At 71.9% G+C, this 55,420-nt stretch carries 51 protein-coding genes, 1 tRNA gene and 2 pseudogenes (1 of these 54 cut by a window edge); 29 read left to right on the forward strand and 25 right to left on the reverse strand.

Annotated features, from left to right (window positions below; translation table 11 throughout):
* A partial coding sequence (gene dnaK, locus AB0O36_RS27580; RefSeq protein WP_365114909.1) for a molecular chaperone DnaK occupies nt 1-1,133 on the reverse strand: 1,133 nt, incomplete at its 3' end.
* 230 nt (nt 1,134-1,363) lie between these two features.
* On the opposite strand from dnaK, the gene AB0O36_RS27585 reads away from it, so the two are divergent.
* The 3 genes from AB0O36_RS27585 to AB0O36_RS27595 all read left to right on the forward strand — a co-directional run bounded on the left by AB0O36_RS27585 (nt 1,364) and on the right by AB0O36_RS27595 (nt 5,491).
* Nucleotides 1,364-1,951 (forward strand): sugar transferase, encoded by a 588-nt coding sequence (locus tag AB0O36_RS27585; protein ID WP_365114910.1) that lies wholly within the window; start codon nt 1,364-1,366, stop codon nt 1,949-1,951.
* A gap of 65 nt (nt 1,952-2,016) precedes the next feature.
* A complete protein-coding gene (locus tag AB0O36_RS27590; RefSeq protein ID WP_365114911.1) occupies nt 2,017-4,278 on the forward strand; it encodes a (Fe-S)-binding protein in 2,262 nt (753 codons plus the stop codon).
* A 310-nt stretch (nt 4,279-4,588) separates the two neighbouring features.
* A complete protein-coding gene (locus tag AB0O36_RS27595) occupies nt 4,589-5,491 on the forward strand; it encodes a Yip1 family protein (protein WP_365114912.1) in 903 nt (300 codons plus the stop codon).
* A gap of 71 nt (nt 5,492-5,562) precedes the next feature.
* Here AB0O36_RS27595 and AB0O36_RS27600 read toward each other — a convergent pair whose 3' ends face one another.
* Nucleotides 5,563-6,063, reverse strand: a complete 501-nt coding sequence (locus tag AB0O36_RS27600; RefSeq protein WP_365114913.1) for a phosphoribosyltransferase — start codon at nt 6,061-6,063, stop codon at nt 5,563-5,565.
* Entirely contained in the window at nt 6,056-6,646 is a 591-nt protein-coding gene (gene dcd / locus AB0O36_RS27605; protein ID WP_365114914.1) for a dCTP deaminase, read from the reverse strand. The genes AB0O36_RS27600 and dcd overlap by 8 nt, the downstream gene beginning before the upstream one ends.
* Nucleotides 6,647-7,105: 459 nt before the next feature.
* Between dcd and AB0O36_RS27610 the strand changes: the two genes are divergently transcribed.
* Nucleotides 7,106-7,176 (forward strand) — tRNA-Gly (locus AB0O36_RS27610).
* Nucleotides 7,177-7,446: 270 nt separating this feature from the next.
* Here AB0O36_RS27610 and AB0O36_RS27615 read toward each other — a convergent pair.
* Nucleotides 7,447-8,166, reverse strand: coding sequence for a DUF4232 domain-containing protein (locus AB0O36_RS27615; RefSeq protein WP_365114915.1), 720 nt, complete (start codon nt 8,164-8,166; stop codon nt 7,447-7,449).
* Nucleotides 8,167-8,495: 329 nt separating this feature from the next.
* On the opposite strand from AB0O36_RS27615, the gene AB0O36_RS27620 reads away from it, so the two are divergent.
* Entirely contained in the window at nt 8,496-9,986 is a 1,491-nt protein-coding gene (locus AB0O36_RS27620; protein WP_365114916.1) for a helix-turn-helix transcriptional regulator, read from the forward strand.
* Between the two features lie 83 nt (nt 9,987-10,069).
* Here the strand turns inward: AB0O36_RS27620 and AB0O36_RS27625 are convergent.
* From AB0O36_RS27625 to AB0O36_RS27645, 5 genes and pseudogenes are all read right to left on the reverse strand, one after another.
* A pseudogene (locus AB0O36_RS27625) lies at nt 10,070-10,681 on the reverse strand (histidine phosphatase family protein); the annotation flags it as partial.
* Between the two features lie 11 nt (nt 10,682-10,692).
* The gene (locus AB0O36_RS27630; RefSeq protein ID WP_365114917.1) at nt 10,693-11,175 is read right to left on the reverse strand and encodes an SRPBCC family protein; all 483 of its coding nucleotides are present in this window, start codon (nt 11,173-11,175) and stop codon (nt 10,693-10,695) included.
* Nucleotides 11,176-11,220: 45 nt separating this feature from the next.
* Nucleotides 11,221-12,981: a carbamoyltransferase C-terminal domain-containing protein gene (locus AB0O36_RS27635; RefSeq protein WP_365114918.1), complete on the reverse strand. Its 1,761-nt coding sequence runs from the start codon at nt 12,979-12,981 to the stop codon at nt 11,221-11,223.
* A gap of 56 nt (nt 12,982-13,037) precedes the next feature.
* On the reverse strand, nt 13,038-14,084 hold the full coding sequence (locus AB0O36_RS27640) for an FAD-dependent oxidoreductase (RefSeq protein WP_365114919.1): 1,047 nt from the start codon (nt 14,082-14,084) through the stop codon (nt 13,038-13,040).
* A 92-nt stretch (nt 14,085-14,176) separates the two neighbouring features.
* Nucleotides 14,177-15,127: a hypothetical protein gene (locus AB0O36_RS27645; RefSeq protein ID WP_365114920.1), complete on the reverse strand. Its 951-nt coding sequence runs from the start codon at nt 15,125-15,127 to the stop codon at nt 14,177-14,179.
* 428 nt (nt 15,128-15,555) lie between these two features.
* Between AB0O36_RS27645 and AB0O36_RS27650 the strand changes: the two genes are divergently transcribed.
* On the forward strand, nt 15,556-16,584 hold the full coding sequence (locus tag AB0O36_RS27650) for a GNAT family N-acetyltransferase (RefSeq protein WP_365114921.1): 1,029 nt from the start codon (nt 15,556-15,558) through the stop codon (nt 16,582-16,584).
* A 77-nt stretch (nt 16,585-16,661) separates the two neighbouring features.
* Here the strand turns inward: AB0O36_RS27650 and AB0O36_RS27655 are convergent, their stop codons facing one another.
* Both AB0O36_RS27655 and AB0O36_RS27660 read right to left on the reverse strand, forming a co-directional pair.
* A complete protein-coding gene (locus AB0O36_RS27655) occupies nt 16,662-16,883 on the reverse strand; it encodes a DUF4287 domain-containing protein (protein ID WP_365114922.1) in 222 nt (73 codons plus the stop codon).
* A gap of 152 nt (nt 16,884-17,035) precedes the next feature.
* On the reverse strand, nt 17,036-17,926 hold the full coding sequence (locus tag AB0O36_RS27660) for a LysR family transcriptional regulator (protein WP_365114923.1): 891 nt from the start codon (nt 17,924-17,926) through the stop codon (nt 17,036-17,038).
* A 98-nt stretch (nt 17,927-18,024) separates the two neighbouring features.
* On the opposite strand from AB0O36_RS27660, the gene AB0O36_RS27665 reads away from it, so the two are divergent.
* From AB0O36_RS27665 to AB0O36_RS27680, 4 genes are all read left to right on the forward strand, one after another.
* Entirely contained in the window at nt 18,025-18,513 is a 489-nt protein-coding gene (locus AB0O36_RS27665; RefSeq protein WP_365114924.1) for a VOC family protein, read from the forward strand.
* Nucleotides 18,513-20,072 carry an MFS transporter gene (locus AB0O36_RS27670; RefSeq protein ID WP_365114925.1) on the forward strand — a complete coding sequence of 520 codons (1,560 nt, stop codon included), beginning with the start codon at nt 18,513-18,515 and terminating at the stop codon, nt 20,070-20,072. The genes AB0O36_RS27665 and AB0O36_RS27670 overlap by 1 nt, the downstream gene beginning before the upstream one ends.
* A 61-nt stretch (nt 20,073-20,133) precedes the next feature.
* Nucleotides 20,134-20,646, forward strand: coding sequence for a hypothetical protein (locus tag AB0O36_RS27675; protein WP_365114926.1), 513 nt, complete (start codon nt 20,134-20,136; stop codon nt 20,644-20,646).
* A 103-nt stretch (nt 20,647-20,749) separates the two neighbouring features.
* Complete coding sequence (locus AB0O36_RS27680; RefSeq protein ID WP_365114927.1) at nt 20,750-21,517, forward strand: hypothetical protein; 768 nt, start codon at nt 20,750-20,752, stop codon at nt 21,515-21,517.
* A 72-nt stretch (nt 21,518-21,589) separates the two neighbouring features.
* Here AB0O36_RS27680 and AB0O36_RS27685 read toward each other — a convergent pair whose 3' ends face one another.
* On the reverse strand, nt 21,590-21,889 hold the full coding sequence (locus AB0O36_RS27685; RefSeq protein ID WP_365114928.1) for a hypothetical protein: 300 nt from the start codon (nt 21,887-21,889) through the stop codon (nt 21,590-21,592).
* A 328-nt stretch (nt 21,890-22,217) separates the two neighbouring features.
* On the opposite strand from AB0O36_RS27685, the pseudogene AB0O36_RS27690 reads away from it, so the two are divergent.
* Nucleotides 22,218-23,018: pseudogene (locus AB0O36_RS27690) on the forward strand (SigB/SigF/SigG family RNA polymerase sigma factor); the annotation flags it as partial.
* Here AB0O36_RS27690 and AB0O36_RS27695 read toward each other — a convergent pair.
* Both AB0O36_RS27695 and AB0O36_RS27700 read right to left on the reverse strand, forming a co-directional pair.
* A complete protein-coding gene (locus tag AB0O36_RS27695; protein ID WP_365115003.1) occupies nt 22,987-23,304 on the reverse strand; it encodes an ATP-binding protein in 318 nt (105 codons plus the stop codon). The pseudogene AB0O36_RS27690 and the gene AB0O36_RS27695 overlap by 32 nt on opposite strands.
* A gap of 335 nt (nt 23,305-23,639) precedes the next feature.
* A complete protein-coding gene (locus AB0O36_RS27700) occupies nt 23,640-24,062 on the reverse strand; it encodes a PRC-barrel domain containing protein (RefSeq protein WP_365114929.1) in 423 nt (140 codons plus the stop codon).
* Nucleotides 24,063-24,176: 114 nt separating this feature from the next.
* On the opposite strand from AB0O36_RS27700, the gene AB0O36_RS27705 reads away from it, so the two are divergent.
* Both AB0O36_RS27705 and pucL read left to right on the forward strand, forming a co-directional pair.
* Nucleotides 24,177-25,517 carry an aspartate aminotransferase family protein gene (locus AB0O36_RS27705; protein ID WP_365114930.1) on the forward strand — a complete coding sequence of 447 codons (1,341 nt, stop codon included), beginning with the start codon at nt 24,177-24,179 and terminating at the stop codon, nt 25,515-25,517.
* A 262-nt stretch (nt 25,518-25,779) separates the two neighbouring features.
* Nucleotides 25,780-26,697, forward strand: a complete 918-nt coding sequence (gene pucL, locus AB0O36_RS27710) for a factor-independent urate hydroxylase (protein WP_365114931.1) — start codon at nt 25,780-25,782, stop codon at nt 26,695-26,697.
* Here pucL and AB0O36_RS27715 read toward each other — a convergent pair.
* Nucleotides 26,694-27,146 (reverse strand): histidine phosphatase family protein, encoded by a 453-nt coding sequence (locus tag AB0O36_RS27715; protein ID WP_365114932.1) that lies wholly within the window; start codon nt 27,144-27,146, stop codon nt 26,694-26,696. The genes pucL and AB0O36_RS27715 overlap by 4 nt on opposite strands.
* A 171-nt stretch (nt 27,147-27,317) precedes the next feature.
* Here AB0O36_RS27715 and AB0O36_RS27720 point away from each other — a divergent pair, with 171 nt between their 5' ends.
* From AB0O36_RS27720 to AB0O36_RS27740, 5 genes are all read left to right on the forward strand, one after another.
* Nucleotides 27,318-27,539, forward strand: coding sequence for a CbtB-domain containing protein (locus tag AB0O36_RS27720; protein WP_365114933.1), 222 nt, complete (start codon nt 27,318-27,320; stop codon nt 27,537-27,539).
* A gap of 32 nt (nt 27,540-27,571) precedes the next feature.
* Entirely contained in the window at nt 27,572-28,336 is a 765-nt protein-coding gene (locus tag AB0O36_RS27725; protein WP_365114934.1) for a CbtA family protein, read from the forward strand.
* Nucleotides 28,337-28,369: 33 nt separating this feature from the next.
* Complete coding sequence (locus AB0O36_RS27730; protein WP_365114935.1) at nt 28,370-28,618, forward strand: hypothetical protein; 249 nt, start codon at nt 28,370-28,372, stop codon at nt 28,616-28,618.
* Nucleotides 28,619-28,842: 224 nt separating this feature from the next.
* Nucleotides 28,843-29,190, forward strand: a complete 348-nt coding sequence (locus AB0O36_RS27735) for a hypothetical protein (RefSeq protein WP_365114936.1) — start codon at nt 28,843-28,845, stop codon at nt 29,188-29,190.
* A gap of 57 nt (nt 29,191-29,247) precedes the next feature.
* Nucleotides 29,248-29,457, forward strand: coding sequence for a hypothetical protein (locus tag AB0O36_RS27740; RefSeq protein WP_365114937.1), 210 nt, complete (start codon nt 29,248-29,250; stop codon nt 29,455-29,457).
* Nucleotides 29,458-29,524: 67 nt separating this feature from the next.
* On the opposite strand, the gene AB0O36_RS27745 is transcribed toward AB0O36_RS27740, so the two are convergent.
* From AB0O36_RS27745 to AB0O36_RS27755, 3 genes are all read right to left on the reverse strand, one after another.
* The gene (locus tag AB0O36_RS27745) at nt 29,525-29,923 is read right to left on the reverse strand and encodes a hypothetical protein (RefSeq protein WP_365114938.1); all 399 of its coding nucleotides are present in this window, start codon (nt 29,921-29,923) and stop codon (nt 29,525-29,527) included.
* Nucleotides 29,924-30,024: 101 nt separating this feature from the next.
* Nucleotides 30,025-30,420, reverse strand: coding sequence for a RidA family protein (locus tag AB0O36_RS27750; RefSeq protein WP_365114939.1), 396 nt, complete (start codon nt 30,418-30,420; stop codon nt 30,025-30,027).
* An 86-nt stretch (nt 30,421-30,506) separates the two neighbouring features.
* Nucleotides 30,507-30,980 carry an Rrf2 family transcriptional regulator gene (locus AB0O36_RS27755; protein WP_365115004.1) on the reverse strand — a complete coding sequence of 158 codons (474 nt, stop codon included), beginning with the start codon at nt 30,978-30,980 and terminating at the stop codon, nt 30,507-30,509.
* A gap of 110 nt (nt 30,981-31,090) precedes the next feature.
* Between AB0O36_RS27755 and AB0O36_RS27760 the strand changes: the two genes are divergently transcribed.
* Together AB0O36_RS27760 and AB0O36_RS27765 are read left to right on the forward strand one after the other, a co-directional pair.
* A complete protein-coding gene (locus tag AB0O36_RS27760) occupies nt 31,091-31,936 on the forward strand; it encodes a hypothetical protein (RefSeq protein ID WP_365114940.1) in 846 nt (281 codons plus the stop codon).
* A 105-nt stretch (nt 31,937-32,041) separates the two neighbouring features.
* On the forward strand, nt 32,042-34,096 hold the full coding sequence (locus tag AB0O36_RS27765; RefSeq protein WP_365114941.1) for an FUSC family protein: 2,055 nt from the start codon (nt 32,042-32,044) through the stop codon (nt 34,094-34,096).
* 110 nt (nt 34,097-34,206) lie between these two features.
* On the opposite strand, the gene AB0O36_RS27770 is transcribed toward AB0O36_RS27765, so the two are convergent.
* Nucleotides 34,207-36,291: a PhoX family phosphatase gene (locus tag AB0O36_RS27770; protein ID WP_365114942.1), complete on the reverse strand. Its 2,085-nt coding sequence runs from the start codon at nt 36,289-36,291 to the stop codon at nt 34,207-34,209.
* Nucleotides 36,292-36,600: 309 nt separating this feature from the next.
* Here AB0O36_RS27770 and AB0O36_RS27775 point away from each other — a divergent pair, with 309 nt between their 5' ends.
* Nucleotides 36,601-38,367, forward strand: a complete 1,767-nt coding sequence (locus AB0O36_RS27775) for a VWA domain-containing protein (RefSeq protein WP_365114943.1) — start codon at nt 36,601-36,603, stop codon at nt 38,365-38,367.
* 79 nt (nt 38,368-38,446) lie between these two features.
* Here the strand turns inward: AB0O36_RS27775 and AB0O36_RS27780 are convergent, their stop codons facing one another.
* Nucleotides 38,447-39,034 (reverse strand): Uma2 family endonuclease, encoded by a 588-nt coding sequence (locus AB0O36_RS27780; RefSeq protein WP_365115006.1) that lies wholly within the window; start codon nt 39,032-39,034, stop codon nt 38,447-38,449.
* A gap of 185 nt (nt 39,035-39,219) precedes the next feature.
* Nucleotides 39,220-41,052, reverse strand: a complete 1,833-nt coding sequence (gene aspS, locus AB0O36_RS27785) for an aspartate--tRNA ligase (protein WP_365115007.1) — start codon at nt 41,050-41,052, stop codon at nt 39,220-39,222.
* Nucleotides 41,053-41,242: 190 nt separating this feature from the next.
* On the opposite strand from aspS, the gene AB0O36_RS27790 reads away from it, so the two are divergent.
* Nucleotides 41,243-43,450 (forward strand): SpoIIE family protein phosphatase, encoded by a 2,208-nt coding sequence (locus AB0O36_RS27790; protein WP_365114944.1) that lies wholly within the window; start codon nt 41,243-41,245, stop codon nt 43,448-43,450.
* A gap of 43 nt (nt 43,451-43,493) precedes the next feature.
* On the forward strand, nt 43,494-44,591 hold the full coding sequence (locus tag AB0O36_RS27795) for an AI-2E family transporter (RefSeq protein WP_365115009.1): 1,098 nt from the start codon (nt 43,494-43,496) through the stop codon (nt 44,589-44,591).
* 77 nt (nt 44,592-44,668) lie between these two features.
* On the opposite strand, the gene AB0O36_RS27800 is transcribed toward AB0O36_RS27795, so the two are convergent.
* Entirely contained in the window at nt 44,669-45,670 is a 1,002-nt protein-coding gene (locus tag AB0O36_RS27800) for a pirin family protein (protein WP_365114945.1), read from the reverse strand.
* A 128-nt stretch (nt 45,671-45,798) separates the two neighbouring features.
* On the opposite strand from AB0O36_RS27800, the gene AB0O36_RS27805 reads away from it, so the two are divergent.
* Nucleotides 45,799-46,251, forward strand: coding sequence for a hypothetical protein (locus AB0O36_RS27805; protein ID WP_365114946.1), 453 nt, complete (start codon nt 45,799-45,801; stop codon nt 46,249-46,251).
* A gap of 165 nt (nt 46,252-46,416) precedes the next feature.
* Here the strand turns inward: AB0O36_RS27805 and AB0O36_RS27810 are convergent, their stop codons facing one another.
* Both AB0O36_RS27810 and AB0O36_RS27815 read right to left on the reverse strand, forming a co-directional pair.
* Nucleotides 46,417-47,376, reverse strand: coding sequence for a helix-turn-helix domain-containing protein (locus tag AB0O36_RS27810; protein ID WP_365115010.1), 960 nt, complete (start codon nt 47,374-47,376; stop codon nt 46,417-46,419).
* Between the two features lie 62 nt (nt 47,377-47,438).
* Entirely contained in the window at nt 47,439-47,888 is a 450-nt protein-coding gene (locus AB0O36_RS27815) for an SseB family protein (RefSeq protein WP_365114947.1), read from the reverse strand.
* Nucleotides 47,889-48,034: 146 nt separating this feature from the next.
* Between AB0O36_RS27815 and AB0O36_RS27820 the strand changes: the two genes are divergently transcribed.
* The 4 genes from AB0O36_RS27820 to AB0O36_RS27835 all read left to right on the forward strand — a co-directional run bounded on the left by AB0O36_RS27820 (nt 48,035) and on the right by AB0O36_RS27835 (nt 52,769).
* Nucleotides 48,035-49,864, forward strand: coding sequence for an acyl-CoA dehydrogenase (locus tag AB0O36_RS27820; protein ID WP_365114948.1), 1,830 nt, complete (start codon nt 48,035-48,037; stop codon nt 49,862-49,864).
* A 188-nt stretch (nt 49,865-50,052) separates the two neighbouring features.
* On the forward strand, nt 50,053-50,781 hold the full coding sequence (locus AB0O36_RS27825) for a hypothetical protein (RefSeq protein ID WP_365114949.1): 729 nt from the start codon (nt 50,053-50,055) through the stop codon (nt 50,779-50,781).
* A gap of 99 nt (nt 50,782-50,880) precedes the next feature.
* Nucleotides 50,881-52,185 carry a M18 family aminopeptidase gene (locus AB0O36_RS27830; RefSeq protein WP_365114950.1) on the forward strand — a complete coding sequence of 435 codons (1,305 nt, stop codon included), beginning with the start codon at nt 50,881-50,883 and terminating at the stop codon, nt 52,183-52,185.
* Nucleotides 52,186-52,187: 2 nt separating this feature from the next.
* Nucleotides 52,188-52,769, forward strand: coding sequence for a DUF6434 domain-containing protein (locus AB0O36_RS27835; protein WP_365114951.1), 582 nt, complete (start codon nt 52,188-52,190; stop codon nt 52,767-52,769).
* A gap of 86 nt (nt 52,770-52,855) precedes the next feature.
* Here AB0O36_RS27835 and AB0O36_RS27840 read toward each other — a convergent pair whose 3' ends face one another.
* A complete protein-coding gene (locus AB0O36_RS27840) occupies nt 52,856-54,697 on the reverse strand; it encodes an NHL domain-containing thioredoxin family protein (RefSeq protein ID WP_365114952.1) in 1,842 nt (613 codons plus the stop codon).
* A 145-nt stretch (nt 54,698-54,842) separates the two neighbouring features.
* Between AB0O36_RS27840 and AB0O36_RS27845 the strand changes: the two genes are divergently transcribed.
* Nucleotides 54,843-55,420, forward strand: partial view of a Uma2 family endonuclease gene (locus tag AB0O36_RS27845; protein ID WP_365114953.1) — the 5' portion only. Its footprint extends 25 nt past the window's final position; the window shows 578 of its 603 coding nt (coding positions 1-578); its start codon is at nt 54,843-54,845; its stop codon lies off the right edge, out of view.

Below are 55,420 nucleotides of genomic sequence, written 5' to 3' on the forward strand. Positions count from 1 at the left end.
ATGCCGCCCTTGGTCTCGATACCGAGGGACAGCGGGGTGACGTCCAGCAGCAGGACGTCCTTGACCTCACCCTTGAGGACACCGGCCTGCAGGGTGGCGCCGATGGCCACGACCTCGTCCGGGTTCACGCCCTTGTTGGCGTCCTGACCGCCGGTGAGCTCCTTGACGAGCTCGGCGACGGCCGGCATGCGGGTGGAGCCGCCGACCAGGACCACGTGGTCGATCTCGGACAGCGCGATGCCGGCGTCCTTGATGACGTTGTGGAACGGGGTCTTGCAGCGCTCCAGCAGGTCGGACGTCAGCTGCTGGAACTGAGCGCGGGTGAGCTTCTCGTCCAGGTGCAGCGGGCCCTCGGCGGAGGCCGTGATGTAGGGCAGGTTGATCGTGGTCTCCGTGGAGGAGGACAGCTCGATCTTCGCCTTCTCGGCGGCCTCGCGCAGACGCTGGAGCGCCATCTTGTCCTTGGACAGGTCGACGCCGTGGCCGTTGGCGAACTGCTTCACCAGGTAGTCGACGACGCGCTGGTCCCAGTCGTCACCACCGAGGTGGTTGTCACCGTTGGTGGCCTTCACCTCGACGACGCCGTCGCCGATCTCCAGGAGGGACACGTCGAAGGTGCCGCCACCGAGGTCGAAGACGAGGATGGTCTGGTCGTCCTTGTCGAGGCCGTAGGCCAGGGCGGCGGCGGTCGGCTCGTTGACGATGCGCAGGACGTTGAGACCGGCGATCTCGCCGGCTTCCTTCGTCGCCTGCCGCTCGGAGTCGTTGAAGTACGCCGGGACGGTGATGACCGCGTCGGTGACCTTCTCGCCCAGGTAGGCCTCGGCGTCGCGCTTCAGCTTCTGCAGGATGAAGGCGCTCATCTGCTGCGGGTTGAAGTCCTTGCCGTCCAGGTTGATCTTCCAGTCAGTGCCCATGTGGCGCTTGACCGAGCGGATCGTCCGGTCGACGTTGGTGACGGCCTGCCGCTTGGCGACCTCACCGACGAGGACCTCGCCGTTCTTGGCGAAGGCGACGACGGACGGCGTGGTCCTGGCGCCCTCGGCGTTGGTGATGACGGTGGGCTCGCCGCCTTCGAGAACGCTGACGACGGAGTTGGTGGTGCCCAGGTCGATGCCGACCGCACGAGCCATTTTGATTCCTCCAGTGGACTTGAGTGGAACAGACTCAACCATGCCATTCGTCCGCACGCACGTCAACAGACCTGAGTCGAGCCGACTCAACTCTTACGCGGCCCTTACGCGCAACCCGGCTTCCGCGAGGCGCGGGCAGGCGTTCCGCAGGGCGATGGGGGCGCGGCCACCCGGGGGACACCGCCGCGCGGCATCCCGTGGCGCAGGCCCCGCGAGGGCAATGTGGCGCCATGCGTCTGCCGCCGATCGGCCCGCCGCCGGCCAAGCGGGTCTTCGACCTGCTCGCCGCCACGGCCCTGCTGGCCGTGCTCGCGCCCCCGCTGCTCGCGATCGCCGCGGTCCTGCACATGACCCGCCTCGACGGCGCCCTCCTGCGCGAGCCCGCCGCCGGCCTCGGCGGGCGGCCGTACCGGACCTGGAGGTTCCGTGGCACCCCGGACGGATTCCTGGCGCGTCGGCGCCTGGACCGGCTGCCCCAGCTGATCAACGTCCTGCGCGGCGAGATGTCCCTGGTCGGCCCGCGCCCCGAGGACCGCCGGGACCACCCCGAGCGGCTCCTCGTACGCCCCGGGATGACCGGACTCTGGCAGGTCAGCGCGCGCTCGGGGCTCCCCTGGGACGACATGGACCTGCTCGACCGGCATTATGTCGAGCAGCACTGGCTGGGCCTGGACCTGGCCGTGCTGGCCCGCACCCCGCGGGCCGCCTTCCGGCCCCGCACACCGGCCCGCACGGCGCCCGGAGAAGGCGAAGGCGGAGGTGAGGGGGGCCTGAGCGACACAGATCACCGCGTACGCGGCTACAGTGCGGCCGTATAAGTGGGTAACCTCAGGCTTGACTGAATAAGTTACCGCTTAGTAACGGCCCGCCCGAGGAGCCTCCCATGCAACTCGCCGCGATCATCGTGTCGCTGGTCCTGACCGTGGTCGGCGTAGCGCTGATCTCCCGAGCCGTGGCGCAGATCTACCGCTTCGTGAAGCTCGGACAGCCCGTACCTGCGGGCAGCCGGACGAACGACCCGACCGCCCGGAGCATCACCCTGGGCAAGGAGTTCGTCGGCCACACGCGCATGAACCGCTGGGGCGTCGTCGGCGTCGCGCACTGGTTCGTCGCGGTCGGCTTCCTGACCCTCGGCCTGACGATCGTCACCGCCTACGGCCAGCTGTTCCAGGCCGACTGGGTGCTGCCGGTCGTCGGCGGCTGGCTGCCGTACGAGGTGTACACCGAGTTCATCTCGCTGGCGACGACGGTGGGCATCCTCGTCCTGATCGCGATCCGGCTGATGAGCCTGCCCTCGAAGGCGGGCCGCAAGTCGCGCTTCGCCGGCTCCAAGGCGTGGCAGGCGTACTTCGTCGAGTACGTCATCCTCACCATCGGCGTCTGCATCATGGCGCTGCGCGGCCTTGAGGGCGCGATCCACCACGTGGAGGGCTACGAGGCCGCGTACTGGGCCTCGTACCCGCTGGTGCTGGCGTTCAAGGGCCTGAGCATGGCCACGCTCCAGAACCTCGTGTACTTCTTCGCGATGGTCAAGCTCGGCGTGACCATGACGTGGGCGATCACCATCGGCCTCAACACGAACATGGGCGTGGCCTGGCACCGCTTCCTGGCGTTCCCGAACATCTGGTTCAAGCGGAACGCCGACGGCGCGACCGCGCTGGGCGCGCTGCAGCCGATGACCTCGGGCGGCAAGGAGATCGACTTCGAGGACCCGGGCGAGGACGACGTCTTCGGCGTCTCCCAGGTCGAGCAGTTCTCCTGGAAGGGCATCCTCGACTTCTCCACCTGCACCGAGTGCGGCCGCTGCCAGTCGCAGTGCCCCGCCTGGAACACCGGCAAGCCGCTCTCCCCGAAGCTCCTGATCATGTCGCTGCGCGACCACGCGCACGCCAAGGCCCCGTACCTGCTGGCCGGCGGCGGCAAGACCATGGAGGGCGAGGAGAAGGCGACCGAGGAGCAGCTCAAGGACGTCCCGGCGGAGGCGCTGGCCGAGGCCGAGCGCCCGCTGATCGGCACCGCCGAGGAGAACGGCGTCATCGACCCGGACGTGCTGTGGTCCTGCACCACCTGCGGTGCGTGCGTGGAGCAGTGCCCGGTCGACATCGAGCACATCGACCACATCGTCGACATGCGCCGCTACCAGGTGATGATCGAGTCCGCGTTCCCGTCCGAGGCGGGCACGATGCTCAAGAACCTGGAGAAGAAGGGCAACCCCTGGGGTCTGGCCAAGAAGCAGCGCGTCGAGTGGACCAAGGAGGTCGACTTCGAGGTCCCGATCGTCGGCAAGGACATCGAGGACCTGACCGAGGTCGACTACCTCTACTGGGTCGGCTGCGCCGGCGCCCTGGAGGACCGCGCCAAGAAGACCACCAAGGCCTTCGCGGAGCTGCTGCACATGGCGGGCGTCAAGTTCGCGATCATGGGCGGCGAGGAGAAGTGCACGGGTGACTCCCCGCGCCGCCTCGGCAACGAGCCGCTGTTCCAGCAGCTGGGCCAGGAGAACGTCGCGATGCTGAACATGGCGTTCGGCGAGGACGACGAGGACGAGTCGACGAAGAAGCCGAAGTCGGCCAAGAAGATCGTCTCGACCTGCCCGCACTGCTTCAACACCATCGCCAACGAGTACCCGCAGCTCGGCGGCGAGTACGAGGTCATCCACCACACCCAGCTGCTCCAGCACCTCATCGACGAGGGCAAGCTGGTCCCGGTGACCCCGGTGGACGGCCTGATCACCTACCACGACCCCTGCTACCTGGGCCGGCACAACAAGGTCTACACGCCGCCGCGCGAGATCATGGACGCCGTCCCCGGCCTGCGCCAGCAGGAGATGCACCGCCACAAGGAGCGCGGCTTCTGCTGCGGCGCCGGCGGCGCGCGGATGTGGATGGAGGAGCGCATCGGCAAGCGCATCAACAACGAGCGCGTCGACGAGGCCCTCTCCCTGAACCCGGACATCGTCTCCACCGCCTGCCCGTTCTGCCTCGTCATGCTGACCGACTCGGTCAACGGCAAGAAGAACGACGGCCAGGCGAAGGAGTCCGTGCAGGTCGTGGACGTCGCCCAGCTGCTGCTGGAGTCGGTGCGGACACCGGTGACGGAGGCGGCGGAGCCCGCCGCGGAGCCGGTGAAGGAGTCCGCGGAGTAGTCGCGGACCGAACGCGCACCGCCCGGCGATCGCCGGGCGCGTACGGCCGGAGGCCGGCCCTCTCACGAAGAGGGCCGGCCTCCGGTCTTTTCCGCTCTTTTCCGCCCGGACCGACAGGTGGTTCCGCCCGGACCGACAGGTGGTTCCGCCCGGACCTGACGGGTGGGCGAGAACCGGCCAGGGCGGCCCGATTCCGCCCTGAGGACAACCCCACCGGGTACCCCTAGGGGATGTCACAGCTCAGCCGCAAAGGGGGTCACTTCGGGCCGGGTGTCCCCGGCCCCCCACGGGACCAGGTACGTTCGATCACGTGGCTGGATTCAGGAACGGACGCCGGGACAACAACCGCGGCCCCCAACACCCCCCGCGGCAACAGCCGTACGGTCAGCAGCAACCGCAGGCACCGTACGGCGGTCAGCCCTACCCGCACGCGGCCCCGCCGCCGCACCAGCAGGCGTGGCCGCAGCAGGCCGGCGGACAGGGCGAGCCGGAGTACTTTGACCCGTACGGCTACCCGCACCAGCAGCAGGGCCAGGCCCCGGGGGCGTCCTCGTACGCCAACGACCCGGGCCACACGCAGGCGTTCGCCATCGGGGAGCAGCCGTACGCCCACGACCCGTACGGCCACGGCACGGCCTACCAGGCCGGCGGCCAGGCCCCGGTGCCCGTGGGCCCGCGGCTGCCCTGGAAGGCGCTGCTGAAGGGCATCGTGACCCAGCCCGGCCAGACCTTCCTGCAGATGCGGGACCACCCGGTCTGGGTCCCGGCGCTGATCGTCACCTTCCTCTACGGCCTGCTGGCCGTGTTCGGGCTGGACGAGGCGCGCGAGGACGCGCTCAGCGCGACGCTGACCAACGCCATCCCGATCGTGCTGTCGGCCGGCGTGGCCTTCGTCATCTGCGGTCTGATCCTGGGCGCCGTCACCCACACGCTGGCCCGCCAGCTGGGCGGCGACGGCGCCTGGCAGCCCACCGTGGGCCTGTCCATGCTGGTCATGTCCCTCACGGACGCGCCGCGCCTGCTCTTCGCCGTGTTCCTCGGCGGCGACAACACCATGGTGCAGGTCCTGGGCTGGGCGACCTGGATCGCCGCCGGCTTCCTCTTCACCAGCCTGATCAGCAAGTCGCACGACCTGCCGTGGCAGAAGGCGTTGGGCGCCTCCGCGATCCAGCTGATCGCCCTGCTGTCGATCATCAAGCTGGGCACGATCTGACGGCGGCCCCGAGAAGACCGGGACGAACGAAGAAGAGGGCCCGCGCGGTGCGCGGGCCCTCTTCTCGTTCGTCAGGCGTCGAGCACCTGTCCTTCGCGCCGGATCACGGGCGGCTCCACCGACCAGGGGAACTCGATCCAGTCGTCGGTCTTCTTCCACACGTACTCGCACTTCACGAGCGAGTGGGACTTCTCGTAGATCACCGCGGAGCGGACCTCGGCCACCGTGCCGAGGCAGAAGTCGTGGACCAGCTTCAGCGTCTTGCCGGTGTCGGCGACGTCGTCGACGATCAGCACCCTCTTGTCGGAGAAGTCGATCGCGTCCGGCACCGGCGCCAGCATGACCGGCATCTCCAGGGTGGTGCCCACGCCCGTGTAGAACTCCACGTTCACCAGGTGGATGTTCTTGCAGTCGAGCGCGTAGGCGAGCCCGCCGGCGACGAAGACGCCGCCCCGCGCGATGCTCAGGATGATGTCGGGCTCGTACCCGTCGGCGGCGATCGTGTGCGCCAGCTCGCGGATGGCGCGCCCGAAGCCCTCGTAGTCGAGGCTCTCGCGTACCACGTCACTCATTACGGTCGCCTACCTGCGTGCGGTGGAAGTTCTGGAAGGACCGCGAGGCGGTGGGACCGCGCTGGCCCTGGTACCGGGATCCGTAGCGCTCACTGCCGTACGGGAACTCGGCGGGCGAGCTCAGCCGGAACATGCACAGCTGGCCGATCTTCATCCCGGGCCACAGCTTGATCGGCAGCGTGGCGAGGTTCGACAGCTCCAGGGTCACGTGCCCGGAGAACCCCGGGTCGATGAAGCCCGCGGTCGAGTGGGTGACGAGCCCCAGGCGCCCAAGACTGGACTTCCCCTCCAGTCTGGAGGCAATGTCCTCGGGCAGCGAGATGACCTCGTAGGTCGAGGCGAGGACGAACTCACCGGGGTGCAGGATGAACGCCTCGTCCCCTTCCGGCTCGACCATCCTGGTCAGATCGGGCTGCTCGATGGCGGGGTCGATATGGGCATAGCGGTGATTCTCGAACACCCGGAAGAACCGGTCGAGCCGCACGTCGATGCTGGAGGGCTGCACCATCGACTCGTCGAACGGGTCGATGCGCACCCGTCCGCTGTCGATCTCGGCCCGGATGTCCTTGTCTGAGAGAAGCACGTCCCGAGGATACGCAGACCGCGCGGGCCACCCCCAATCGAGCGCCCGCGCGTCCGGCCGTACTCCCGCCGCTACCGCTTCACCGCGGTCACGGGCACGGCGTGCCGCAGCCGCGCGCACCGCGGACACCGGAGGAGCCGCCCGGGACCGATCCGGCCGGCACCGAGCTGCCGCATCGGAAACGAAGCGGTGCTGAATACGTGCCCTTCGGCACAGCGGACGACGGTGTGCTCCATCGAGTCCCTTTCCCCAACGAGCCATATGGCGACGAATCGCCACATTAGGGGATGACCGGAACCCGCCCAAGCCGCCGCTCCGCCCACACCGTACGCCCCAACTCCCGCCCGCACACACGCTCCTGCGCCGGAAACACGACAATGGCCCCACGGCTCGTTCGCCGGGGGCCGATCATGGGGTACAGTGTGCAACGATGCGGATTCCAGACAACTGGACCCCCGCGCGGATGTAGTTTAATGGTAGAACATGAGCTTCCCAAGCTTATAGCGCGGGTTCGATTCCCGTCATCCGCTCTTGAACGAAGGCCCAGGTCAGCGACCTGGGCCTTCGGCGTTGTCTGGACCGATTCAGGCCTGGTGAGGCAATCGCCGCACCCGCTCCTCACCGCCGCTTCGGCGTTCGGGGCGGCCCCTGGCGCCACGGTTCTCGTGGGCGAGGGGACGGAGCAGGCATCGCTGAGGGGCACCGGCGCGTGCTGTCCAGCGTTTCCCCGCCCAGGACAGGTGACCCGCCCGGCGACACACCCCGTGGGACGGCCGTGGCCACGGCCCCCGGAACTCCGTTCAGACGGCGCTCAGCGCGTCGCGGGTGTTGGCACGGTACAGGCCGACCTTCGGGCTGGAGACCTTGCCCGGCTTGGCCAGCCGGAGGCTGACGCCGTCCGCGTTCGGCATGTGCTCCTTGTCGGCGAGGACGTTGACCTCGTCCGCCACGGGGCCGTTGGCACCCGACGGGTTGAGGTCCACGGCCGCGTATGCCGTGGCGCCGGGGTGCACCGGGTACGCCGGGGCGCCGCCCAGTCCCCCGGGGGCAGTGGCCTGGAGACCGAGCGCGCCGCCCTTGGCGCTGAAGCCGACGGTGGGGAAGTAGTCCAGACCGCACGAGGTGGAACCGTTGTTGGTCACGGTGATGACGCGGACGGTGGCCGGAGCGCCCGTCGGGGAAGTGACCTTGACGGTCAGATTGCGGGCCGAGCAGGGGTGGGTGTAGGCGTAGGAGTCACCTGCGGTGCCCCCCGTGCCCTTACCGCCCGAACCGACCTTCGCCGCGGCAGCGGTGGCCGTGCCGGTTCCGGTGACCTTGCCGGCGGACGGGGCGACGGAAGCGCCCTCCCCGGACGGCGTCACGGTCCCGGTCGAGACCTGCTTGTCCTCGCTCTTGGTCGCGGCGGGGTTCGCCGTCGGCCCGCCGGCGCTGTCCGAGCCGCCGCAGGCGGTCAGGGCCAGAGCGAGGCCGGCGGTGGCGGTGGCCAGGGCGGTGGTGCGGAGTCGGTGGGTGCGCATGGGGAACTCTCCGTGTCGGTGCGGTCGTCGGACGGAGGCTTCTGCCTCCCGCCTGACAAGACGTTGGGTGGGGCTGCTGTTCCGGTCGGCTGCTGCCGCAGGCGGCCGAGGGCGGTCGGTGGGGCGGGTGGGGGCCTTCCCGTTGCGACCGCCGATCCGCCCGCTGATCCGATCGGCGGACCGACGGGCTGATGACGCAACTGTGGGGCCGGTTTTGTTCCAGTGGCGTCCGGGCCGGGATAGTAGGAACCCTGGAACGCTCCCGACCCTTCTCACCTGGGCGATCGGGCGAGCCTGGAACGTGCTTCCGGGATGAGGGGGAGGGTGGAATGGCCACGGAGACGGAGCGGTTCGCGGAGTTGATGCGCGGGTTCAAAGAGCGCTCGGGGCGCAGCTACGGCATGCTCGCGAAGCGTCTGCACTCCAGCAACTCGACGCTGCACCGCTATTGCAGCGGCGCGGCGGTGCCCACGGAGTACGCCCCGGTGGAGCGGTTCGCCCGAGTCTGCGGTGCCTCGGCCGACGAACTGGTCGCGCTACACCGGCAGTGGTTGCTGGCGCTGGTGGAGCGGCGGCGGGGGGTGACGGAGGGGCAGGTCGCGGGGTCGGGGGCGGCGAACTCCGTGGCGCCGCGGGGCGGTGACGCCGCGCCGGAGGTGCCACCTGCATCGACGGTGGACACCGGGGAGGCCGCGGAGGTCCGGCCGCAGGCGGAGACCGACCCGGCACCGGCCCCGGCGTCCGCGGCCGGGTCCGCCCCGGCGCCTGTCCCCGCTCCCGCTCCCGCGCCGGCGGAGGCCCCCGCACCGGCACCGGAGGCACCCGCACCCGCCCCCACCGCCCTCATCCGGCCGGGCTCCGCCCGGGCCTCCGTATGGGGGGCCCGGCGTCCTCGGCTGCTGCTCGCCGTTGCGGCCGCCGTGGCCACCGCCGCGGTGGCGGGGACCGCCGCCGCCGTCTCCGCGATGGGAGATACCGGTCACGGGGACACGCGACGCGGCGCTGCCCAGCCGTCCTCGCACGAGCGGGCGGCGGCGGGCCCTGCCCTGCCGTCCGGCGGGTCGTCGTCACCCACGCCCACAGTCGAATCCACACTCCCGTCCAGCCCCGGACCGTCGTCCCCCCCGGCAACGTCCGCGTCCGCCTCGGCAACGTCCGCGTCCCCCTCGCGGGCCACGGCCAAGGAGAGGGCCTCCTCCAGCGCCCCGTTCACGGTCAACGTCCTGCCCGACAACTGGGATAGCCCCTGCGACCAGTGGTTCGCCCTGGACAAGGCACCCGGCACGGTCCCCCCGCCCCCGGCCGGGCAGGCGACCGAAGGGTGGGCCCGGGCCCTGGACGCCGTCCCGGCGGGGCACCTGCGCATGCAGCTGACCGTCCAGGGCACCGAGGGCAAGGCCGCGGTCCTGCACGCGCTGTACGTCCATGTCGTGAGCAGCCGCAAGGCTCCCGGCTGGAACGCGTACACCATGGGTGCCGGTTGCGGCGGCGCGCTGGTGCCGGCGTCCTTCGCCGTGAACTTGGACGACGCCTCCCCGAGGGCCAGGCCCGTACCCGGCAAGGAGGGCGAGCGGCCGACGGCCTCGACCGGCTTCCCGTACAAGGTCTCCGCCACCGACCCCCAGGTGCTGAACATCGACGCCGCCACACTCGGTCAGGACGTCAGCTGGTACCTGGAGCTGGCCTGGAGCAGTGGCGACCGCAAGGGCACCACCCGCATCGACGACCGCGGTCGCCCGTTCCGCACGGTCGCCCTGAACGCCGGCCACGGCTACTGGTACAACGAGAACAACAACGCCTGGCTGCCGTACACGGATTGAAAGACCCAGACGGCTGCTTTGCGTTCCTGAACCGGCCCGCACGTGGCCTGCCAGTGGGCGGGCCGGGCCCCGGCTGGTGCGGGTCAGCGCAGGTGGTGGGTGTCGTTGAGGGTGTGCACCGTGGCGGTGCCGTGGGGGTCGTACGTCAGGGTCGACAGGGAGGCCGGTGCGACCTCCATGCGGAACAGGGTGTGCGGTGGGGCCTGGAGGGCCAGGCGGATCAGGGACCTGACCGGTACGACGTGGCTGACGACCAGGACCGTGCCGCCGGCGTGGCGGGCCAGGAGGCCGTCGCGTACGGCGGTGACCCGGCGGACGACCTGGTGCATGGTCTCGCCCGCGCCCGAGGGGGCGCGCTCGGGCGAGGCGAACCAGGCGTCCAGGTCGTCCGGGTGGCGTTCGCGGACTTCGGCGAAGGTCAGGCCCTCCCAGACGCCGAAGTCCGCTTCCCGCAGGTCTTCCTCGACCCGGAGGTTCAGGCCGAGGCGGGCTGCCACGGGACCGGCGGTCTCCTGGCAGCGCCGCATCGGTGACGTGACGACCGCCTCGATGTCGCCGCGGCCGGCGAGGACCTCCGCCACCGCCCGGGCCTGGCGGCGTCCGGCCGGCGAGAGTCCCGGATTGGAACCGCCGCTGCCGGAGATCCGCCCGTGCGGGGTCAGCAGGGTCTCGCCGTGCCGCAGCAGTACGAGCGTCGTCACGTCGCTCACTTCGAGGTCTGCGCGAAGTGGTCGCGTACGCAGTCGGTCTGCTTCTCCATGATGTCGATGATGCCCTCGACGATGTTCAGGTCGGCGTCCTCGGCGATTTCCAGGATCCGCGACCAGTCGAAGAAGCTGCGGGCGGGATCGTTGGTGATGGGGAAGACGCGGATGGTGGCCTCGTAGCTGGCGACTCCGCTGGTGGGCGCGACGGCCCGGTAGGACTGCGTCCTGTTGATCTCGTCGCGAGCGGCGATCTCCTGCTGGACGACCTTGCCGCTGAGCGTGAGCTTGAAGTCGTAGCGGCCCGGGACCGTCTCGACCGAGCCTCCCTCCACCCAGCTGACGTCCCGGTGGACGTCCAGGTCGCCGGGGGACACCATCTCCAGGATCTGCATGGCGTCGCGGATGGTCGCCCACACGGTGTCCGGGTCGGCGTCGAGGACGGTGGAGTGGTACATGGTGTGCTTGCGCTGGATCTTCGGCACTGAGTGCTCCCTACTGATGGTGGTTGACGGTCGTCGCCCGGCGGGTCATCGCTTGGCTATGACGTGGTTGCCGAGGATCAGGTAGTCGATCTCGGTGCCCATGAAGCAGTTCAGGGCGTCGGTCGGCGTGCAGACGATGGGTTCGCCGGCGACGTTGAACGAGGTGTTGATCAGGCACGGCGTGTCGGTGAGTTCGATGAACTTCCGCAGCAATGCCGTGAGCCGCGGGGTCCCCTCGTCCGTCAGGGTCTGGATGCGGGAGGTGCCGTCCACGTGTACGGCGCCGGGGATGCGGTCCTTGTACTCCTCGCGGACCGGGAAGACGAAGGTCATGTACGGGGAACTGGTCTTGCGCCCCATCTCGAAGATCTTCGGCGCCTGCTCCTCCAGGACCAGGGGAGCGAACGGGCGGAACGGCTCGCGGTGCTTGACCCGGGTGTTGATGATGTCCTTGATGTCGTCGAAGCCGGGGTTCGCGAGGATGCTGCGGTGGCCCAGCGCCCGCGGCCCGTGCTCGACGCGGCCGTCGAACCAGCCGATGACGACCTTCTGCGTCAGCAGCTGCGCCACGTGGTCGACGACCTCGTCGTCCTCCAGGCGCGTGACGGTGACGCGGTCGGCGAAGCCCTCGACGGCCTCCGCGATCGCGGCCTCGTCGTACGCCGGGCCCAGGTACGGGGTGACGGGTGCCGAGGCGGCGGCGATGGCCTCGGGACCGGTGCCGGCGTCGTTCAGCCAGGCGTGGGCCGCGGCGCCGATGGTGATGCCGGTGTCGGAGGCGCCGAAGCTGACCTGCATGTCCTCGAAGCCGGAACCCTCGAACATCGGGGTGTTGTTCAGGCAGTTCAGGGCGACACCGCCCTCGAACAGCAGCCGGTCGAGGTCCGTCCGGCCCCTCAGGTGACGGACCTGGTGGGCGGTGGCGACGTTCAGCATCTCCTGCGCCGCCGCGGAGACCCGGGAGGTGTATTCGAGGGTGTCCTCGAAGGGACCGAAGTACTCCTCGAACAGCTCGTCATGGCTGTGGAGGTTGTCGGTCTGGAGGGGCTTGGTGAAGCTGTAGCGGCCGTCGTCGTGCAGCGTCAGGAGCTTCTCGAGGAACGGGTTCGGCGAGGGCGGGGCGGCGTAGCCGGCCAGGCCCATGACCTTGTACTCGTCGTTGTTCGGGACGAAGCCGAGGAAGCGGGTGATGGAGGAGAACAGGGTGCCCATGGAGTGGTGGGCGCCGGTGACGCTGTCCTCGAAGACGGTGATCCTGCCGCCGCGGATCTCGCCGGTCAGGGTCGAGAAGCGCTCGGCGCGGCCGTCGCTGACCAGGAACGCGGCGTCCTTCATGCCGGCCAGGTAGTAGCCGGTGGTGGCGTGGGCCAGGTGGTGCGGAACGAAGCGGACCTTGGCCGGGTCGGGGCGGTGTCCGGTGCGGGCCTCGAAGTCGGCGAGGATCGCGTCGTGGCTGACGACCTGCTCGAACAGGTCCCTCATGTCGGCCACGAGGCGCGCCTTGGCGTCCTCCGGCGCCGACGAGCTGCGGATGCCGTCGAGGATCTCGTCCAGGACCTGCTCGGACCAGTTCCAGGGGAAGGCGAACAGGTCCACGTCGTCGTAGGTGATGCCGGCTTCCTCCAGGCACCAGTCGATCGCGTTCACGGGGAAGTCGGTGGTCTTCTTCTCCCGGTTGAGGCGCTCTTCCTCCACCGCGGCGACCAGGCGGCCGTCGATCACGAGTGCGGCGGCGGCGTCGTGGCCCAGGAGGTAATGCTTGTTGATGCCGGTCGCGCCGAAGCGTTCGGAGAAGAACTCCGACACCCGGCTGAAACCATTACATCCAAGAACAATCACGGGATTCTTTCCTGTTTCTAGGTCTACTTGGCGATCAGCAGATCGCGGAGCTTCTCCCCGGCCGCGGGTGCCTGGCACAGCCCCGCCCCGGTGAACCCGGCCGCGTACAGGAAGCGGCGGGTGGGGTGCTCTCCGATGAAGGCCGTGTTGTTGGGACTGGCGTCGAAGTCACCGCTCCACGCACGGTGCAGGCCGATGCCGTCCAGGGCCGGGAACACGGTGCCGAGGTGGCCGGCGATGCGGCCGAGCCAGGCGTCGCGCGTCTCCCCGGCCTGGGGGGCTCCCATGGCGAGCAGGATGCGGTCCTTCCACGAGCGGATCCGCAGGCCCGATGCGGCGTGCATCGTCATCGGCAGCTCGGGGTACGGGGACGGCGGTACGTCGGTGAGCAGCATCTCCATCGTGCGCGGTGTCAGCGGCAGGTCGACCGAGGCCATGGCCGCCACCTCGCCGGACCAGGGCCCGGCCGTGCACACGATGCTGTCCGCCTTGATGCTCCCCTGCGGGGTGTGGACGGTGTTGTCGTCGTCGATGCGCGTGACGGGCGTGTGCGTGAACAGCCGGGCCCCGTGGTTGCGGGCGGCGGCGGCGTAACCGCGCACGATGTCGAGGCCGTCGACGTGGTACGCCTCCGGGGACCAGGCGGCGGCCAGGACGGCGCGCTCGTTGATCAGCGGGTTGAGTCCGGCGGCTTCCCGGGCACTGATCAGGCCGACCTCGACGCCCGCGGCCTGCTGGGCCTGATGGGTGGCCTCGAATTCGGCGATCTGCTGTTCCTCGGTGAACAGCGCCATGAACCCGAGCCGCTTCAGGCCGAGCGGGGCTTCGGTCCGGCGGGCGAAGTCGTGGTAGGCGTTCAGGCTGCGCACGGCCAGCTGCCCGGTGTGGGGGTTGCCGGGGAAGTAGGTGCGGACCATGCCGGCCGTGTGGGCGGAGGCCCCGCCGCCGAGACCTCCGCGTTCCAGCAGCACGGTGTCCACGCCGGCTTCGGCGAGGTGGTAGGCGGCAGAGGTTCCGATCACTCCCCCGCCGATGACGACGGCGTCGGCGCGGGCAGGCAGGGCGCTCAAGGTCTTCCTTCTCCTGTGGTGTGGGGTTCGGGTGGCGGCGGGGTTCCCCGGCCGCTCCCCCGGCGGGTCCGCTCCGGGCGTGGCCGCGTGCCTCAGCCGGCGACCTGCTGGCGCAGGTGGTCCCCGGTCTCCCACGGGTACAGCTGGAGGTTCCAGCCGCCGAGGCAGTTGACGTAGAGGGCCATGTGGCTGGCGACGGCGTAGAAGTCGTCACGGTCGAGGTCGTCCAGGACGGCGAGGAAGCGCTGGGTGAACTCCCACAGCTTCTCCAGGCCGCAGTAGCCGAGGAATTCGGCGGGGACACCGACCAGGAGGCGGGTCATGTGGACGAGGGAGTCCATGGGCATGCCCTGGACGGCGGCGCGGATGATGCCGCCGTAGGAGGCGTAACCCAGCGGCCGGGTCTCGCCGTTGACGAAGAGCAGGGTGGGGATGACGGTCCCGAAGTTGCCCGCCCGGGAGGGGATGATGCCCCGGTGGAGGTCGTCCAGCTCGGGCGGCGGCGCCAGCCAGATCTTCTCGGTCTCGGTGAGGACGTCGGCGATCAGGGCGGCGGCGTCCGCGTGGGCGGCGGGGAGCTTCGGGATGCTGTGGCCGCCGGGCTCGCCCGCACGGCGGACCTCGGCGCGGATCTGCTTCTTCGTGGAGTAGACGGCGTCCCAGATCGCGGCCCCGGCTTCCTGCAGGGCGGGGATGTCCGCCTCACGGATCTGTCCGACGGGGTTGGCGGGCATGGGCTCGGTCAGGGTTCCGTACTTGATGCCCAGGTGCTGCAGGCCGGACAGGAACACGGTGCCGTCGGGGGCCTCGCGCCGGTCGGGGATGCGGGTGGTGTGGGGGGTGTGCAGCAGGGCGGGTATGGGCGATACGTGGTAGAGGTGCTCGCCCGCGATGAGGGCGTGCCCCTGGAGGCTCTGGTAGGGCAGGGACTCCCACAGGGCGTCTGCGAGGGCCGGGTTACGGCCGTCAAGGTCGGCGGTGACCGTGATGCCGAGATCGGGCCAGGAAATCTCGATCTGACGGTCAGGCAGCTTCTCCGACATGGCTCTCCCCGTTCGTTTGTTCGGCTTCTCGCCAACGAGTAGATCGCCAACCGCCGTGTTTCAGGCAGGCGTTGAAAGCATGAAAGTCGGGCATCCCAAGATCCGTAAACTTTGGACGATCCTCCGACCACACCCGTCCGGGCAGGCTGCTATGCGGCGGTTCACCGTCGCCGCGCTGGTGATTCATCCGTGCCTGACCGCCTACGATCCGTCACCGCGGCCCATGAACCGGACTTGGAGGATCCACCGGAGGCACCCGATCCGGTCCGGACCAGGGATCGCCGGAACACCGCGGTCGGGACGCGCGGCCGACGGTCCGGAGCCGCGCTCGGGGCCGCCGGGAAATCCGGTGTGCCGGAACGTCAGCGGCCCGTACCCTTCGCCGGGTTGACCAGCGCCGGACCGGATCGATCACAGGGGTCGCCACCTTGACCGCACACGTACAGCTGACGCAGCCCGACCGGATCTCGACCGCCGAGAGCTCCGCATGGCACCGGGTCGTGGCCGCTTCCATGGCCCACGACCTGCCCGGAGTGCCCGTGCCCGGGCCGGAGGAGGTCCATGCGCGGCTGACCGAGCCCGCGCTGGGCAGCCGGCGGCTGACCTGGACGGCCACGAGCGGCGACGGCAGCGTGATCGGCGTGGCCGTCCTGCGCCTCTTCACCTGGCCCGGTCAGGACCACCTGGCCGAACTGGACCTGCACGTCGACCCCGCGCACCGGCGCGCGGGCAACGGGTCCCTGCTGCTGTCCGCGGCCGTGGCCGCCTGCCGGGACGAGAACCGGCGCAGCCTGGTGGCCACGACCGCCGCCGAGGGTGCGGGCGAGGGCTTCTGCCTGCGGTCGGGCTTCAAGCAGGCCCTCTCCCTGGACCACTTGATACTGCCGCTCTCCGGAGCGGAGCGAGCCGAGGGGGCGGAGGGCCCGGACCTGGAGGCGGTGCACCGGATCGCCGGTGCCGCCCACCCCGGCTACCGGCTGACCGGCTGGACCGGCACGGTCCCCGACGGCCTCGCCGCCGCCTTCGCCACGGCCAAGAGCGCGATGAACGACATGCCCATGGGCGACGTGGACTTCGGGCGCGTCGAGTGGGACGAGGACCGGGTCCGCACGATGGCCGGCGTGGTCGCCGACCGCGGGGACACCCTGCTGACCATCGCCGCCCTCCACGAGGACGGCGACATGGCCGGCTACACCGAGATCGTGCTGCCCCAGGGCCGGCCGCCGCGCGCCCAGCAGTACGACACCGCGGTGGTGCCCGGGCACCGCGGGCACGGGCTGGGGCTGTGGCTCAAGGCCGCGATGGTGTGCCGGCTGCTCGCGGAGCACCCCGCGTTCACCGAGATCGAGACCGACAACGCCGAGGACAACGTCCACATGCTGGCGGTCAACCGCGCGCTGGGCTTCCGCTCCTACCGCCGGACCCGCGAGTTCCAGCTGGACCTCTCCGCGTCCTGAGTGCCGTACGGCACTCCCGTACGGCGCTTGCTTACGGCACTCCCGTACGGCGTCACGGCCGCGCCCCGTGAGCCGGCTCAGCCGGTCTTGTCCTCGTCGAGCGTGTGCTTGACGAGGGCGTTGGCGTGGCCGTGGCCCAGGCCGTGCTCGGACTTGAGCCAGGCGACGAGTTCCATGTGCCGGGTCAGCGGAGAGGTGCGGATGAGGTCCTTCCACTCCGCGATCGGGCGGCCGTACTTCTTCTCGATCGAGGGGAAGTAGCCGGCCGGGTTGCCCTTCGGCGCGTGGGTGGTGGTCATGGTGTGCTCCTCGTCCCGGTGGTCGTTTCGGTGGTCGTGTCGGTGGTCGTGTCGGTGGTGCCGCCGCGTTGCCGTGCTGCTGGTCCTATGACCGTCGGCAGGAGGCGGATTCATCGGCGAGACGGTGTGAGCCGAGTCACACGAGCGGGGGCTCAGAGCTGCATGGTGCCCAGTTCGCGGGCCAGCCGGACGAACGCCCTGGCCGGCTCGCTCTCCGAGTCCGACCGCCACACCAGTCCCCACCGCAGCGGCGGGGCATCGCGCAGGTGCAGGTAGGTGATGTCGGGGCGGACGTAGTAGCGGGTGACCTGCGCACCGAGGCTGTGGATCGCGTCCCCCGACGAGATGATCGCGTACAGCTCGTCGAGGTTGACGCAGGTGTGCGTCCGTTCGATCGCCCGGCCGCTGGGCGTCCGGAACGGCGTGAACGCGTCCTCCCAGTAGTCGGGCTGCTGCACCTCGGCGCCCACCACCCCGTGATCGGCCAGCGCTTCCACGGAGAGCGAGCGGCGGACGGCCAGCACGTGGTCGGAGGCCACCGCCGCCACCCGGCCCTCCTCGAACAGCACCGGCCCGATGGTGAGGTCCGGCTCCTCCACCGGCAGCCAGGCCAGCAGCAGGTCGATCTCTCCGTTGCGCAGCGGGCCGAACGCGTCGATGAAGCCGTTGTGCCGGAGCCGTAGCCCCCACTCCGGGTGGAGCGAGCGGAAGGCGTCCCAGAACGGCCGGAGTTCATGGCCGTTGGTGACCATCAGGCCGATCCGCAGGACGTCGGTCTGGCCCCGGGCCGCGAGCCGGGCCCGCTGCACGCCGTCCCAGAGACCGCGGTAGACCGGCCGCAGGTCGTCGCGCAACCGGGTGCCGACCGGTGTCAGCCGCACCATGCGGCTGGTGCGCTCGAAGAGCTGGGCCCCGATGAACCGTTCCTGCTTCTTGATCGCCTGGCTGACCCGGGCGACCGACACGTGCAGCCGCTCCGCGGTCCGGCCGAAGTGCAGTTCCTCCGCCAGGGTCAGGAATATCTCGATGTCGCGCAGCTCCAAGCCGCCCAGCTCCCCCGGCCGTTCGTTAACCCGTGCCTTAACCGGCGTTGCATGATCGGCCGTTGATGGACTGCTTGTCCACGCCAATGCTGGACGGCATGAACGTCGTCACCAGTGGCGTGTCGCTGACCGTCGTCGACCCGGCCGCATCCCGCAGCTTCTTCACCACCCACCTCGGCTTCCGGGAGGCCGAGGAGGCCGAGGGGTACGTCCTGCTCGTCCGCGACGACGCGGCCGCCGACCTCGTCCTGCTGGAGCGGGATCCCGAACTCCCCCGGCCGCACCGGCCGGGCGGCGGGTTCGCCGACATGGCCGTGTCCCTCACGGTCACGGACGTCGCCGCCGAACACGAACGGCTGCGCCGGGAGTGCCCCGCCGTCACCGGACCGCTGGAGTCCGAGCCCTGGGGCGAACTCCGGTTCCGGCTCACCGACCCCAACGGCGTGGTCGTCCAGCTCCTCGAATGGCAGCCGCCCGCCGGAGCTCCCGGCCGCGGGGCGCCCGCCGCGGGTCCCGGCCACCGGGCACCCGCCGCAGGACCCGGCCGCGGCCGCCCGAGCCCCCCACACGCCACCGAGAGGTACTGATGGAAGCCATCCGCACACCGGACCCACGCCGCGGGCTCGTCCTGGTCGTGCTGTGCCTGAGCACGCTGACGCTGGTCATCGACGCCATGGTCCTCACCGTGGCGGTCCCGTCGCTCGCCGGGGACCTGGGGGCGAGCGGCCGGGACATCCAGTGGATCATCGACTCGTACCTCCTGGCCCTCGCGGGACTGCTCCTGACCTCCGGCAGCCTGTCCGACCGGTTCGGACGCCGGCGGGTGATGGTCACCGGGCTCGTGCTGTTCGGCGGAGCCTCGGCACTCGGGGCGGCGGCCGGCGGCCCGGGACAGCTGATCGCGGCCCGCGCGGTGATGGGCATCGGGGCCGCACTGATCATGCCGTGCACGGTCTCCGTCCTGACCGGCTCCTTCGACGACGGGGGGCGGACCCGGGCGGTCGCCCTCTGGGGGGCCGTGTCCGTGGCCGGCCTGGTCGGCGGCCCGCTGCTGGGCGGGTGGCTGGTCTCCGCGTACGGATGGGGAGCGGTGTTCCTGGTCAACGTCCCGGTCGCCGTGCTCGCCGTGATCGCCGTGTGCGCGCTGGTCCCGGAATCCAGGGGGCCCCGGCGGAAGGCGGACCCGATCGGCATGGTGCTGTCGGTCATCGGGATGACCGCACTGGTGTGGACGGTCATCGAGCTGCCCGGGCACGGCCTGGAGCGGACCGGCACCCGGGTCGCCCTGGCCGTGGCGGTCCTGGGCCTGACCGGCTTCGCCGTGTGGGAGAGGCGTACGCCGCACCCGATGCTCCCGGTGTCCCTGTTCCGCGACCGGGCGTTCACCGCCGCCGGTGTCGCGCTGGTGCTGGTGACCTTCGCCCACGGCGGTCTGCTGCTGGTGCTGACCCAGTACCTGCAGTTCGTCCGCGGCTACACGCCGGCCGAGGCGGGCCTCGCCTTCACCCCCATGGCCGTCGCCGCGCTCGCGTTCAACCTGATCGGCGCCGGTGTGGTGGCCAGGACCGGCAGCAGGTTCATGACGGTCCTCGGCCTGCTGGTGACCGCGACCGGGTTCGGCGTACTGACCAGGCTGTCGGCGGAGCACGGCTGGGGGACGGTGGCCGCCGCCACGGTCCTCGTCGGTGCGGGCGCCGGCCTGGCGATGACCGGCGCGACCGGCGCCCTGACGGGAGCCGTGCCGGCCGGGCACACGGGGGCCGGGCAGACGGGGGCCCCGACGGCGCTGAACGACACGATGCAGCAGGCCGGTGCCGCGCTCGGCGTGGCCGTGCTGGGCGCCGTACTGTCGGCCGCCTATACATCGGAGATGCCCGGCGGCGCCCCGGAGCCCGCGCGGCGCTCGGTGGCCGAGGCGCTGGTCACGGCCGCCCGTACCGGTGACGCCGGTCTGGCCGCCACGGCCCGCGGGGCGTTCGCCTCGGCCGTGTCCACCGGCTTCGCGGTGGGGGCCTGCGGGGTCGTGGCCGCGGCCGCGATGGCCCTGCTGCTGATGCGGAACCGCAAGGCGGAGGCGGCCGCCGGGCGCGACAAGGGCGGCAACGAACTGACGCAGGACCAGTTCGCACTGGCCATCGGCCCCTGAATCCACGGGCGGCAGCCGGGCGGTGTCCGCGGTCGTGCCGGAGGGCACTACGCTCGCCGGCATGGCCCCGCTCCGCACCTCACCCGGCAGAGCGCGGTCCCGCCGGCCGGCGGGAGCGCGGCTCCTGCCGCGTGCGCTGCCGCGGCCGCTGCTGCGGCTGCTCGGGCTGGCGGTGCTGCTGTTCGGTTTCCTCTACACGCACGGCGTGAACGCCGAGACCACGGCGAGCCATCTGGGCGGCCATGCCGTTTCCGTGACGGTCCCTCACGAGGCCGCCGGCCCCGTGGACGCCGTACCGCACGGCCATCAGGTCCACCGGGGCGCGCACGGGGGCACGGACGGGGACGAGAACGGGAACGGGGACGAGCGGGACGGCGGCTCGCATCCGGCCGGTGTGTGCGCCTCCGGGCAGCCACCGGAAGCCGCCGGGGCCGAACCCCCCGCGCCGGCCCTGCTCGCCTGGGCCTGCCGCGGCCCGGCGGACCGTACGGCCGTCTCCGTGCCGGTCGCGGAGCCGCCGGCCGCCCTCCCACCGGGTGATTACTCCGCACGTTCCGTGGTGCAGCGGATCTAGGTCCGCCGGTCGAAGCACGAAGTCATCTCTTCCCATGCCTTCCTGACCTGGCGTGACGCGCCCTCCGGCCGCTCCGCCATGTGCCGACCGAGGAGTTCCTCCGTTGTCCACGCAGCACCTGACCGACCGCCCCGGCCCCTCCCCGTCCCCGTCCCCGGGTCGCCCTTCCCCCACCCGGGCCGCACTGCGCCGCGCCCGCAACAGCCGGGCCCGACGGCTGTCCCTGCCCGCCCGCTACCTCGGTTACGTCGGCTACTTCGTCGGCGCCGGTCTGATCAGCGGCGCGGTCGTGCACCACCCGCTCGATCCCGCCCGCTACACCCGGATCGCCGGCTACGGCGTCCTCGTCTTCCTCGCCGCCACCGTCCTCAACGAGTTCGTCATCAGCCGGGAGCGGCCCGGGCTGCGGCGCGCCTGCGCGGTCATCGGCGCCTCGCTGATGCTGTCCTTCGGCATCGGCATGCTCAGCGGCGGGCTCCAGCACTTCGAGGACTTCCCCGCCCGCGGGGCCGTGCTCGTGCCGCTCGGGCTGGTCGTGTCCTTCGTCGCCTTCGTGCTCAAGGACGAGCACACCTCCTGGCGGAGCCTCTTCGGCCCCGTGGGACCGGCGGTGGTCGTGATCGCGGCGCTCGCCTTCCTGGGGCTGCGCCAGCTGGCGGCGTCCACGGGCCCGGCGGAGAGCGGCGGGCACGAGCACGGTCCGGCTCCCGCCCCGTCCGCGTCCGCTCCCGCAAACGCTCCGGGAGGCCCCGGCGCGCCCTCCTCAGCCCCCACCCCGGCGAACGGGCGGAAGAGCCCCGAGAACAGCCCCGAGAGCAGCGCGGAGAAGAGCCCGGAGAAGGGGCACGGCGGCGACGCACACAGCCACTGAGGCGAGCCGTGGGCCCGCGGTCACCGCCCCGGGCCCACGGCCCCCTTCGGCCCTCACGGCCCCCTGCGCCCCTCACGGCTCCATATGGCTGAAGCCCACCTCGAAGTGTTCGACCGACACGATGCGCTGCCCCTCCCGCTGGGCGGACTCCCCGCGGATGCGGGAGGCCAGCTCCTCGCTGTCCCGCATGGCCTGCTCGCTGTCCCACAGGGTCAGCGACTTGGCCCGTCCGGACGCCCGGTCGACGAGGTAGTACACGCCCCGGAAGCCGGGGACGCCCTGGACCTGCCGGACGATCGCCGCGGAGTTGCCGGTGACGTCCCCCTCCGCCGGAACCGGTGACCCCTGGTACGTGCTCAGCCTGGCGAACATCGATCACGACACCTCTCGATACCCGTTCTGGGCGTAACGCCCGAATCGTGACAGACCCTATCGCCGCCGCGCGGCGGCTACCCCGCATACCGCCACCAATCCGCCTAAAATGACCGTGTGCGCCACGCCAGGGCAGCACGCGCCGTCCGTGACCGGCCACGCCGCGTCACGGGGTACGCGCGCTGCCCTGGGGGTATATCCACAAGGAACGGCTCACGACGGCCCCGCCGTGCCACACACGGCGTGACCCCCACCGTCGGAGGAGCGATCGCAGATGGACACCGACCGCGCTTGCGAGAAGGCCACCGGGATCCCGGAGTCACCGGGGATGCCCGAGATGCCGGAGATCCCCGAGGAGCCACTGCGGGCCAGCACCGCGGAGGCACGGACCCTCTCGGTGGCCCTGTTCCGCCGGCTGAACGCCCTGGAAGAGGGCAGCCCGGAGTACTCGTACGTCCGCAACACCCTCGTGGAGCTCAACCTCAGCCTGGTGAAGTACGCGGCCCGTCGGTTCCGCAACCGCAGCGAACCGGTCGAGGACATCGTCCAGGTCGGCACGATCGGCCTGATCAAGGCGATCAACCGGTTCGATCCGGAGCGCGGTGTCGAGTTCACGACCTTCGCGATGCCCACCGTGACCGGTGAGATCAAGCGCTTCTTCCGCGACACCAGCTGGGCCGTGAAGGTGCCCCGCCACCTGCAGGAACTGCGCATCGACACCGCCAAGGCGTACGACGAGCTGGAGCAGACCCTGGGCCGCGGCCCGACCGACACCGAGCTCGCGGCGCACCTCGGTCTTCCGGAAGAGGAGATCGCGGAGGGCCGCAAGGCCGCCCACGCGTACTCGACCCGCTCGCTGGACGCCCCGGTGCAGGAGGACGGCGACGCGTACGCGACCACGCCCTCGCTCGGCGAGGAGGAGGCCGCCTACGACCGGATCGAGTGCATGGAGGCGCTCAAGCCGCTGCTGGCCGAGCTGCCCGAGCGCGAGCGCACCCTGCTCTCGCTGCGGTTCGGCGGCGAGCTGACCCAGTCCGAGATCGGCCATGTGCTCGGCCTGTCCCAGATGCACGTGTCCCGGCTGCTCACCCGTACGCTCACGAGGCTCCGGACCGGGCTTCTGACCGACCCCGAGCCGTCGGCGGACCCTGCGCCCCCCAAGCCTTCCAGGGCCCCCACGGATCCGGTGGACACGGCACCTCCACCCACACCGTCTTCCCGCCGCGCGGGTCGCCGCTCGGCGCCGTGCCCCAGCTCCGGGACAGCCGCTGCAGCACGATCAGCCCGTGCCCTCCCGCCCCGTCGCCGGCGCTCCGGCGCCGCCGCGGGGGCTCGGGGTTCCCGTCGCTGACCTCGATCCGCAGCCGTTCGGCGGTACAGCGGAGCACCAGCTCCCTGGGGCCGCCGGCGTGCATGCACGCGTTGGTCACCACCTCGGAGACCAGCAGCAGCACGTCCTCGGCGGCCTCGGCGGCTTCCGCCCGGCCCCGCGCGTCCTCATCCGGCTCTTCCGCCTCTTCCGCCCGGCCCCGCGCGGCCTCATCCGCCCCGCCCCGGAAGTCCTCCGGGGCGGGCCAGTGCCAGTCGGCCAGCGCCTGCCGGGTGAAATCCCGGCAGCGTCCGACCACTCCCGTGGTGGACCCGCCCAGCAAAAGCCGCCGGGTCTGCTCCACGCCCACGTCCACTCCCCTCACCCCCGATCGCCTGCACCCCGCACCCCGGTCGCCCCGATCGCCCGTACCCGCCGCAGTCAGCTGTGCCAGTACGCGTAGTGCTGCTCGGTGATCCGGATGGAGGCCAGGTCCTCGTCCTCGTACTGCCCGGTCTCGAAGTCCGGGCTCGCCTTGATCCGTTCCTTCGTCGCGGCGACGTGCACCGTCTCGTTCACCAGGTCGACGTCCTTCACCAGCCCGGCCGGGATCAGCTTGTGCCGCCCGAAGATCCACGGACCGGTGTCGACCACGATGTACGCGCGGGCGGCCCCGAGGGAGTGCTTGTCGATGTGACCGATGTGCCCGTCCGCCGCGTCCACCCGGAAACCGGACAGATCCGCGTCCACCACATGGCCGCCGCTCCTGGCGTATGCCCACATCTCCGTACCCACCACGGCCTCCAGCGCGCTCGCGTCCCGCGTGCTCGTCGTCAGCTGCGCGCCTACCCGCGAGCCCCGCACCCAATCACCGCAATGGCCACAAGAGGCCCAAGACCCTCATACGCGGCACGGTCGGACTGACAACGTCGGGCAAGACTTCTCGGTGTCCACATCGCGGACGCTTACTCTCGATCCATGAACGCAGATGTCGAGACCGTCAGAACGGCAGACCGGAAGCACGTCTTCCACTCCTGGTCCGCACAGGAGCTCATCGCCCCGCTCCCCGTGGCCGGGGCCGAGGGCTCGTACTTCTGGGACTACGAGGGCAACCGCTACCTGGACTTCAGCAGCGCCCTCGTCTACACCAACATCGGCTACCAGCACCCCAAGGTCGTCGCGGCCGTCCAGGAGCAGGCCGCGAAGATGTGCACGGTCGCGCCCGGCTTCGCCGTGGACGTCCGCTCCGAGGCGGCCCGGCTGATCGCCGAGCGCACCCCCGGCGACCTCGACAAGATCTTCTTCACCAACGGCGGCGCCGAGGCCGTGGAGAACGCCGTCCGCATGGCCCGGCTCCACACCGGCCGCCCCAAGGTGCTGAGCGCCTACCGCTCGTACCACGGCGCGACGACCGGGGCGATCAACCTGACCGGCGACTCCCGGCGCTTCGGCAACGACTCCGCCACCGCGGGCGTCGTCCACTTCTGGGGCCCGTTCCTCTACCGCTCGGCCTTCCACGCCACCACCGAGGCCGAGGAGTGCGAGCGCGCCCTGCGCCACCTGGAGGACACCATCGTCTTCGAGGGGCCGCAGTCCATCGCCGCGATCCTCCTGGAGCCGGTGGTCGGCGCCGCGGGCGTGATCGTGCCCCCGGCCGGCTACCTGCCCGGCGTACGGGAGCTCTGCGACCGCTACGGCATCGTGTTCATCCTCGACGAGGTCATGGTGGGCTTCGGCCGGACCGGCACCTGGTTCGCCGCCGACCACTGGGACGTCACCCCCGACCTGCTCTGCTTCGCCAAGGGCGTGAACAGCGGCTACGTGCCGCTCGGCGGCGTGGCGATCTCCGCCGCCATCGCCGAGACCTTCGCCCGCCGCCCCTACCCCGGCGGCCTGACCTACTCCGGGCACATCCTGGCCTGCGCGGCCGCCGTGGCCACCCTCACCACCATGGCCGAGGAGGGCGTCGTCGAGCAGTCCGCGCGCACCGGCGCCGAGCTGCTCGGCCCGGGCCTGCGCGAGCTGGCCGAGCGGCACCCGTCCGTCGGCGAGGTGCGGGGCCTGGGCACCTTCTGGGCGCTGGAGCTCGTACGGGACCGGGAGACGCGGGAGCCGCTCGTCCCGTACGCGGCCTCGGGCGCCGACAACGCCCCGATGGCCGCCTTCGCCGACGCCTGCAAGAAGGGCGGGCTGTGGCCGCTGGCCGCCGGGAACCGGCTGCACGTCGCGCCCCCGTGCACCATCGGCGCGGCGGACGTGGCGAAGGGCCTGGAGATCCTCGACGGGGCCCTCACGGTCGCGGACACCCATATGGCCTGACACGGCATGGCGGTTGGTACAGTTCCGGGGAGCTGCTCTCGGAGGTTTCGTCCCGTTCCTAACAGGGCGTAAACGTGTTGCAATCCGAAGCAGCACCTACGGACCGGGATGCACGTCAGTCCCGGGGCGGTCCTGGTTCGCGACGAGCCTGGGGACCGAACGGCGGGGGGCGACGCACCAGGATTGGGCTCCGGGGCGGTCGCCGGACGCCGGGCGTACGGATCCATTCATCCGGACCCGTGTACCCGAAGGAATCCAGCGCATGAGCAACCACGTCCTGGGCCAGAACCAGTACGGCAAGGCCGAGAACCGCATCGTCGTCGTGAGCCGCAAGGGCGGCGACGGTTCCTGGCACGAGATCCGCGACCTGAACGTCTCGGTGGCGCTGCGCGGCGAGTTCCGCGACGTCCACCTGACCGGTGACAACACCAACTGCCTGCCGACCGACACCACCAAGAACACGGTGTACGCGTTCGGCAAGGAGCACGGCATCTCCTCGCCCGAGGCCTTCGGCATCGCGCTCGCCAAGCACTTCGTGTCCTCCCAGTCCCCGATCCGCGAGGCGCAGATCCGCATCGAGGAGTTCGCCTGGGAGCGGATCCCCGTCCCGACCCGCAAGGAGCAGCACTCCTTCGTCCGCAAGGGCCAGGAAGTGCGCACCGCGCAGGTCACGTACAGCGAGACCACGGGTCTCCAGGTCATCTCCGGCCTGAAGGACCTGACCGTGATGAACTCGACCAACTCCGAGTTCCACGGCTACATCAAGGACAAGTACACGACCCTGCAGGAGGCGTACGACCGCATCCTGGCCACCAAGGTCACCTCCCGCTGGGCGCACTCGGCCCTCGCCGCCGACGACGCCGAGTACGACTGGGACGGCTCGTACAAGAAGGTCCGCAAGCACATGCTGGAAGCCTTCGCCGAGACCTACTCCCTCTCGCTGCAGCAGACCCTGAACCAGATGGCCGAGCGGGTCCTCGACAACTGCCCGAAGGTCAACGAGGTCCGCCTGAACCTCCCCAACAAGCACCACTTCCTCGTCGACCTGGAGCCCTTCGGCCTCAAGAACGACAACGAGGTCTACTTCGCCGCGGACCGCCCGTACGGTCTGATCGAGGGCACCATCCACCGTGACGGTGTCCAGCCCGTGATCGCGACCAGCGACTGGATCGTGGCCTAAGCCTCCCCGCTTCCGGCCACGGCTGCGGACTCCTCTGCCTCCCCGCAGGGCCCGCCCAGCCGCAGGTTCCACCGCCCCGCACGCCCACTGAGTTCGGTGAGCGTGCGGGGTTTTGCGTCCAGCCGCCAGAAGGCCGCGGCCGGCAGCTCCAGGGCGTGCACGACGGCCGCCCGTACGAAGGACTGCGCGGCGGTGATCCGGTGCGTGCCGGGGGCCAGTCCGTCCAGCCAGCGCCCCGCGCGTCCGACGAGGTCGAGCACCGACTCCCCGCCGGGCGGCGCGTATCCGGGGTCGGTGAGCCAGCTGCGGACCGCGCCGGGGTCCTCGGCGGCGACCTCGTCCAGGGTCCGGCCGGCCCACTCCCCGTATTCGGGGCCGAACCGGTGTTCCCTCATGGCCGCGTCGAGGGGCGGGGTGACCAGCAGAACTCGTACCGAAGAGGGGTTCATAAAGGCAGCGTAAGCGCGGTACGGTCCCGTACGGCACAAACAAACACCCACGACGGGACGGCGGAAGTACCGGTGAGAATCCGGCACGGTCGCGCCACTGTGAAAGTCAGACCCGCCCCCGTCGAAAAGCGCACCACTGACCGGGACGCGTGTTCCCCTGGAGGTACTGCCATGGCCCACTCCGCCGTGCCCTCGACGACCGATGCCCCCGTGCTCGTCGCCCCCATCTCCCTCAAGACCCTCGCCCCCTGGGCCGTCTTCACCGGGGTCCTGATGCTGGTCCTGCTCTACTTCATCGGCGTCGAGCAGGGCGCCACCGCCCTGTTCGAGGGCGAGACCGTCCACGAGTGGCTGCACGACGGCCGCCACCTGCTCGGCTTCCCCTGCCACTGAGTCCGGCCGCTCGGAGAACCAAGGGGACCACTGTGAACCAGGTTTCACCCCGCGCCCTGCTGATCCGGGGCATGCTCGCCGGCCTGCTGGCCGGTGCGGCCGCCTTCCTCGTCGCCTATCTGATCGGTGAGTCGAAGGTGGACGCGGCCATCGCCATCGAGGAGGCCGCCGCCCACGGCCACGACCACGGCGAGGCGGCTCCGGTCAGCCGCGCCCTCCAGTCCACCGCCGGGCTCGGTACCGGTGTCCTGCTGTACGGAGTCGCGCTCGGCGGCATCGCCGCGCTCGTCTTCGCCTTCGCGCTGGGCCGGATCGGCCGTTTCTCGCCGCGCGCGACGGCCGCCCTCACCACGGGCGCGCTGTTCGTGACGGTGACCCTCGTGCCGTTCTTCAAGTACCCGGCGAACCCGCCGGCCGTCGGCGACCCCGAGACCGCGGGCCGGCGTACCGCCCTCTACCTGCTGATGATCGCGCTGAGCGTGCTGCTGGCGGCCGGTGCGGTGATCCTGGGCCGGCGGCTGGCCCCCGTCCTCGGCAACTGGAACGCGAGCGTGGCGGGCGGCGGCGCCTTCGTCGCCGCGGTCACCCTCGCCTACGTCTTCCTGCCCGGCATCAACGAGGTCCCGGCGGACTTCCCCGCCGGCCTCATCTGGCAGTTCCGGCTGGTGTCGCTGGCGATCCAGGCGACCCTGTGGGCGACTTTCGGCCTGGTCTTCGGAGCTCTTGCCGAACGCCTGCTTGTCCCGGCGGCCGCCGCCCGTGAAGCTGGCGGGAAGGCGGTGCAGCCGACGGGTTGACGTCGGCCCTGAGGCGGGGCGGGGAACCGGGACATGACACGTGCGGCGGTAGTGCAGTGGCACGGCTGGACCGGGTCCGCCCCGCTCGGGCTGAACACGGGGATGCTGGCCCTGGTCCCGTTCACCAGCGGGCCGCTGCCGGCGCAGATCGCCGTGATCACGGCCATGGCCGCCCTCGGCGGACTGTTCCGGCACCTCTGGTCCGGGGACTACGGCCACCCCGCCGTGCACATCGCCGCCGCGCTCCTGGGTGCGGCGGCGGTGGCGTTGGTGGCGGTCTGACGCCGGTCCGGCGTTGGGGTCGGTCCGAGTCCGATGGCGGTCCGACCGTGGCCTGACGGCGGTCCGGCGGTGGTGTGACGGCGGTCCGACGGAAGCGGGACCGGGCCCCGGAAGGCTCCTCACCCGTCCGGCGGTACGCCGCCCGGGGTGTCTTCATCCGCCGCCCGGGGGCATCTGGGGACCCGATGGGGATCCCTCCCGGCGTGTCGGGGCACAGCCCCCGCATGATCGGTCCGCGGTACGCACTGACGAAGGCCCTGACGGTGGCCTGCGTGCTGCTGCTCGTCCTCTTCGCCCCCGGTGCCGGCGCCGCCTCCGCGGCCGCGGCCGGAGCGGCGGAGCCCCGGTCCGCCTCCTCCGTGCCCGCCGAGCCCGATCCGTCCGCGGATCCGGAACCGCGGGCGGCGCTGCGCCCGGCCGCCCGCGGGACGCCGGCCGGCCGGCTGCCCGCACCGGGCGCGCGGACGGACGCGGCTCCGGCCGCGCGCGGCCTCCCGGGCGGACCGGACACCCGGAGGGAGCCGGGCGGAGCCCGGCCGGCGGTGGTTCGGAGCGTGGTGCTGCGCTGCTGAGGGTGCCGAGCAGCGGAGAACCACCCACCGACACCAGCCGACACCCGAGGTGCCGTCATGCCCATCGACCCCTTCGCGGCCCTGAACGCCATGCTCCGCGCCGAGGCCGCGCGCTTCTCCCCGCCCCCGCCCCCGCCCGCGCCCGCCTCCCCGGCCGCCTCCTCGCCGCAGCGGCGGACGGCGGAACCGGACCGGCAGCGGACGCCCGAGCAGACGGACGAGCAGCCGGAGTCCGGCACCGCGCCGGTTCCGTACGAAGCGCACTGACGCGAACGCCGGTTCCCGTGCCGCACGGGCACGGGAACCGGCGTCTGCGCACGGCCGGGCCGGAGGATCAGGGCTCGCGGACGTGGTAGCGGTAGAAGGCCACCGCGCCGACGAAAGCGCCGGTCAGCAGCCCGATCACGGTCGAGCTCAGGATGCTGTCCCCGGTGAGGCTGTACAGGTACCCCATGGCGATGCCCGCGAAGGCGCCGTACGCGGCGGCGCGCAGTTCCTGGGGGACCCTCCTGTCCATCCGGTCCAGGGCGAACAGGGCACCCGCGAAGATCACGCCGCACAGGATTCCGTAGAAGACGTTGGCGGCGTCGACGGGACCCATCTGGCGCTTCATGAAGGCCGCGTAGACGCCGTAGACGAGGCCCAGCAGCAGCGGGCCGGCGTACGCGCTCGTTCTCAGGTGCTGCCGCTCCGCCGCGTGCCGCCGCGGTGCGGTGGGTGCCGCTTGTGCCATGACGGGGCTCCTTCCCTCTCCCCCGTCATCAAGGGCACACCCGGCGCCCGCACCGGGCAACTTGGATCACCGCGGTGCGGTGGGGCCGGGCGGGGCGCGGATCAGCCGCGGACGGCGACCGCGTCCATCTCGAAGAGCATCCCGGGCAGGGCCAGGGAGGCCACCCCGATCAGGGTCTGCGCGGGCAGTTCGGTGCCCCAGGTGGCGTGCAGGTGCCTGAGGAGCACCTCCAGCTTCTCCATGTCGTGCCCGACCACGTACGTGCCGATGCGGACCACGTCGGACGGGCCGAGGCCGGCCGCCTCCAGGGCGGTGCGGAGGTTGGCGAAGGTCTGCTCGACCTGCGCCTCGAAGTCCTCGGAGACCACGTGGCCCTCGGCGTCCGAGCCGTACTGCCCGGCTATGAAGACCTGCTCGCCGGGGGCGGAGACCACGTGGCTGTAGCCGAAGCCGGTGGGGTTGTGGAGACCTGCCGGGTTGATGATGCTGCGCGTCATTGCGAACTCCTCGGTGTCTTCCGTAGGTGCTGCCTGGAGGTGCTGCCTGGAGGTGCTGCCTGAAGGTGCTGTCCGAAGGCGTCGTGCTACCGGCCGGCCGCGAGCCAGGCGCGCAGTCGTTCGGGGGCCTCGGGGGCCTGCCGTTCCGCCTGCTGCCGGATCTCGTCGAGGGTCTGCGCGGCCAGTTCGCGGCGCCAGGCCAGTTCGGCCCGGTTCATGGCGTGGGCGATGGCGCAGTCGGCCGTGTAGGAGGCGGCCGGGCCCCCGCCGGGGCCCTGCTGCCGGATCTCGGCGCAGCGGAACGCCTCCTCGGCTCCCTCGACCGCGGCGACCACGTCCATGAGCGAGATGCGGTCCAGCGGGCGGGCGAGCCGGAAGCCGCCCTTCGGGCCCGGGGTGGACGTGACGATGCCCGCCCGGGCCAGTGCCTGCAGCTGCTTGTTCAGGTAGGCCGGGGGCAGCTCGTGCCAGGCGGCCAGGCGCGCCGCCGAGACGGCCCGGTCCCCGCTCCAGGCCAGGTTCACGCAGCTGTGCAGGGCCCACTCGACGCCCTCGCTCATCTTCATAATCTGGATATTAGCTATCCAGATTATGAAGATCAAGCCCTGCGGGCACCCGCTCGCAGCACCACCGGTCGCGGCACGCCCGGGCCCTGCCGTTCCCTGGTGACGTGCGCACCTTCGTCTCGGCCGTCCTCGTCGCGCTCATGGCGCTCCTCGTGCCGCTGAGCGCCGTCGCGTACTGGGCCGACCGCGAGCTGGGCGACGTCGACCGCTACACCGCCGCCATGTCCCCGCTCGCCCGGGACCCCGCCGTCCAGGACGTGGTCGTCACCCAGGCGACCCGGGCGATCTCCGGGCAGATCGACGCCGGGCCGTTCCAGGGCGGGGTGGAGAGCCTGCTCACCGACGCCCTGCACTCCTTCACCGGCACCCCCGCCTACCGGGCCGCCTGGGACGCCGCCAACCGGGCCGCGCACGACGCCTTCCTCAAGGCGCTCACCACCGGCGAGGGCAACGCCGTCACCCTCGACCTCGCCCCGGTCGTCCAGCAGATCAAGGGCCGGCTGGTGGCCGACGGGGTGCCGTTCGCCGACCGCATCCCCGTGATGCACACCCAGATCGAGGTCGTCGAGTACGACAACCTCGGCGCGTTCCGGAGGGTCTTCCGCATGCTGCAGATCGCCGGCATCTGGCTGCCCGTGCTGACCCTGCTGCTCGCCGCCGGAGCGGTGGCGGTCGCCGTCCACCGGCGGCGCGCGGTCCTGGCCACCGGGCTGGGCCTGGCCGTGGGGGCGGTTCTGCTGTGGACCGCGGTGCTGGTCTGCCGCCACATGGTCCTGCGCGACCTGCCGGCCGGCGTGGACCGCCCGGCGGCCGAGGCCGTGTACGACGCGCTGACCGCGTTCCTGCGCACCACCGCCTGGGTGGTGCTGGCGGCCGGACTCGCCGTGGCGCTCGCCGCCTGGCTGACGGGCCGCCTGCGCCGCACCCGCGGCCGCCCCGGCACCCCATAAGCTCGGATCGTCCGCAGAAGGGGCAGAAGGACCGCTTCACGAGCGATGACGCCGAAACCGCATGGAAACGGCGTACAAGCGGCACAGGAACGGCACGGAAAGGGCATGACCACGGAACCGATACCGACTCCGCCGGGGGCCGGTGCCCCGGGGCCCGGAAAGGACCGGCACCGCCGCAGTGCGCTCGCCCCGCCCGGATGGCTGCTCAAGGGGCTGCGCCCGAGCTCCGCGCCGGTGCCCTGGGCCGCGGCGGTACGGGCCGGTGTCGCCCTGGCCGCACCGCTGGCCGCCGGTTTCGCCCTGGACGAGCCCGAGTACGGCGCGCTCGTCTCCATGGGCGCCCTGTCCGGGGTGATCGGCGACACCGCCGACGCGTACCGGATGCGGATCCTGAACATCGCCGTGCCGCAGCTGTTCGGCGCGGCCGGAGTGGCCCTGGGCGCCCTGGTGTACGGCCGGGGCTGGGTGGCCGTCGGCGCGCTCACCCTGGTCGCGCTGGTCTCCGGGATGATCTCCACGATCGGTACGGTCGCCTCCGTCGCGGGACTGCTGCTCCTGCTCAACGCCGTGGTCGGGGCCGGCATCCCGCTGCCGGAGCCCTGGTGGACCGCGCCGGTGCTGCTCGCCGCCGGCGGGCTGTTCGTCCTGCTGCTCACCCTGCTGGGCTGGCCGCTGCGCGGGCGGCAGCCCGAGCGGGCCGCGGTGGCGGCGACGTACCGCTCGCTGGCCGGACTGCTGGAGGCCGCGGGCGGGCCGCCCGCCGCGTACGAGGAGCACCGGCACGCCGTCACCCAGGCGCTCGACCAGGCGTACGACCTGCTGCTGGGCCGGCGGGCCCGGGTGCACGGCCAGAACCCCTCGCTGTCGCGGATGCTGGCCCGGCTCAACGCCGTCATCCCGCTGGTCGAGGCGGCGCCCGCCGCGCACCTGCGCCGCCGGCCGCTGCCGCCGGAGATCCCCGCGGCGGTACGGCGGCTCGCCGAGGCCGTGGAGTCGGAGCGCGCCGAGCGGGTGGTCCTGGACCTGCCCGAGCCGCCGGAGGGCGTCCAGGCCGCGCGGGCCATCGACACCGGGCTGCGGCACGCGGCCGAGGTCATCGCCGAACGGGACCCCTACCGGCACAACATCGACGACCGGCTCGGCCGGCCGGCCGCCCTGCGGATCCGGGTGCGCCGGGCGGCCCGCGCGGTGCTCTTCTCCGGTGCCTCCTGGCGCTACGGCCTGCGCCTGGCCCTGTGCATCGGGCTCGCCCAGGCGCTGGTGTCGGTGGTCGAGGTCGAGCACTCGTACTGGGTGCCGCTGACGGTGACCTTCGTCCTCAAGCCCGACTTCGGGTCGGTGTTCTCCCGCGCGGTGCTGCGCGCGCTGGGCACGGCCGGCGGGCTGGTGATCGCGGCGGCGGTGCTGGGCGAGGTGCCGCGCGGCTGGTGGGACGTGCCGGTGATGCTCGTGCTGGGGGCGCTGATCCCGGCCTTCTCGGTGAAGGGGTACGCCTTCCAGACCGCGGCGATCACCCCGGTCATCCTGCTGCTGTCCGACCTGCTGAACCATGCCGGATTCGACCTGATCCGCCCGCGGCTGCTGGACAGCCTGATCGGCTGCGGGATCGTGCTCGTGGCCGGCTACCTGCTGTGGCCGGAGAGCTGGCACACCCGGATCGGGGACCGGCTGGCGGACGCGGTCGACGACGCGGCGCGGTACGTGGAACGGGCCTTCGGGCCGCTGCCGGCCCGCGCCGGGGCCGACGGCGCCCCTGCCGACCCGCAGTCGGCCCTGCGGGCGGCCCGCACGGCCCGGCTGCAGGCCCGGCGGCGGATCTACCGCGACCTGTCGTCCGTCCGCTGCGAGTTCCAGCGGGCGCTGACGGAGCCGCCGCCGACGGGGGCGCGGGCGGCCGCCTGGTGGCCGCTGGTGGTGGCGGTGGAGCGGATCGTGGACGCGACGACGGCGGCCCGGGTCCGGGTGAACCACGGCGCGTCGGCGCCGGCGGCCGACGAGGTCACCGCCGTGGTGACCGAGCTGCACGGCCTCGCCGACGGCATCCGCCACAGCTCCGAGCCGTACGCGGTGCGGGCCGCCCTGGACACCCGCGAGCCGGGCGTCCTCTCGCCCCTCCGCCAGGAGGTGGCCGCCGCCCGCGCCATCACGTCCCCGACGTGACGGCGCGGTGACTGCACCATGACGGCGCCCCGGCGCGGCCGGGTGGGCCGCGCCGGGGCGCAGGTGTGTCGGACGTCCTGTGTCGGACGCCGGGTGTCGGACGCCGGGTGTCAGACGCCGATGTTGCGGCCGTCCTTGCGCCAGACGCTCACGACCGCCGGGCGGACGATCTTGCCCGGTCCGTCGGGCCACACCGACTGCGGGTTCTCGACGGAGGCGCCGTCGATCTCGCCCGGGTGCTGGACCGACACCAGGACGCGCTTGTCCTGGACCAGCGGGCCGCAGGTCTCGGCGCCGCGCGGGACGGTCAGGAACTGCTTCAGCTCGCCGCGGCGGTCACCGCTGACCGCGACGCCGAACAGGCCGTCGTGCGAGCCGAGCTGGTTGCCGTCGGTGGAGATCCACAGGTTGCCGTGCGGGTCGAAGGCCACGTTGTCCGGGCAGGAGATCGGGCTGACCTTGTCCTTCGGGAAGCCCGCGAAGTAGGTGGCGGGGTCGGACGGGTCACCGGCGACCAGGAACAGGCGCCAGGCGAAGGCGTCGCCGGCCGGGTCGTCGAAGCTCTCGGCGAGCTCCAGGATCTGGCCGTGCTTGTTGGCGTTGCGCGGGTTGGCCTCGTCGGCGGCGGGCGAGCCGGCGGTGCCGCGCTTGGTGTTGTTGGTCAGCGCGATGTAGACGCGGCCGGTGCGCGGCGAGGGCTCGACGTCCTCGGGGCGGTCCATCTTGGTGGCGCCCACCTTGTCGGCGGCCTGGCGCGTGAAGACGTACACCTCCTCGGCGGTGAAGCCCTCGACGTGCGAGACGTTGCCGGTGGCGAGCGGGATCCACTGGCCGGTGCCGTCGAACTGGCCGTCCGAGGGGTACGTGCCGCTGCCGTCGATCTGGTCGGCCGGGGAGTCGCCGGTCAGCTTGGCGACGTAGAGGGTGCCCTCGTCGAGCAGCGTGAGGTTGTGCTCCTTGGCGGCGCGGGTGTTGCCCTTCATCATCCGCTTGGCAGAGACGAACTTGTAGAAGTAGTCGAAGCGCTCGTCGTCGCCCATGTAGACGACCGGACGGCCGTCCTCGGTGAGCCGGGGCTGCGCGGCCTCGTGCTTGAAGCGGCCCAGCGCGGTGCGCTTGCGCGGCACGGAGTTCGGGTCGTACGGGTCGAGCTCGACGACCCAGCCGAAGCGGTTGGACTCGTTGGGCTCCTGGGCGACGTCGAAGCGCTTGTCGAAACGCTCCCACTTGCGCTCGGAGGCGGCGCCGGTGATGCCGTAGCGCTTGAGGCGGGCGGCCTGGACGGGCTCGGTGACGGAGCCGCCGTTGGCGAAGTACTGGTTGAAGTTCTCCTCGCCGTGGAGGGTGGTGCCCCACGGGGTGGTGCCGCCGGCGCAGTTGTTGAGGGTGCCGAGCACCTTGGTGCCGGACGGGTCGACGGAGGTCTTCAGCAGGGCGCTGCCGGCGGCCGGGCCGGTCAGGCGGAACTCGCTGGTCGTGTGCAGGCGGCGGTTGAGCTGGTGGCGGCTGACCGCGGTGAGCTTGCCGCTGCGGTGGTCCTCCTGGACGACGACCACGGACAGGCCGTGCGCGGCCCAGGCGATCTCGACCTGCTCCTTGGTCGGGTTCGCAGGGTCGTACCCCTTGAACATCAGGTTCTCGTCGGTGTACTCGTGGTTGGCGACGAGCAGCTGCTGGCGCTCGTAGCCACTGCCGTACGGGAGCAGGCTGAGGAAGTCGTTGTTGTAGCCGAACTGACCGGCCTGGGCGGCGGCGGTCTGCTTGTCGGCGTTGAAGCCCGGGGCGCCCTTGACGATCGGGTCGCCCCACTTGATGACCACGTTCTGCGCGTAGCCCTCGGGGATGGTGACCTGGTCTGCGGTGTTCGGGGCGACCGGGGTGAAGCGGAGGCCGCGGGCGGCCTGCCCGGCGGAGTCGGCGCCGGCGGCGGCCGCGTCGCCCTCGGCGGCAACGGCCGTGCCACCGCTCTGGCTCAGCGCGATGGAGCTGCCGACGGCACCGGCGACGGTGACCACGGCGGCGGCGCGCATCATGGAGCGGCGGGAGTACGCCTTGGCTATGACATCGCCGGCGTACTCGTTGTCGCTGGTGTTGGGAACCTCGTGGAAGCATGCGTCACCGCAGCGGTAACGGCAGGTGAGGGCAGAACGGTTGCCCGCGTGATTGTTGGACAAAAGGGGCAGCAGCTTGCGCACGACGACGTCCTCCGGGTAGGTACACGGCGACGCCCCCTGCGCCGACACCGTGTCGGAACGAATCCAGCCGTGACGGTAAGAGGGTGTTGCGCCTCTACGGCAGCACGTGGGTGAACGCCACGTGAACGCGACAGGTCAGAGCGGGAGTTCACTCCTGCGGCCCCAGGACCCGTACGGCAGGCACCCCGAAAGGGCGCCCCTCCCGAGGTTCCAGCCAAGGGGCCGATAACCTTACGTGTCCACTGTGGGCAGGGATCTTCCGCGCAGGACGGACAAATGACGCACGCTAATCATGCGAAAGGCTCGCCCATGGGTATTCGGAGCTTGTTGCGCAAGGTGTTCGGCCGCTCCTCGGAGCCGGTTCCGGAGACCCCTACCGATGCCACTGCCACCCAGCAGCCCGCCCTTCCGGCGCAGGCAGCCGAGCGGACGCCGATGGACGCGGCGGAAGCGCTGGTGGCTGCGTCCTTCGACAACCCCACCGTCCCTCCGCAGTCCGCTCCGCGCGACCGCGGCACCCTTCTGACCGCCCCGGCACCCACGCCGGACCCGACCGTGCCGGAAGCGCGCCGCGAGGCGGCTCCGGCGCAGGCGAAGCCGGTCGATTCGACCGATTCCGCCGATTCTGCCGATTCGGCTGCGCCGGCTGAGCCCGTGGCGGAGCCGGCGCCGGAGCCCGCCGCCGATGCGGTCGAGCCCGAAGCTGCTGCCGTCGAGGCGGAAGCCGAGCCGACCGCCGTCGAGGCCGTTGCCGAGCAGGCCGCCGCCGAGGCCGTTGCCGAGCCGGCCGCCACCCAGGCCGAGCCCGCTGCCGAGCCGGTCGCCGTGCCGGAGCCGGTTGCCGAGGCCGAGCCGCAGGAGGCCGCCGCCGAGGCTCCGGCGCAGGCCGAAGCCGCCGAGCCCGTCGAGGCACAGGCCGAGGTGGCCGAGCCCGAGGCGGCTGCCGCCGAGGCCGCACCCGATGCGGTCGAGCCCGAGGCCGCTGCCGACGAGGCGGAAGCCGAGCCGGCCGCCGCCGAGGCCATTGCCGAGCCGGTCGCCGCACAGGCGGAGGAAGCCACTCCCGAGCCCGTCGCCGCACAGGCCGAGGAAGCCGCTCCCGAGGTCGAGCCGGAGCCCCAGGCCGCCGAGGCGCCCGAGGCAGAGGTCGAGGCCGTGCCGGAGCCCGTTGCCGCGGCGGAGCCGCAGGACACCGCCGTCGCCGAGGCTCCGGCGGAGGCCGAAGCCGCCCCTGAGCCCGTCGCAGCCGAGGCCGAGCCCGCGGTGCAGGCCGATGAGCCGGAGGCCGCCCCCGAGCCGGTCGCCGCAGCGGCGGCCGACACCCCTGCCGAGCCGCAGGCCGATGAGCCGGAGGCGGCCCCCGAGCCCGTCGCCGCGCAGGCCGAGGACGTCCCCGCCGAGCCGGCCGACGTGGCGGCGGAGGCCGGCCCCGCGGTGGCGCTCGCCGCCGTGAAGCGGCGTGCGCCCGGGATCGCCGGGCCGTACAAGGCCGCCGGGCAGGTGCTGCGCGGCAAGGGCCGGGCGGGTGCCCGGGCCAAGGTGTACCTGGTGCTGGACCGGTCCGGCTCCATGCGCCCCTTCTACAAGGACGGCAGCGCCCAGCACCTCGCCGACCACGCGCTCGCCCTGGCCGCGCACCTCGACGAGGACGCCACCGTCCACACCGTGTTCTTCTCCACGGAGGTCGACGGCACCGCCGACCTCACCCTCGACGACAGCGAGGGCTGGGTGGAGCGCACCCACGCCGAGCTCGGGCGGATGGGCCGCACCAGCTACCACCGCGCCGTCGAGGCCGTCGTGGAGCACTACGAGAAGTCGCAGTACGAGGGCCCGGCGTACGTCGTGTTCCAGACGGACGGCGCTCCCGACAGCCGCCAGCCGGCCAAGCAGGCACTCGCCGACGCGGCCGCGCACGACATCCACTGGCAGTTCGTCGCCTTCGGCGACACCGACAACAAGGCGTTCGACTTCCTCCGGAAGCTGGACGCCCCCAACGCCGGCTTCTTCCACGCCGGCCCCGCCCCGGCCGAACTGACCTCGGCCGCCCTCCTCAAGGGCGTCCTCGACCGGTTCTGAACACCCACGGCCGTGCCGGCCCCGTCACCCGGGGGCGGCACGGCCGGTCAGGCGGTCAGCCGGTCGACCCGGCAGCCGCTCAGCGGACCCACGCCTTCAGCGGCTCGGTGTCCAGCTCCATCCCGACCGGGTCCGGCAGGGTCACCGTCTTCCCGAAGGCCGCCGTCTCGGCCCGGCCGTACTTGCCGCCCTCCGGCTCGCTGTAGACCGTGACCTCGCAGACCTCCCGGTCGATCAGCAGGTAGACCGGGATCTCCGCCTGGGCGTACGCCACCGGCTTCTCCTGCCGGTCCCTCTGGTCGGTGTCACTGTCGTACGAGGTCACCTCGACCACCATGAGCACGTCGTCAGGGCTCGCCCATTCCCCCTGCCCGGCGAACGCCCCGCTCGGGGCCAGCGTGCCGTCCGGCCTCGCGTTGCCCTTGCGGTAGGACTCGACGCGCAGTCCCCGTTCGGCATAGAGCCACCAGTTCTGGTCGGCCTGGATGCACCTTCGGGTCAACCACTCGATGATCGTGTCGTGGTCGCCGTCCGGCATGGCCTTTTCCCTCACCTTTCCGTTGATGAACTCCAGGCGAAGGGATTCCTCCACCCGATCTCCGTATCGGGCCAGTTCCTCGAACTGGTCCTGCCGCAAGGCGCCCGCGCGCTCCTCGACAACGCCCACGACGGCCTCCTCCGGGATCGGTGGTGCTTTCCACGGTACGTGGTCACCGACCCACTCGGCGGGTTTCACCGACAGCTTCGTCATGGCGGGCAGCCAAGCACGCGAAAGGGCCCGGGATCCGCAGATCCCGGGCCCTTTCACCCACGCGGGTACGTGCCCGCGGAATATGCCAAAAGGCTGGTGCGTCAGCGCGCGGCGTCCGGGTGGACCGCCTCGGCGACCGGCTTGGCGTCGGACGGCTTCGCGTCCGCGCCCTTGACCTCGACCGGCTTGCGCAGCGAGATGTTCAGCTCGCGCAGGCGGGCCTCCTCCAGCACCGTCGGCGCGCCCATCATCAGGTCCTGGGCGTTGCCGTTGAGCGGGAAGGCGATGGTCTCGCGGATGTTCGGCTCGTCGGCCAGCAGCATCACGATGCGGTCGACGCCCGGAGCGATGCCGCCGTGCGGCGGGGCGCCGAGGCGGAACGCGCGCAGCATGCCCGCGAACTCGCGCTCCACGGTCTCCGCCTCGTAACCGGCGATCTCGAACGCCTTCAGCATGACGTCCGGCTCGTGGTTGCGGATGGCGCCGGAGGACAGCTCGATGCCGTTGCAGACGATGTCGTACTGCCACGCCAGGATGTCCAGCGGGTCCTTCTCCTCCAGGTCCTTCATGCCGCCCTGCGGCATGGAGAACGGGTTGTGGGAGAAGTCGATCCGGCCGGTCTCCTCGTCCCGCTCGTACATCGGGAAGTCGACGATCCAGCAGAACCGGAAGACGTTCTCCTCGAAGTGGCCGGCGCGCTTGGCGGCCTCGACCCGGACCGGGCCCATGATCTTGGAGACCTCGTCGAACTCGCCCGCGCCGAAGAACACGGCGTGGCCGGCCGCCAGACCCAGACGCTCGGTCAGGACCTTGACGTTCTCCTCGGTGAGGAACTTGGCGATCGGACCGGTCAGCGTGCCGTCCTCGCCGACGCGGACCCAGGCCAGGCCCTTCGCGCCGAGCGAGACCGCGTAGTCGCCGAGGCCGTCGAAGAACTTGCGCGGCTGGGCGGCGGTGTCCGGCACCGGCAGGGCGCGGACGTGCTTGCCCGCGAACGCCTTGAACTCCGAGCCCTCGAAGACGTCGGTGATGTCGACGAGCTCCAGCTTGGCGCGCAGGTCCGGCTTGTCGTTGCCGTACTTGAGCATCGACTCGCGGAAGGGGATCCGCGGGAACGGGGAGGTGACCTCGCGGCCGTTGCCGAACTCGGTGAAGAGCTCGGTCATCAGCTTCTCGATCGGCTGGAAGACGTCCTCCTGCTCGACGAAGGACATCTCCACGTCGAGCTGGTAGAACTCGCCCGGCGAACGGTCGGCGCGGGCGTCCTCGTCGCGGAAGCAGGGCGCGATCTGGAAGTAGCGGTCGAAGCCGGAGATCATCAGCAGCTGCTTGAACTGCTGCGGGGCCTGCGGCAGCGCGTAGAACTTGCCCGGGTTCAGCCGGGACGGGACCACGAAGTCGCGCGCGCCCTCGGGGGAGGTCGCGGTCAGGATCGGGGTCGCCATCTCGTTGAAGCCGAGGGCCACCATCTTGTGGCGGATCGAGGCGATCACGGCCGAGCGCAGCATGATGTTGCGGTGCATGCGCTCGCGGCGCAGGTCGAGGAAGCGGTACTCCAGGCGGCGCTCTTCGTTCACACCGTCGTCGGTGTTGATCGTGAAGGGCAGCGGGGCGGCCGCACCGAGCACCTCGACCTCGGCGGCCTCGATCTCGATCTCGCCGGTGGGGAGCTCGCCGTTGATGTTCTCCGCGCCGCGGGAGACGACCTTGCCGTCGACCCGGACCACGGTCTCCTTGGAGAGCTTGTCCAGGACGGCGGCGGCGGCGGTGCCGGGACGGGCGACGAGCTGCGTGATGCCGTAGTGGTCGCGCAGATCGATGAAGAGGATGCCGCCCAGGTCTCGACGATTGTGCAGCCAGCCGCTCAGCCGGACGTCGGCGCCGACGTCAGAGGCACGGAGCTCGCCGCAGGTGTGGGACCTGTACCGATGCATCATTCATCCAGTTCTTCGCGATAGCAGGTGGGATACAACCCCACCAAGGTTACCGTCCGGGTCGGGACGGGGCCGCCGACGGACCTGCCCCTGTGGACGACCGGTCCCGTGGACGACCGGTCCCGTGCACGACGGGACGGGTCCTGTGGACAACGGGCCACTCGCGCCGACGACCTGTAAAGATGACGGAATGCGCACCGAGGACGTCCTGGCCGCCACCGCGACGGGCATGTGGCGCTGGGACAACGCCTCCGGGATCGTGACCCTCGACGGCGAAGCCGCCCGGCTGCTCGGCCTGCCCGCCGCGCACGTCGACCTGCCCGAGGTCGCCGTGCGCTCCCGCTTCCATCCGGTGGACTGGAACGAGATCAACGGCATCGTGAACCTCGCGGTCGCCGAGGGCACCCTCGCCGAGGCCCTGCTCCGGGTGATGGACGGGGACGGCCGGGTGCTGCGCACCGTGCGCAGCCGCTCCAAGCCGCTGGAGAACGTCACCGCGGACGGCCGTACGGACTACCAGCTGATCGGCACCCTCCAGGAGATCGCCGCACCGCAGCCCGGCACCGCCGCCGCGCACACCACCGTCACCGGCGACTGGCGGCGCTCCCGGGAGGCGTTCCTGCTGGACGCCGGGCGGGCACTGGCCGAAGCCCGCTCCACCGCCGAGGTGCTGCGGGTCGCGGCCTCGCTGTCCATGCCGGGGTTCACCCCGGACGGGCTCGCGGTGTTCGGGGCGGCCGGCGACCGGCTGTCGATCATCGGGCACCACGGGCACAACCCCGGGGACGAGGGCCCGTTCACCGAGATGCCGCTGGACACGGACTACCCGGCCGCCGAGGTCGTCCGCACCGGACGGGCCGTCTACCTGCCCAGCCCCGAGGAGTACGAGCGCCGCTATCCGGCCGCCTGGCCGCTCGCCCGCGGCTTCGGCCGGTCCTCCTGGGCCTTCGTACCGCTGATCGTGGCCGGGCGGACCATGGGAGCCTGGATGGCCGCCTTCCGGCACCCGGTGTCCTTCTCCCCCGACGAGCGGTCCGTGCTGACCACCGTCGCCCGGATGCTCGCCCAGGCCCTCCAGCGGGCCGGCGTGGCCGAGTCCGAGAGGGAGCTCACCACCGGCCTGCAGCGGTCGATGATGCCCACGCTCGGCCCGGAGATCCCCGGGATGGCGGTGGCCGCGCGGTACGTGCCCACCGGCGGCGGCCTCCAGGTCGGCGGCGACTGGTACGACATGATCCCGCTGCCGTCGGGCCGGTTCGCGCTGGTCATCGGCGACGTGCAGGGGCACGACGTACGGGCGGCCGGGCTGATGGGCCAGCTCCGGATCGCGGTGCGGGCGTACGCCTCGGAGGGCCACCGTCCGGACGCGGTGCTCTCCCGCGCCTCCCGCTTCCTCTCCGGGCTGACCGACTCCTACGGCGCGTACGGCGCCACCCCGGGCGCCTCGGGCCCGTCCCGTACGCCGGGCACGGGCGGCAGGGACGCGGACGGGGACGAGGAGCTCTCCGGCCCGCGCTTCGCCACCTGCCTGTACGTCGAGTGCGACCCGGAGACCGGCACGCTGGATGTGGCCCGGGCCGGCCACCCCGACCCGGCGGTCCGGATGGCCGACGGGACGGTGCTGATGCGGCCCACCGCGGGCGGCCTCCCGCTGGGCATCGTCCCCGACACCGACTACCCCACGACCCGTTTCACCCTCGAACCGGGCGAGACGATGATCCTGTGCACCGACGGGCTCATCGAGACCGGCGGACACGACCTGGACACCGGCTGGGCCCGGCTGAGGGCCGTCCTGGAGTCCCGGCCGCCGGAGGGCGGCATGGACCTGGAGAAGCTCGCCGACCTGCTGGTCTCCGCCGTGCACGGCCCGTCCTCGCACCACACCACCGGCCCGCTGGCGGACCGCCGCGAGGACGACATAGCCCTGGTGCTGCTCTGCCGGGAGGGACCGGGCGCCGACTGCGGCAGTACGCCCGCCCACCCGGTGCGGCCCGCCCGCCGCACGGTACTGACGGTGGCCCAGGCCGAACCGCAGCGCATCGCCGGCGCCCGCCGCCAGGTGCGCGAGCTGCTGCACGACTGGGCGGACGCCGACCAGGTGGACTCGGCGGTGCTGCTGGTCTCGGAGATGCTCGCCAACGTGCTGACGCACACCGACGGGGACGCCCTGCTGGTCGCAGAGGCGGCCGGCGAGCTCGGTGCGCGCAGGTTCCGGGTCGAGGTCGCGGACTCCAGCGACGAACTGCCGCACAAGCGGCACCCGGGCGAAATGGCCTCCAGCGGACGCGGCGTGCTGCTGATGGAGATGCTCGCCGACCGCTGGGGCGTGGATCCGCGCGGCGCGGGCAAGTCCATCTGGTTCGAGCTGCACGAGCAGGCGAAGCCCGCCTCCGACTGACCGGGGGCCGGGAGGGCGCGCATGGTTGGATGACGCCGTGTCGATCTCCCTCCTCCCCGAACCGGTCCGGCGGCTCGCCGCCTGGTGCGCCGTCTTCCTCCTCGTCACCGGCGTGGCGGCGGTGCTGATCTGGCTGTGCGTCGTCTTCAAGGCCGCCGTCACGCCCGCGCTGCTCGCGCTGCTCGGCACGGCCCTGCTCGGCCCGATGCACCGGCGGCTGATCCGGATGCGGGTGAACCGTTCCCTCGCCGCCGCGCTGACCTGCCTGGCCGTCGTCGCCCTGGTCGGCGGCGCCGCGTACGCCGTGGGTGTGGCCCTGGTGCAGACGGGCGACGAGATCGTGGACTCGCTGCGCAAGGCCGGCCGGGACATCGCCGAGCACTTCGGGGCGGCCGGCACCTCCCTGGAGGACCTCGCGAAGAACTCCCGTGACCTGCTCTCGAAGTTCGGCGGCACCGCCGCCTCGGGCGTGATCACCGGGCTGAGCGTGGTCGGCCAGATGTTCGCGACGGCGCTGCTGGCGATGGTGCTGGTGTTCTTCTTCCTGCGCGACTCGCACCGGGCCGCCGGGACCCTGCGCTCCATGGTGCCCAGCCACTCCGGGGACATGATCGAGGCGATGGGCCGCCGGGCCTACGAGGCCGTCGAGGGCTTCATGCGCGGCACGACCTTCATCGCGCTGATCGACGCCGTCCTCATCACGGCGGGCCTGCTCGTGCTCAGGGTGCCCGGAGCGGTCGGCCTGGGCGCGCTGGTCTTCGTGACCGCGTACATCCCCTACCTCGGCGCCTTCCTCTCCGGCGCGGTCGCGGTCCTGGTGGCCTTCGCCGACGGCGGCTGGACGGTCGGCCTGTGGGCGCTGGGCGTGGTCCTGGCCGTGCAGGTCATCGAGGGGAACATACTGCAGCCGGTCGTCCAGAGCCGGACCGTGCAGATGCACCCGGCCGCGGTGATGCTCACGATCACCGCGGGGGCCAGCATCGCCGGGATCCTGGGCATGCTGCTCGCCGTACCGCTGACGGCCGCGGCCTTCGGCGTCCTGTCGGAACTCCGGGCCCGCTACGCCCGCCCGCAGTCCGGACCCGGGACCGAGCCCGGGACCGATGCCGGGACCGAGCCCGAGCCCGCACCGCAGGTCTGACGGCACGGGGCCGGGGGTGTCCCCCGGCCCCGCCCGTCACCTGTCACCGTTCACCCGTACCCGTCACCCGCCGCCTGTCACTCGTTCTCGGACTCGGCCTCGCCGGTTCCGCGGTGGCCCAGTCCGGTCCGCTCGGTGGTCGGGATCCGGCCCAGCCGGCCGGCCTGGAAGTCCTCGAAGGCCTGCTGGAGTTCGGCCTGGCTGTTCATCACGAACGGCCCGTAGTGCGCCATCGGCTCCCGGATCGGGCGGCCGCCCAGCAGCACCACTTCGAGGGCGGGGGTGTGGGAGTCCTGCGACTCGTCCGCCCGTACGGTCAGCGAGCCGCCCTCGCCGAAGACGGCGGTCTGGCCGGTGTGCACCGGCCGCCGCTCGGCGCCGACCGAGCCGCGCCCGGCCAGGACGTACGCGAGTCCGTTGAAGTCCTCCCGCCAGGGCAGGGTGATCTGCGCGCCCGGGGTGACGGTCGCGTGGATCATCGTGATCGGCGTGTGGGTGATGCCGGGGCCGTGGTGCCCGTCCAGCTCGCCGGCGATCACGCGGAGCAGCGCGCCGCCGTCGGGGGTGCTGAGCAGCTGGACCCGGCCGCCGCCGATGTCCTGGTAGCGCGGGGGCATCATCTTGTCGGAGGCCGGCAGGTTCACCCACAGCTGGAGGCCGTGGAACAGGCCGCCGGACACGACCAGGGCCTCCGGCGGGGCCTCGATGTGCAGCAGGCCGGCGCCCGCGGTCATCCACTGCGTGTCGCCGCCGTTGATGACGCCGCCGCCGCCGTTGGAGTCCTGGTGCACGAAGGTGCCGTCGATCAGGTACGTGACCGTCTCGAAGCCCCGGTGCGGGTGCCACGGCGTGCCCTTGGGCTCGCCCGGCGCGTACTCCACCTCGCCCATCTGGTCCATCATGATGAACGGGTCGAGGTACTGGTAGTTGATCCCGGCGAAGGCCCGGCGCACCGGGAATCCCTCGCCCTCGAACCCGGCGGGCGCGGTCGTCACGGCGAGCACCTTGCGCGGCACGGCCGTCTGGGGTTCGGCGACGCGCGGGAGCGTCAACGGGTTCTCCACGGTCACAGCAGGCATGGTCGGACCTCCTTCTGCGTCGAGTTTAGTTGAAACTCGAACTTTCTGCCACACCCCCGGAACAGAAGAGGTCCCGGGGACATTCCCCGGGACCCAACCTCACCCGCCCGGCACGCGTCCTACCGATCATGTTGGACTTCCTCGACTTCACGGACACCCCGGACGAGGACGGCGGCGAACCGCGCCGCGGCCCCCTCTGGCGGCACGCGCTGTGGGTGGCGGCCCTGACCGGGCTCGCCGTCCTCGGCGGCTTCACCATGTCGGCCTTCCGGCTCGGACCGGAGGAATTCGGCATCCCGAAGCTGGCCCCCGGCCCCGTCCTGCCGCTGCTCGCCGTCTGCGCGGCCACCGGCCTGGCGGCCGGCACGGTGCTGCGGGCGACCGCCGCCCGCATCGCGCTCTACGCCCCCGGGCGGGTCCTGTTGATCCTGGTCGTGATCGGCACCCGGCTGGCGCTGGGCTTCCGCCCCGGCACCCCGCTGCTGGCAGCCGGCGCCGCCGCGGTCGTGGCCGCGGCGGCGGCCTGGTGCGCGTACGGGGCGTGGACCCACCGCGGCACCGCCCCGGCGGCCGGGGGATAGCGGCTCGGCGGCGGCCGGGAGACAGCGGCCGGCGGGGAGCCGGGCCGGGACCCCCGTACCCGGCCCGGCCCCCCGCCACCGCCTACGGCACCCAGACTGCGGCCGGAGCGCCCCGGGCCGCGATGGTTTCGGCGGTCGCCGAAAGGCCGCCGGGGGAGCGTCCGGTCAGCCTCCGCTGCGCAGCAGGTCCATGCCCAGGCCGGTCGCCGCGTGCAGCACCGCCTTGCCGTCCCGCTCGGTGGTGATCAGACCGGCCGCGCGCAGGGTGCGGGTGTGCTCGGACACCGAGGGCAGGGAGATGCCCAGGTCGCGGGCGACCTCGCTGGTGGTGCGCCGGTCGGTCAGCAGCTGCAGGACGGCCGCCCTGGTCCGCCCCAGCAGGGCGTCCAGCGAGCCGTCCGCCCCGGCCGGGGCGACCAGCGGCAGCGGGGTCAGCGCCGGGTAGACCAGCAGGTGGGAGCCGTCCGGCCGGGGCGCCAGCAACGGGCGGCCGGTCCAGAACGCCGAGGGCATCAGGGTCAGTCCGCGCCCGCCGAGCCGGGTCTCGAAGTCCGGTGGGCCGGGCACCGCCAGGGTGGTGCCGGACCAGCGGGCGCCGGGGTGGGTGCCGGCCAGGGCCGCCTTGATGCCGTGCCCGGCCAGCATCCGGGCCCGCCAGGCCACGTCGGCCCGGAAGGACTGCCGTATCTCGCGCCAGCGCGGCGCTATGAGGGCCGCGTGCGCCGAGCGGAGCGACCGGTCCAGCAGCGCCCACGCCTCGCGGTCCTGCTCCCACAGGCCGCGCAGCCAGCCACCGGGATCCGCCCCGCCCCGGGTGCGGGACGCGGCGCGCACGAGGTCCTCGTACGGCAGCTGCCGCCCGCCCTCGCGTACGGCGTCCAGGGCGGCGTCGAGGTCCGGTACGGGCGGCTCGACGAAGGCGGGGTTGTCCCCGTCGGGGCGCAGCAGGTGCAGCAGCGGACGGGCGTCGGACGGCAGCTCGCGCGCCACCTGCCGGCGCCAGCGGGCGAACACCCCGGGCCGGTCGGTGCGCTGCCAGGCCGCCAGGGCGAGGCACAGCTCGACCAGCGGCAGCGGTTCGGCGGCGAACCTGACGTCGAGCAGGTCCTCCGCGCCGAAGTGCACCCTGAGCAACTCCCCGCCCCTCCCGGAGTCCGGCCCGCGGCGGCCGGCCGTACCCGCGGCGTCTAGCCGTACATGCGGCGCATGGCGTAGTCGACCATCTGCTCCACGGCCTTCGCGTCGAAGACCATGCGGTGGTCGCCCTCCATGTCCAGCACGAAGCCGTACCCCGTCGGCAGCAGGTCGATGACCTCGGCGCCGGTGATGACGAAGTACTTCGACTCCTTGCCGGCGTACCGGCGCAGCTCCTTGAGCGTGCTGAACATCGGGATCACCGGCTGCTGGGTGTTGTGCAGCGCCAGGAAGCCCGGAGTGTCCCCGCGCGGGCAGAACACCCGGGAGGACGCGAAGATCTGCTGGAAGTCCTCGGCGGACAGCGAGCCCGTGGTGAAGGCCCGGACCGCGTCGGCCAGTGACGGCGGCGAGGGCTCGGGGTAGAGCGGCTGCTCGGCGTACCCGCCCGGCATCTGCTGCTGCGGGGTGGCGTACTGCTGCTGCTGGTCGTAGCCGTACATGGTCAAAGACTACCGACAGCGCCTGGCGATGCTGGTCACAGTCCACAGGCAGGGGTTGATTCTTATTACCGGTGGGTAGCAAAATGAGGTTACCGATTGGTACGTACGAGGAACCTGTCTCCCGAGCGCTTAACGGAGCCGTCGCCATGGGGCACTACAAGTCGAATCTCCGCGACATCGAGTTCAACCTCTTCGAGGTGCTCGGCCGCGACAAGCTGTACGGCACCGGCCCGTTCGAGGAGATGGACGCGGAGACCGCGAAGAGCATCCTCTCCGAGATCGCCCGCCTCGCCGAGAACGAGCTGGCCGAGTCCTTCGCGGACGCCGACCGCACCCCGCCGGTCTTCGACCCGGAGACCAACACCGCCCCGGTCCCGGCCTCCTTCAAGAAGTCCTACGAGGCCTTCATGGACTCGGAGTACTGGCGCCTGGGCCTGCCGGAGGAGATCGGCGGCACCACCTCGCCCCGCTCCCTGATCTGGGCCTACGCGGAGCTGCTGCTCGGCTCGAACCCGGCCGTCTGGATGTACTCCTCCGGCCCGGCGTTCGCCGGCATCCTCCACGCCGAGGGCAACGAGGCGCAGAAGAAGGTCGCGCAGATCGCGGTCGAGAAGCGCTGGGGCTCCACCATGGTCCTCACCGAGCCGGACGCGGGCTCGGACGTCGGCGCCGGCCGCACCAAGGCCGTGCAGCAGGAGGACGGCTCCTGGCACATCGAGGGCGTGAAGCGCTTCATCACCTCCGGTGAGCACGACATGGAGGAGAACATCCTCCACTACGTCCTCGCCCGCCCCGAGGGCCACGGCCCCGGCACCAAGGGCCTGTCCCTCTTCCTCGTCCCGAAGTTCCACTTCGACTGGGAGACCGGCGAGCTGGGCGAGCGCAACGGCGTCTACGCGACGAACGTCGAGCACAAGATGGGCCTCAAGGCCTCCAACACCTGCGAGATGACCTTCGGCGACCAGCACCCCGCCAAGGGCTGGCTGATCGGCGACAAGCACGACGGCATCCGCCAGATGTTCATGATCATCGAGTTCGCCCGCATGATGGTCGGCACGAAGGCCATCGCGACGCTCTCCACCGGCTACCTGAACGCGCTGGAGTACGCCAAGGAGCGCGTGCAGGGCCCGGACCTGGCGAACTTCATGGACAAGACCGCGCCCAAGGTCACCATCACGCACCACCCCGACGTCCGCCGCTCGCTGATGACGCAGAAGGCGTACGCCGAGGGCATGCGCTCGCTGGTGCTCTACACCGCGGCCGTCCAGGACGCCATCGCGGTCAAGGAGGCGAACGGCGAGGACGCCTCCGCCGAGATCGGCCTGAACGACCTGCTCCTGCCGATCGTGAAGGGCTACGGCTCGGAGAAGTCCTACGCGCTGCTCTCCGAGTCCCTGCAGATCTTCGGCGGCTCCGGCTACCTGCAGGAGTACCCGATCGAGCAGTACATCCGCGACTCCAAGATCGACACCCTGTACGAGGGCACCACCGCCATCCAGGGCCAGGACTTCTTCTTCCGGAAGATCGTCCGTGACCAGGGCGCCTCCCTGAACCTCCTCTCCGAGGAGATCAAGAAGTTCCTCGCCACCGCCGAGGTCGGCGAGGAGCTGTCCGGCGCCCGCGACGCGCTGGCCAAGGCCGCCGTGGACCTGGAGGCCATCGTCGGCCAGATGATCACCGACCTCACCGCCACCGGCGAGGACGTCAAGAACATCTACAAGGTCGGCCAGAACACCACCCGCCTGCTGATGGCCTCCGGCGACGTGGTGATCGGCTACCTGCTGCTCCGCGGTGCCGCCGTGGCGAACGAGAAGATCGCGGCCGGCGCCGCCGGCAAGGACGTGGCGTTCTACCAGGGCAAGATCGCGGCGGCGAGGTTCTACGCCTCCCAGGTCCTGCCGGGCGTCTCGGTCGCGCGGCAGCTCGCCGAGGCCGTCGACAACTCGCTGATGGAGCTCGACGAGGCCGTCTTCTAAGCGACCTTCCAAGCGATCGGACGACGTACGAGGCCGTACGCGTACGAGGCCGTGGCCGGATCCCTGACACAGCGGGGGCCCGGCCACAGCCGTCGGTCGCGGCGCAGGTGTCGGGTCGGGCCGGCCGCGATGCAGGTCACGGGGCCGGCCGGTCACGGTTGTCAGTCATCCATGGGACGCTCGGACGTATGAGTCCACAGGAGCAGCAGCACAGCCGGGGATACTCCGTCCCGACCGGCCGCCCGTACGCCCTCAAGGAGCTCCAGGCGGGCCTGGGCGCCCTCGGCGACCAGGCCCGGGACCTGTACGACGGAGCGCACCCGAGCGAGTACGAGGGCGTGGCCGACGCGCTGTACGCGGCGTTCCAGACCGCCGCCGGGCTGGCCCCCGCCAAGAGCTACACGGGCTGCACCGAGCACCCCAACGGCGCCCTGGACCCCGAGGCGCCCGAGGGCTGGGGACGCTGCCTGCTCTGCAACGACCGGCGCCGGCTCGGGCAGCGCTCCCAGGGCGTCCGGGCCGGCACTCCGGCCCCCGAGCAGCGACGGCTCGGATACCCGGTGCCGCCGGGCCCGTACACCCTCGCCGTGCTCCGCCGGCACCTCCAGGGAATCGAGGACAGCCGCTTCCACCTGAGCATCTCCTCGCCCGACGCGGAGTTCGTGCGGATCGCCGACGACCTCCACCGCGCCTTCATCGTCGCCCGGGAGCTGTCCCGTCCCCGCAACGCCTCCGGATGTGCCGAGCACCCCGGCGCACCGATCGACCCCGATGCCCCGCCCGGGGAAGCCTGTATCTTCTGCGCCGGGCGCAGAAGACGTGCGCAGCGGTCACCGCAGACCCCCGAGATGCTCCCCCGCATCCGCCGGGGGGAGCGGCGCGGCCTGCTGCGTCGTTTCGAGCGACCGCCGGGCTGACCGAACCGGGACGGCGTTCACCACCACCCGAATCCCAACTCTTCGGCCATCCGCCGCAGTCCGGCCAAGACGAACACGACCGTCGTTAAGGTGAACCACATGAGCTCTCCCGCCCGCTTCGACCGCGGCCACACCGACGATCTGATGACCTTCCTGGCGGCGAGCCCCTCGCCGTACCACGCCGTGGCCAACGCTGCCGAGCGGCTGGAGAAGGCGGGCTTCAGGCAGCTGTCGGAGACGGACGCCTGGGACTCGGGAGCGGGCGGCAGGTTCGTGCTCCGCGGCGGAGCCATCATCGCCTGGTACGTGCCGGAGGGCTCGGCCGCGCACACCCCGTTCCGGATCATCGGGGCGCACACCGACTCCCCGAACCTGCGGGTCAAGCCGGTCCCGGACACCGGCTCCCAGGGCTGGCGGCAGATCGCGGTCGAGATCTACGGCGGGACGCTCCTCAACACCTGGCTGGACCGGGACCTGGGCCTGGCGGGCCGGCTCACCCTGACCGACGGCACCGAACGCCTGGTCAACATCGACCGGCCGCTGCTGCGCGTCCCCCAACTCGCCGTCCACCTCGACCGGTCGGTGAACACCGACGGCCTGAAGCTCGACAAGCAGCGGCACATGCAGCCGATCTGGGGGCTGGGCGACGTGCAGGAGGGCGACCTGATCGCCTTCCTGGAGGAGGAAGAGGACCTGGCGGCCGGGTCGGTGGCCGGCTGGGACCTGATGGTCCACTCGGTCGAGCCGCCCGCGTACCTCGGCCGCGACCGCGAACTGCTCGCCGGACCGCGCATGGACAACCTGCTGTCGGTGCACGCGGGCGTGGCCGCCCTCGCCGCGGTCGCCTCCACCGGCGGCACCGCCGAGAAGCTCCCGTACATCCCGGTCCTGGCCGCCTTCGACCACGAGGAGAACGGCTCGCAGTCCGACACCGGCGCGGACGGCCCGCTCCTGGGCAACGTGCTGGAACGATCCGTCTACTCCCGCGGCGGCTCCTACGAGGACCGCGCGCGCGCCTTCGCCGGCACCGTCTGCCTCTCCTCCGACACCGGCCACGCGGTCCACCCCAACTACGGTGAGCGGCACGACCCGACCCACCACCCGCGCGCCAACGGCGGCCCCATCCTCAAGGTCAACGTCAACCAGCGCTACGCCACCGACGGCAGCGGCCGCGCCGTGTTCGCCGCGGCCTGCGAGCGGGCCGGCGTGCCGTGGCAGACCTTCGTCTCCAACAACTCCATGCCCTGCGGCACCACCATCGGCCCGATCACCGCGGCCCGCCACGGCATCCAGACCGTCGACATCGGCGTGGCGATCCTCTCGATGCACAGCGCCCGCGAACTGTGCGGTGCCGAGGACCCGTACCTCCTGGCGAACGCGCTCGTCGCGTTCTTGGAAGGCTAGAAGTGCCCGATCGGCCGACCGTTCGGGAGCCCGTACGGCCCTCCCCCACTCCGGCCCTGACCGGGACCGAGCTGCTGCGCTGGTACTGGACCCTGGCGGAACTCACCGGGCTGGCCCGCGAGATGGGCGTCCCCGCGGGCGGTGGCAAGGCGGCCCTCACGGAGCGCCTCGCCGCCGCCCTCGACGGCCGCCCGCTGCCGCCGGCCCCGGCCCGGACCGCCGGGGGCCGGGCCGGGCGGGGCGGCTCCCGCCAACTCACCGCCCCCGTCGACGGGAACACGGTGATCCCCGAGGGCCAGCGGTGCAGCCAGGTGCTCCGCGCCTGGTTCCTGACGGAACTCGGGCCGGCGTTCCACTTCGACGCGTTCATGCGGACGTACATCGCCGAGAACGCGGGCCGCTCCCTCGCCGACGCCGCCCGCCACTGGCGCGAGACGCGCACCGAGGCGGCCCGCCCGCAGGAGATCGGCGCCCAGTTCGAACTGAACCGCTTCCTGCGGGACTGGCACGCCACCCACCCCTCGGGCACCCGCACCGAAGCCCTCACGGCCTGGCACGAGCACCGCGCCAGACCGAGGAACTGACGGACGCCGGGCGGCCCGGGGGCACCCCCGGGCCGCCCGTGGCCGCCCACGGGCGACTCCAGGCGACCACACGCGCCACAGGTGGATCAGCCCTCGCCCCCGGCCTCTCCCCCGGCCTCCGTCTCGTCCATGCCGGCGAGGACGAGGGCGAGGCGGGCGGTGCCGGCGGCGGTGACCGTCACCGGAACTCCCCAGTCCTGCTGGTGCACATGGCAGGCCGGGTACTCGTTCTCCGGGTCGTCGTCGCAGGACGCGGCCATCGCCGAGACGTGCAGGACCCCCTCCGTGACCGCCGGGTCCAGCACCAGGTCGCGGAACAGGTCGGTGCCCGCCCCCGCGCCCTCCGCCAGCAGCTCCGCCGGGGTCGAGGACACCAGCAGCCGGGTCGACGGCCCGTAGCGGTCGTCCAGCTTCTGCCCGGCCGGGGCGTGGAACACCACGTCCAGCCGGAGCGTCCCGCCCGCGACCTCGGTCGCCGCCCGCTGCGTGCGGTGCGCGACGGCGTCGACGCGTACGGCCTCCTCGGGCAGCCGGAGCCGGGTCAGCCGGTGCCGGGCGGACTCCACGACGACGATGTCGTCCCCGTCCAGCACCGCGTCGCCGGCCTCCCGGAGGTCGGTCGCCAGGGTGGAGACCTGCCCGGTCGCCGGATCGAACCGGCGCAGCGCGTGGTTGTACGTGTCGCAGACCGCGACCGATCCGTCCGGGAGCGCGGTCACCCCGAGCGGGTGCTGGAGCAGCGCCTGCGCGGCGTCCCCGTCGCGGTGCCCGAAGTCGAACAGGCCGGTGCCGACCGCGGTGTGCACGCCCCCGTCGGTGTCGATCCAGCGCAGCGCGGAGGTCTCGGAGTCGGCGATCCACAGCCGGTCCCCGGCGGCGGCCAGCCCGGACGGCTGCGCGAACCAGGACTCGGCGGCCGGCCCGTCGACCAGGCCCTCGTTGGTCGTCCCGGCCGCGACCCCGACGGTCCCCGTCTCCGGGTCGTACGTCCACAGCTGGTGCACGCCCGCCATCGCGATCCACACCCTGCCCTGCCACCAGGCCACGTCCCACGGCGAGGACAGGTCCACCTCCAGGGCCGGCCCGGAGGTCGGCGACCCCTGCCACCACTGCCGCCCGGTTCCGGCGACCCGCTCGACGGCACCGCTCTCCGGGTCGAAGACGCACAGCGCGTGGTGCACGGTGTCGGCGACGACCACCTTCCCGTCGGGCAGCAGCGCCAGCCCCTGCGGCTCGCGGAACTCCCCGTCCCCGATCCGCCGTACGACGGTCTCCCCGTCCGCCTCCAGCTCCACCAGCTGGTGCCGGGTGGAGTCGCTGACCAGCAGGTTCCCGGACGGCAGCCGGACGGCCTTGCCGGGGAACCGCAGATGCGTGGCCACCGGCTCGGGCGCCACGTACGGCCCGTCCCCGCGCCGCAGCGTCCCCTTGGCCCCGTGCTCGGCCTCCAGCTCCTCGACCAGCCGCGCGATGGCGTGCGCGTGCCCCTCGCCGGCGTGCTGCGCGACCACGTACCCCTCGGGGTCGATCACGACGAGCGTGGGCCAGGCCCGCACGGCGTACTGCTTCCACGTGGCGAGCTCGGGATCGTCGAGCACCGGGTGGTGCACCTCGTACCGTTCGACGGCGTCCACGACCGCCTGGTGATCGGCCTCGTGCACGAACTTCGGCGAGTGCACGCCGACGATCACGACGGTGTCGCGGTGCTTCTCCTCCAGCTCCCGCAGCTCGTCGAGGACGTGCAGGCAGTTGATGCAGCAAAACGTCCAGAAATCCACAACAACGCACTTACCTCGCAGGTCGGCGAGGGTCAGCTCTTTGCCGCCGGTGTTCAGCCAGCCCCCCTTGCCGATCAGCTCGGGGGCACGGACACGGGCACGTCGGCGGGGCTCGGGCGCGGGGGTGTGCGCCGGGGCAGCATCGTTCATGTTTCAAGCTTGCCATCCCGTCGTTCCGGGCCCCTTGTCCCTCCCGTCCCCCGGCCCCGACCCGGACGGGTGACGGCCGCCGGTCGGCCGGCACGCGACGGCCATCGGCATGGGAGCGTGGTGACAAGACGGAAGGAGCTGTCCGATGGCCACCGCAGCCCAGCCTGGCGATCATCACCGCAGATTCGACGCGAACACGGACGACTACACCGACGGGATCGACCCCGAGCGTGCATTGAAGTACGCCATCCAGCACATTGCCGGTGATGACCGCGCCGAGCTCATCGAAGGGGTCATCACGTTCATGACGCCGACCTGGGACCACGAGCGGACGGCGCGCGTCGTCCGGCGGCAGATCGAGGACAGGGTCGATGCCCTCCAGTGCGTGGAGGGCTCGGGAAACCTGGACCTCCCCCACTCAGGGAACTGGTTCGTCCCGGACATCGCCGTCGTGCCCGAAGAACTGGCCCGAGGTGGAGGCGCGCTCCTTCCCGCCCAGACCCTGCTGGTGGTCGAGGTCACGTCCGAGTCGGACGCTGACACCGACCGCATCGTCAAGCGCAAGCGGTACGCCGAGTACGGAGCCCCGCTCTACCTGCTGGTCGACCGGATCGCGGGCGAGGTCACCCTGTTCTCGGAGCCCGGACAGCTCGGTTATGAGGCCAAGGACGGGCCGCACCCGTTCGGGACCCCCGTACGGCTGCCCGCGCCCTTCGATCTCGT

Origin of the sequence: Streptomyces sp. NPDC089799, assembly GCF_040684755.1 — a bacterium.
Lineage (GTDB): Bacteria > Actinomycetota > Actinomycetes > Streptomycetales > Streptomycetaceae > Streptomyces.

What these genes read in the sequence shown, in the direction of transcription:
- pucL (WP_365114931.1), top strand. Translation starts at nt 25,780, where the DNA reads ATGAGCAACCACGTCCTGGGCCAGAACCAGTACGGCAAGGCCGAGAAC.
- AB0O36_RS27715 (WP_365114932.1), bottom strand. Translation starts at nt 27,146, where the DNA reads ATGAACCCCTCTTCGGTACGAGTTCTGCTGGTCACCCCGCCCCTCGAC.
- AB0O36_RS27755 (WP_365115004.1), bottom strand. Translation starts at nt 30,980, where the DNA reads ATGAGCGAGGGCGTCGAGTGGGCCCTGCACAGCTGCGTGAACCTGGCC.
- AB0O36_RS27830 (WP_365114950.1), top strand. Translation starts at nt 50,881, where the DNA reads ATGAGCTCTCCCGCCCGCTTCGACCGCGGCCACACCGACGATCTGATG.
- AB0O36_RS27655 (WP_365114922.1), bottom strand. Translation starts at nt 16,883, where the DNA reads ATGACCACCACCCACGCGCCGAAGGGCAACCCGGCCGGCTACTTCCCC.
- AB0O36_RS27620 (WP_365114916.1), top strand. Translation starts at nt 8,496, where the DNA reads ATGGCCACGGAGACGGAGCGGTTCGCGGAGTTGATGCGCGGGTTCAAA.
- AB0O36_RS27600 (WP_365114913.1), bottom strand. Translation starts at nt 6,063, where the DNA reads ATGAGTGACGTGGTACGCGAGAGCCTCGACTACGAGGGCTTCGGGCGC.
- AB0O36_RS27825 (WP_365114949.1), top strand. Translation starts at nt 50,053, where the DNA reads ATGAGTCCACAGGAGCAGCAGCACAGCCGGGGATACTCCGTCCCGACC.
- AB0O36_RS27665 (WP_365114924.1), top strand. Translation starts at nt 18,025, where the DNA reads ATGAACGTCGTCACCAGTGGCGTGTCGCTGACCGTCGTCGACCCGGCC.
- AB0O36_RS27840 (WP_365114952.1), bottom strand. Translation starts at nt 54,697, where the DNA reads ATGAACGATGCTGCCCCGGCGCACACCCCCGCGCCCGAGCCCCGCCGA.
- AB0O36_RS27590 (WP_365114911.1), top strand. Translation starts at nt 2,017, where the DNA reads ATGCAACTCGCCGCGATCATCGTGTCGCTGGTCCTGACCGTGGTCGGC.
- AB0O36_RS27705 (WP_365114930.1), top strand. Translation starts at nt 24,177, where the DNA reads ATGAACGCAGATGTCGAGACCGTCAGAACGGCAGACCGGAAGCACGTC.
- AB0O36_RS27745 (WP_365114938.1), bottom strand. Translation starts at nt 29,923, where the DNA reads ATGGCACAAGCGGCACCCACCGCACCGCGGCGGCACGCGGCGGAGCGG.
- AB0O36_RS27695 (WP_365115003.1), bottom strand. Translation starts at nt 23,304, where the DNA reads ATGCACGCCGGCGGCCCCAGGGAGCTGGTGCTCCGCTGTACCGCCGAA.
- AB0O36_RS27805 (WP_365114946.1), top strand. Translation starts at nt 45,799, where the DNA reads ATGTTGGACTTCCTCGACTTCACGGACACCCCGGACGAGGACGGCGGC.
- AB0O36_RS27765 (WP_365114941.1), top strand. Translation starts at nt 32,042, where the DNA reads ATGACCACGGAACCGATACCGACTCCGCCGGGGGCCGGTGCCCCGGGG.
- AB0O36_RS27615 (WP_365114915.1), bottom strand. Translation starts at nt 8,166, where the DNA reads ATGCGCACCCACCGACTCCGCACCACCGCCCTGGCCACCGCCACCGCC.
- AB0O36_RS27685 (WP_365114928.1), bottom strand. Translation starts at nt 21,889, where the DNA reads ATGTTCGCCAGGCTGAGCACGTACCAGGGGTCACCGGTTCCGGCGGAG.
- AB0O36_RS27720 (WP_365114933.1), top strand. Translation starts at nt 27,318, where the DNA reads ATGGCCCACTCCGCCGTGCCCTCGACGACCGATGCCCCCGTGCTCGTC.
- AB0O36_RS27675 (WP_365114926.1), top strand. Translation starts at nt 20,134, where the DNA reads ATGGCCCCGCTCCGCACCTCACCCGGCAGAGCGCGGTCCCGCCGGCCG.
- AB0O36_RS27730 (WP_365114935.1), top strand. Translation starts at nt 28,370, where the DNA reads ATGACACGTGCGGCGGTAGTGCAGTGGCACGGCTGGACCGGGTCCGCC.
- AB0O36_RS27735 (WP_365114936.1), top strand. Translation starts at nt 28,843, where the DNA reads ATGATCGGTCCGCGGTACGCACTGACGAAGGCCCTGACGGTGGCCTGC.
- AB0O36_RS27820 (WP_365114948.1), top strand. Translation starts at nt 48,035, where the DNA reads ATGGGGCACTACAAGTCGAATCTCCGCGACATCGAGTTCAACCTCTTC.
- AB0O36_RS27670 (WP_365114925.1), top strand. Translation starts at nt 18,513, where the DNA reads ATGGAAGCCATCCGCACACCGGACCCACGCCGCGGGCTCGTCCTGGTC.
- AB0O36_RS27740 (WP_365114937.1), top strand. Translation starts at nt 29,248, where the DNA reads ATGCCCATCGACCCCTTCGCGGCCCTGAACGCCATGCTCCGCGCCGAG.
- AB0O36_RS27815 (WP_365114947.1), bottom strand. Translation starts at nt 47,888, where the DNA reads ATGTACGGCTACGACCAGCAGCAGCAGTACGCCACCCCGCAGCAGCAG.
- AB0O36_RS27800 (WP_365114945.1), bottom strand. Translation starts at nt 45,670, where the DNA reads ATGCCTGCTGTGACCGTGGAGAACCCGTTGACGCTCCCGCGCGTCGCC.
- AB0O36_RS27585 (WP_365114910.1), top strand. Translation starts at nt 1,364, where the DNA reads ATGCGTCTGCCGCCGATCGGCCCGCCGCCGGCCAAGCGGGTCTTCGAC.
- aspS (WP_365115007.1), bottom strand. Translation starts at nt 41,052, where the DNA reads ATGCATCGGTACAGGTCCCACACCTGCGGCGAGCTCCGTGCCTCTGAC.
- AB0O36_RS27775 (WP_365114943.1), top strand. Translation starts at nt 36,601, where the DNA reads ATGGGTATTCGGAGCTTGTTGCGCAAGGTGTTCGGCCGCTCCTCGGAG.
- AB0O36_RS27645 (WP_365114920.1), bottom strand. Translation starts at nt 15,127, where the DNA reads ATGTCGGAGAAGCTGCCTGACCGTCAGATCGAGATTTCCTGGCCCGAT.
- AB0O36_RS27790 (WP_365114944.1), top strand. Translation starts at nt 41,243, where the DNA reads ATGCGCACCGAGGACGTCCTGGCCGCCACCGCGACGGGCATGTGGCGC.
- AB0O36_RS27750 (WP_365114939.1), bottom strand. Translation starts at nt 30,420, where the DNA reads ATGACGCGCAGCATCATCAACCCGGCAGGTCTCCACAACCCCACCGGC.